Source organism: Methylobacter sp. (assembly GCF_004322395.1).
GTDB lineage: Bacteria > Pseudomonadota > Gammaproteobacteria > Methylococcales > Methylomonadaceae > Methylobacter_A.
Genome location: NZ_SCTW01000156.1, coordinates 1 through 41,239 on the forward strand (window position 1 = coordinate 1; position 41,239 = coordinate 41,239).

General features: G+C 60.4%; 96 protein-coding genes and 2 tRNA genes. 2 read left to right on the forward strand and 96 right to left on the reverse strand.

Annotation, left to right across the window (positions count from 1 at the left end; genetic code table 11):
* Window positions 1-252: 252 nt before the first annotated feature.
* The 92 genes from EPO18_RS20120 to EPO18_RS20575 form a co-directional block, all read right to left on the reverse strand.
* Window positions 253-495 carry a hypothetical protein gene (locus EPO18_RS20120; RefSeq protein WP_292436623.1) on the reverse strand — a complete coding sequence of 81 codons (243 nt, stop codon included), beginning with the start codon at window positions 493-495 and terminating at the stop codon, window positions 253-255.
* 147 nt (window positions 496-642) lie between these two features.
* Window positions 643-870: a hypothetical protein gene (locus EPO18_RS20125; protein ID WP_292436624.1), complete on the reverse strand. Its 228-nt coding sequence runs from the start codon at window positions 868-870 to the stop codon at window positions 643-645.
* A 151-nt stretch (window positions 871-1,021) separates the two neighbouring features.
* Entirely contained in the window at window positions 1,022-1,252 is a 231-nt protein-coding gene (locus EPO18_RS20130) for a hypothetical protein (RefSeq protein ID WP_292436626.1), read from the reverse strand.
* On the reverse strand, window positions 1,249-1,455 hold the full coding sequence (locus EPO18_RS20135) for a hypothetical protein (protein WP_292436628.1): 207 nt from the start codon (window positions 1,453-1,455) through the stop codon (window positions 1,249-1,251). The genes EPO18_RS20130 and EPO18_RS20135 overlap by 4 nt, the downstream gene beginning before the upstream one ends.
* Window positions 1,456-1,463: 8 nt before the next feature.
* On the reverse strand, window positions 1,464-1,679 hold the full coding sequence (locus EPO18_RS20140) for a hypothetical protein (protein ID WP_292436630.1): 216 nt from the start codon (window positions 1,677-1,679) through the stop codon (window positions 1,464-1,466).
* On the reverse strand, window positions 1,676-2,023 hold the full coding sequence (locus EPO18_RS20145) for a hypothetical protein (protein ID WP_292436632.1): 348 nt from the start codon (window positions 2,021-2,023) through the stop codon (window positions 1,676-1,678). The genes EPO18_RS20140 and EPO18_RS20145 overlap by 4 nt, the downstream gene beginning before the upstream one ends.
* A complete protein-coding gene (locus tag EPO18_RS20150; RefSeq protein WP_292436634.1) occupies window positions 2,020-2,235 on the reverse strand; it encodes a hypothetical protein in 216 nt (71 codons plus the stop codon). The genes EPO18_RS20145 and EPO18_RS20150 overlap by 4 nt, the downstream gene beginning before the upstream one ends.
* Window positions 2,232-2,522 (reverse strand): hypothetical protein, encoded by a 291-nt coding sequence (locus EPO18_RS20155; protein ID WP_292436635.1) that lies wholly within the window; start codon window positions 2,520-2,522, stop codon window positions 2,232-2,234. The genes EPO18_RS20150 and EPO18_RS20155 overlap by 4 nt, the downstream gene beginning before the upstream one ends.
* Window positions 2,519-2,788, reverse strand: a complete 270-nt coding sequence (locus tag EPO18_RS20160) for a hypothetical protein (protein WP_292436636.1) — start codon at window positions 2,786-2,788, stop codon at window positions 2,519-2,521. Before EPO18_RS20160 ends, EPO18_RS20155 begins: the two co-directional genes overlap by 4 nt.
* Window positions 2,785-2,958 carry a hypothetical protein gene (locus tag EPO18_RS20165; protein ID WP_292436637.1) on the reverse strand — a complete coding sequence of 58 codons (174 nt, stop codon included), beginning with the start codon at window positions 2,956-2,958 and terminating at the stop codon, window positions 2,785-2,787. Before EPO18_RS20165 ends, EPO18_RS20160 begins: the two co-directional genes overlap by 4 nt.
* Entirely contained in the window at window positions 2,955-3,176 is a 222-nt protein-coding gene (locus EPO18_RS20170) for a hypothetical protein (protein WP_292436638.1), read from the reverse strand. The genes EPO18_RS20165 and EPO18_RS20170 overlap by 4 nt, the downstream gene beginning before the upstream one ends.
* On the reverse strand, window positions 3,173-4,372 hold the full coding sequence (locus tag EPO18_RS20175; protein WP_292436639.1) for a hypothetical protein: 1,200 nt from the start codon (window positions 4,370-4,372) through the stop codon (window positions 3,173-3,175). Before EPO18_RS20175 ends, EPO18_RS20170 begins: the two co-directional genes overlap by 4 nt.
* 211 nt (window positions 4,373-4,583) lie before the next feature.
* Entirely contained in the window at window positions 4,584-4,814 is a 231-nt protein-coding gene (locus EPO18_RS20180; protein ID WP_292436641.1) for a hypothetical protein, read from the reverse strand.
* Complete coding sequence (locus tag EPO18_RS20185) at window positions 4,811-5,161, reverse strand: hypothetical protein (protein ID WP_292436643.1); 351 nt, start codon at window positions 5,159-5,161, stop codon at window positions 4,811-4,813. Before EPO18_RS20185 ends, EPO18_RS20180 begins: the two co-directional genes overlap by 4 nt.
* A complete protein-coding gene (locus tag EPO18_RS20190) occupies window positions 5,158-5,487 on the reverse strand; it encodes a hypothetical protein (protein ID WP_292436644.1) in 330 nt (109 codons plus the stop codon). Before EPO18_RS20190 ends, EPO18_RS20185 begins: the two co-directional genes overlap by 4 nt.
* A gap of 193 nt (window positions 5,488-5,680) precedes the next feature.
* Window positions 5,681-5,992 (reverse strand): hypothetical protein, encoded by a 312-nt coding sequence (locus EPO18_RS20195; protein WP_292436646.1) that lies wholly within the window; start codon window positions 5,990-5,992, stop codon window positions 5,681-5,683.
* A 30-nt stretch (window positions 5,993-6,022) separates the two neighbouring features.
* Window positions 6,023-6,094: transfer RNA gene (locus tag EPO18_RS20200), tRNA-Thr, on the reverse strand.
* Between the two features lies 1 nt (window position 6,095).
* Window positions 6,096-6,356 (reverse strand): hypothetical protein, encoded by a 261-nt coding sequence (locus EPO18_RS20205; protein ID WP_292436647.1) that lies wholly within the window; start codon window positions 6,354-6,356, stop codon window positions 6,096-6,098.
* Window positions 6,337-6,891, reverse strand: coding sequence for a hypothetical protein (locus EPO18_RS20210; protein ID WP_292436648.1), 555 nt, complete (start codon window positions 6,889-6,891; stop codon window positions 6,337-6,339). The genes EPO18_RS20205 and EPO18_RS20210 overlap by 20 nt, the downstream gene beginning before the upstream one ends.
* Window positions 6,888-7,040 (reverse strand): hypothetical protein, encoded by a 153-nt coding sequence (locus tag EPO18_RS20215; protein ID WP_292436649.1) that lies wholly within the window; start codon window positions 7,038-7,040, stop codon window positions 6,888-6,890. Before EPO18_RS20215 ends, EPO18_RS20210 begins: the two co-directional genes overlap by 4 nt.
* The gene (locus EPO18_RS20220; protein WP_292436650.1) at window positions 7,037-7,216 is read right to left on the reverse strand and encodes a hypothetical protein; all 180 of its coding nucleotides are present in this window, start codon (window positions 7,214-7,216) and stop codon (window positions 7,037-7,039) included. Before EPO18_RS20220 ends, EPO18_RS20215 begins: the two co-directional genes overlap by 4 nt.
* Window positions 7,216-7,425, reverse strand: coding sequence for a hypothetical protein (locus tag EPO18_RS20225; RefSeq protein WP_292436653.1), 210 nt, complete (start codon window positions 7,423-7,425; stop codon window positions 7,216-7,218). Before EPO18_RS20225 ends, EPO18_RS20220 begins: the two co-directional genes overlap by 1 nt.
* Window positions 7,422-7,640, reverse strand: coding sequence for a hypothetical protein (locus EPO18_RS20230; RefSeq protein ID WP_292436655.1), 219 nt, complete (start codon window positions 7,638-7,640; stop codon window positions 7,422-7,424). The genes EPO18_RS20225 and EPO18_RS20230 overlap by 4 nt, the downstream gene beginning before the upstream one ends.
* The gene (locus tag EPO18_RS20235; RefSeq protein ID WP_292436656.1) at window positions 7,637-7,915 is read right to left on the reverse strand and encodes a hypothetical protein; all 279 of its coding nucleotides are present in this window, start codon (window positions 7,913-7,915) and stop codon (window positions 7,637-7,639) included. The genes EPO18_RS20230 and EPO18_RS20235 overlap by 4 nt, the downstream gene beginning before the upstream one ends.
* Window positions 7,912-8,208, reverse strand: coding sequence for a hypothetical protein (locus EPO18_RS20240; protein WP_292436657.1), 297 nt, complete (start codon window positions 8,206-8,208; stop codon window positions 7,912-7,914). Before EPO18_RS20240 ends, EPO18_RS20235 begins: the two co-directional genes overlap by 4 nt.
* Complete coding sequence (locus tag EPO18_RS20245) at window positions 8,205-8,426, reverse strand: hypothetical protein (protein ID WP_292436659.1); 222 nt, start codon at window positions 8,424-8,426, stop codon at window positions 8,205-8,207. The genes EPO18_RS20240 and EPO18_RS20245 overlap by 4 nt, the downstream gene beginning before the upstream one ends.
* Before the next feature lie 115 nt (window positions 8,427-8,541).
* On the reverse strand, window positions 8,542-9,021 hold the full coding sequence (locus EPO18_RS20250; protein ID WP_292436661.1) for a hypothetical protein: 480 nt from the start codon (window positions 9,019-9,021) through the stop codon (window positions 8,542-8,544).
* Window positions 9,018-9,281: a Lar family restriction alleviation protein gene (locus tag EPO18_RS20255; protein WP_292436663.1), complete on the reverse strand. Its 264-nt coding sequence runs from the start codon at window positions 9,279-9,281 to the stop codon at window positions 9,018-9,020. The genes EPO18_RS20250 and EPO18_RS20255 overlap by 4 nt, the downstream gene beginning before the upstream one ends.
* 115 nt (window positions 9,282-9,396) lie before the next feature.
* A complete protein-coding gene (locus EPO18_RS20260; RefSeq protein WP_292436666.1) occupies window positions 9,397-9,591 on the reverse strand; it encodes a hypothetical protein in 195 nt (64 codons plus the stop codon).
* Window positions 9,588-9,998, reverse strand: coding sequence for a hypothetical protein (locus tag EPO18_RS20265; protein WP_292436667.1), 411 nt, complete (start codon window positions 9,996-9,998; stop codon window positions 9,588-9,590). The genes EPO18_RS20260 and EPO18_RS20265 overlap by 4 nt, the downstream gene beginning before the upstream one ends.
* Window positions 9,995-10,243: a hypothetical protein gene (locus EPO18_RS20270; RefSeq protein WP_292436669.1), complete on the reverse strand. Its 249-nt coding sequence runs from the start codon at window positions 10,241-10,243 to the stop codon at window positions 9,995-9,997. The genes EPO18_RS20265 and EPO18_RS20270 overlap by 4 nt, the downstream gene beginning before the upstream one ends.
* Before the next feature lie 16 nt (window positions 10,244-10,259).
* Window positions 10,260-10,472, reverse strand: coding sequence for a hypothetical protein (locus tag EPO18_RS20275; RefSeq protein ID WP_292436671.1), 213 nt, complete (start codon window positions 10,470-10,472; stop codon window positions 10,260-10,262).
* Entirely contained in the window at window positions 10,469-11,047 is a 579-nt protein-coding gene (locus EPO18_RS20280) for a hypothetical protein (RefSeq protein ID WP_292436672.1), read from the reverse strand. The genes EPO18_RS20275 and EPO18_RS20280 overlap by 4 nt, the downstream gene beginning before the upstream one ends.
* A complete protein-coding gene (locus tag EPO18_RS20285; protein ID WP_292436674.1) occupies window positions 11,044-11,211 on the reverse strand; it encodes a hypothetical protein in 168 nt (55 codons plus the stop codon). The genes EPO18_RS20280 and EPO18_RS20285 overlap by 4 nt, the downstream gene beginning before the upstream one ends.
* Window positions 11,208-11,387, reverse strand: coding sequence for a hypothetical protein (locus tag EPO18_RS20290; RefSeq protein WP_292436675.1), 180 nt, complete (start codon window positions 11,385-11,387; stop codon window positions 11,208-11,210). Before EPO18_RS20290 ends, EPO18_RS20285 begins: the two co-directional genes overlap by 4 nt.
* Window positions 11,388-11,615, reverse strand: a complete 228-nt coding sequence (locus EPO18_RS20295; protein ID WP_292436677.1) for a hypothetical protein — start codon at window positions 11,613-11,615, stop codon at window positions 11,388-11,390.
* Between the two features lie 221 nt (window positions 11,616-11,836).
* Window positions 11,837-12,049, reverse strand: a complete 213-nt coding sequence (locus tag EPO18_RS20300) for a hypothetical protein (RefSeq protein WP_292436681.1) — start codon at window positions 12,047-12,049, stop codon at window positions 11,837-11,839.
* A gap of 152 nt (window positions 12,050-12,201) precedes the next feature.
* Complete coding sequence (locus EPO18_RS20305; RefSeq protein WP_292436683.1) at window positions 12,202-12,402, reverse strand: hypothetical protein; 201 nt, start codon at window positions 12,400-12,402, stop codon at window positions 12,202-12,204.
* On the reverse strand, window positions 12,389-12,997 hold the full coding sequence (locus EPO18_RS20310; protein ID WP_292436685.1) for a phosphatase domain-containing protein: 609 nt from the start codon (window positions 12,995-12,997) through the stop codon (window positions 12,389-12,391). Before EPO18_RS20310 ends, EPO18_RS20305 begins: the two co-directional genes overlap by 14 nt.
* Window positions 12,994-13,176 carry a hypothetical protein gene (locus tag EPO18_RS20315; protein ID WP_292436688.1) on the reverse strand — a complete coding sequence of 61 codons (183 nt, stop codon included), beginning with the start codon at window positions 13,174-13,176 and terminating at the stop codon, window positions 12,994-12,996. The genes EPO18_RS20310 and EPO18_RS20315 overlap by 4 nt, the downstream gene beginning before the upstream one ends.
* Window positions 13,173-13,430, reverse strand: coding sequence for a hypothetical protein (locus tag EPO18_RS20320; protein ID WP_292436691.1), 258 nt, complete (start codon window positions 13,428-13,430; stop codon window positions 13,173-13,175). The genes EPO18_RS20315 and EPO18_RS20320 overlap by 4 nt, the downstream gene beginning before the upstream one ends.
* Window positions 13,431-13,458: 28 nt before the next feature.
* Window positions 13,459-13,632, reverse strand: a complete 174-nt coding sequence (locus EPO18_RS20325; protein ID WP_292436693.1) for a hypothetical protein — start codon at window positions 13,630-13,632, stop codon at window positions 13,459-13,461.
* On the reverse strand, window positions 13,629-14,045 hold the full coding sequence (locus EPO18_RS20330; RefSeq protein ID WP_292436696.1) for a hypothetical protein: 417 nt from the start codon (window positions 14,043-14,045) through the stop codon (window positions 13,629-13,631). Before EPO18_RS20330 ends, EPO18_RS20325 begins: the two co-directional genes overlap by 4 nt.
* Window positions 14,042-14,251, reverse strand: a complete 210-nt coding sequence (locus tag EPO18_RS20335; protein ID WP_292436699.1) for a hypothetical protein — start codon at window positions 14,249-14,251, stop codon at window positions 14,042-14,044. Before EPO18_RS20335 ends, EPO18_RS20330 begins: the two co-directional genes overlap by 4 nt.
* Window positions 14,248-14,643, reverse strand: coding sequence for a hypothetical protein (locus EPO18_RS20340; RefSeq protein ID WP_292436701.1), 396 nt, complete (start codon window positions 14,641-14,643; stop codon window positions 14,248-14,250). Before EPO18_RS20340 ends, EPO18_RS20335 begins: the two co-directional genes overlap by 4 nt.
* Window positions 14,640-14,858 carry a hypothetical protein gene (locus tag EPO18_RS20345; protein ID WP_292436702.1) on the reverse strand — a complete coding sequence of 73 codons (219 nt, stop codon included), beginning with the start codon at window positions 14,856-14,858 and terminating at the stop codon, window positions 14,640-14,642. The genes EPO18_RS20340 and EPO18_RS20345 overlap by 4 nt, the downstream gene beginning before the upstream one ends.
* Window positions 14,855-15,043: a hypothetical protein gene (locus tag EPO18_RS20350; protein WP_292436704.1), complete on the reverse strand. Its 189-nt coding sequence runs from the start codon at window positions 15,041-15,043 to the stop codon at window positions 14,855-14,857. Before EPO18_RS20350 ends, EPO18_RS20345 begins: the two co-directional genes overlap by 4 nt.
* On the reverse strand, window positions 15,036-15,305 hold the full coding sequence (locus tag EPO18_RS20355) for a hypothetical protein (RefSeq protein WP_292436706.1): 270 nt from the start codon (window positions 15,303-15,305) through the stop codon (window positions 15,036-15,038). The genes EPO18_RS20350 and EPO18_RS20355 overlap by 8 nt, the downstream gene beginning before the upstream one ends.
* A complete protein-coding gene (locus EPO18_RS20360; RefSeq protein WP_292436708.1) occupies window positions 15,283-15,687 on the reverse strand; it encodes a hypothetical protein in 405 nt (134 codons plus the stop codon). Before EPO18_RS20360 ends, EPO18_RS20355 begins: the two co-directional genes overlap by 23 nt.
* Entirely contained in the window at window positions 15,687-16,079 is a 393-nt protein-coding gene (locus tag EPO18_RS20365) for a hypothetical protein (protein WP_292436709.1), read from the reverse strand. The genes EPO18_RS20360 and EPO18_RS20365 overlap by 1 nt, the downstream gene beginning before the upstream one ends.
* A 169-nt stretch (window positions 16,080-16,248) precedes the next feature.
* Window positions 16,249-16,827, reverse strand: coding sequence for a hypothetical protein (locus EPO18_RS20370; RefSeq protein WP_292436711.1), 579 nt, complete (start codon window positions 16,825-16,827; stop codon window positions 16,249-16,251).
* Window positions 16,824-17,249 (reverse strand): hypothetical protein, encoded by a 426-nt coding sequence (locus tag EPO18_RS20375; RefSeq protein ID WP_292436714.1) that lies wholly within the window; start codon window positions 17,247-17,249, stop codon window positions 16,824-16,826. Before EPO18_RS20375 ends, EPO18_RS20370 begins: the two co-directional genes overlap by 4 nt.
* A 318-nt stretch (window positions 17,250-17,567) precedes the next feature.
* Window positions 17,568-17,807 (reverse strand): hypothetical protein, encoded by a 240-nt coding sequence (locus EPO18_RS20380; RefSeq protein WP_292436715.1) that lies wholly within the window; start codon window positions 17,805-17,807, stop codon window positions 17,568-17,570.
* Window positions 17,808-18,451: 644 nt separating this feature from the next.
* Window positions 18,452-18,607, reverse strand: coding sequence for a hypothetical protein (locus EPO18_RS20385; protein WP_292436717.1), 156 nt, complete (start codon window positions 18,605-18,607; stop codon window positions 18,452-18,454).
* Window positions 18,607-18,876, reverse strand: coding sequence for a hypothetical protein (locus EPO18_RS20390; RefSeq protein WP_292436720.1), 270 nt, complete (start codon window positions 18,874-18,876; stop codon window positions 18,607-18,609). The genes EPO18_RS20385 and EPO18_RS20390 overlap by 1 nt, the downstream gene beginning before the upstream one ends.
* Window positions 18,873-19,088: a hypothetical protein gene (locus EPO18_RS20395; protein ID WP_292436722.1), complete on the reverse strand. Its 216-nt coding sequence runs from the start codon at window positions 19,086-19,088 to the stop codon at window positions 18,873-18,875. Before EPO18_RS20395 ends, EPO18_RS20390 begins: the two co-directional genes overlap by 4 nt.
* Window positions 19,089-19,264: 176 nt before the next feature.
* Window positions 19,265-19,612, reverse strand: coding sequence for a hypothetical protein (locus tag EPO18_RS20400; protein ID WP_292436724.1), 348 nt, complete (start codon window positions 19,610-19,612; stop codon window positions 19,265-19,267).
* The gene (locus tag EPO18_RS20405; protein ID WP_292436726.1) at window positions 19,603-20,016 is read right to left on the reverse strand and encodes a hypothetical protein; all 414 of its coding nucleotides are present in this window, start codon (window positions 20,014-20,016) and stop codon (window positions 19,603-19,605) included. The genes EPO18_RS20400 and EPO18_RS20405 overlap by 10 nt, the downstream gene beginning before the upstream one ends.
* On the reverse strand, window positions 20,007-20,213 hold the full coding sequence (locus EPO18_RS20410) for a hypothetical protein (protein ID WP_292436728.1): 207 nt from the start codon (window positions 20,211-20,213) through the stop codon (window positions 20,007-20,009). Before EPO18_RS20410 ends, EPO18_RS20405 begins: the two co-directional genes overlap by 10 nt.
* Window positions 20,210-20,449, reverse strand: a complete 240-nt coding sequence (locus EPO18_RS20415) for a hypothetical protein (RefSeq protein ID WP_292436730.1) — start codon at window positions 20,447-20,449, stop codon at window positions 20,210-20,212. The genes EPO18_RS20410 and EPO18_RS20415 overlap by 4 nt, the downstream gene beginning before the upstream one ends.
* Complete coding sequence (locus EPO18_RS20420; protein WP_292436732.1) at window positions 20,446-20,658, reverse strand: hypothetical protein; 213 nt, start codon at window positions 20,656-20,658, stop codon at window positions 20,446-20,448. The genes EPO18_RS20415 and EPO18_RS20420 overlap by 4 nt, the downstream gene beginning before the upstream one ends.
* On the reverse strand, window positions 20,655-21,449 hold the full coding sequence (locus tag EPO18_RS20425; protein ID WP_292436734.1) for a hypothetical protein: 795 nt from the start codon (window positions 21,447-21,449) through the stop codon (window positions 20,655-20,657). The genes EPO18_RS20420 and EPO18_RS20425 overlap by 4 nt, the downstream gene beginning before the upstream one ends.
* Entirely contained in the window at window positions 21,428-21,688 is a 261-nt protein-coding gene (locus EPO18_RS20430; RefSeq protein WP_292436736.1) for a hypothetical protein, read from the reverse strand. Before EPO18_RS20430 ends, EPO18_RS20425 begins: the two co-directional genes overlap by 22 nt.
* Window positions 21,685-21,864 (reverse strand): hypothetical protein, encoded by a 180-nt coding sequence (locus EPO18_RS20435; RefSeq protein ID WP_292436738.1) that lies wholly within the window; start codon window positions 21,862-21,864, stop codon window positions 21,685-21,687. Before EPO18_RS20435 ends, EPO18_RS20430 begins: the two co-directional genes overlap by 4 nt.
* Window positions 21,857-22,165 carry a hypothetical protein gene (locus tag EPO18_RS20440; protein ID WP_292436740.1) on the reverse strand — a complete coding sequence of 103 codons (309 nt, stop codon included), beginning with the start codon at window positions 22,163-22,165 and terminating at the stop codon, window positions 21,857-21,859. The genes EPO18_RS20435 and EPO18_RS20440 overlap by 8 nt, the downstream gene beginning before the upstream one ends.
* A gap of 148 nt (window positions 22,166-22,313) precedes the next feature.
* Complete coding sequence (locus tag EPO18_RS20445; RefSeq protein ID WP_292436741.1) at window positions 22,314-22,562, reverse strand: hypothetical protein; 249 nt, start codon at window positions 22,560-22,562, stop codon at window positions 22,314-22,316.
* Window positions 22,559-22,828: a hypothetical protein gene (locus EPO18_RS20450; protein WP_292436743.1), complete on the reverse strand. Its 270-nt coding sequence runs from the start codon at window positions 22,826-22,828 to the stop codon at window positions 22,559-22,561. The genes EPO18_RS20445 and EPO18_RS20450 overlap by 4 nt, the downstream gene beginning before the upstream one ends.
* A 146-nt stretch (window positions 22,829-22,974) precedes the next feature.
* Window positions 22,975-24,189, reverse strand: coding sequence for a hypothetical protein (locus tag EPO18_RS20455; protein WP_292436745.1), 1,215 nt, complete (start codon window positions 24,187-24,189; stop codon window positions 22,975-22,977).
* Window positions 24,186-24,671, reverse strand: coding sequence for a hypothetical protein (locus tag EPO18_RS20460; protein WP_292436746.1), 486 nt, complete (start codon window positions 24,669-24,671; stop codon window positions 24,186-24,188). Before EPO18_RS20460 ends, EPO18_RS20455 begins: the two co-directional genes overlap by 4 nt.
* Window positions 24,672-24,867: 196 nt before the next feature.
* Window positions 24,868-25,143: a hypothetical protein gene (locus EPO18_RS20465; RefSeq protein WP_292436748.1), complete on the reverse strand. Its 276-nt coding sequence runs from the start codon at window positions 25,141-25,143 to the stop codon at window positions 24,868-24,870.
* The gene (locus EPO18_RS20470; protein ID WP_292436749.1) at window positions 25,140-25,352 is read right to left on the reverse strand and encodes a hypothetical protein; all 213 of its coding nucleotides are present in this window, start codon (window positions 25,350-25,352) and stop codon (window positions 25,140-25,142) included. Before EPO18_RS20470 ends, EPO18_RS20465 begins: the two co-directional genes overlap by 4 nt.
* Window positions 25,337-25,696 carry a hypothetical protein gene (locus EPO18_RS20475; protein WP_292436751.1) on the reverse strand — a complete coding sequence of 120 codons (360 nt, stop codon included), beginning with the start codon at window positions 25,694-25,696 and terminating at the stop codon, window positions 25,337-25,339. The genes EPO18_RS20470 and EPO18_RS20475 overlap by 16 nt, the downstream gene beginning before the upstream one ends.
* A 4-nt stretch (window positions 25,697-25,700) precedes the next feature.
* Complete coding sequence (locus tag EPO18_RS20480; RefSeq protein WP_292436753.1) at window positions 25,701-26,021, reverse strand: hypothetical protein; 321 nt, start codon at window positions 26,019-26,021, stop codon at window positions 25,701-25,703.
* Entirely contained in the window at window positions 26,018-26,203 is a 186-nt protein-coding gene (locus tag EPO18_RS20485) for a hypothetical protein (protein ID WP_292436756.1), read from the reverse strand. The genes EPO18_RS20480 and EPO18_RS20485 overlap by 4 nt, the downstream gene beginning before the upstream one ends.
* Window positions 26,200-26,397 (reverse strand): hypothetical protein, encoded by a 198-nt coding sequence (locus EPO18_RS20490; protein WP_292436758.1) that lies wholly within the window; start codon window positions 26,395-26,397, stop codon window positions 26,200-26,202. The genes EPO18_RS20485 and EPO18_RS20490 overlap by 4 nt, the downstream gene beginning before the upstream one ends.
* A complete protein-coding gene (locus EPO18_RS20495; RefSeq protein ID WP_292436760.1) occupies window positions 26,394-26,573 on the reverse strand; it encodes a hypothetical protein in 180 nt (59 codons plus the stop codon). Before EPO18_RS20495 ends, EPO18_RS20490 begins: the two co-directional genes overlap by 4 nt.
* A 10-nt stretch (window positions 26,574-26,583) precedes the next feature.
* Entirely contained in the window at window positions 26,584-26,952 is a 369-nt protein-coding gene (locus EPO18_RS20500; RefSeq protein WP_292436762.1) for a hypothetical protein, read from the reverse strand.
* On the reverse strand, window positions 26,945-28,684 hold the full coding sequence (locus EPO18_RS20505; RefSeq protein ID WP_292436764.1) for an AAA family ATPase: 1,740 nt from the start codon (window positions 28,682-28,684) through the stop codon (window positions 26,945-26,947). The genes EPO18_RS20500 and EPO18_RS20505 overlap by 8 nt, the downstream gene beginning before the upstream one ends.
* A gap of 326 nt (window positions 28,685-29,010) precedes the next feature.
* Window positions 29,011-29,271: a hypothetical protein gene (locus tag EPO18_RS20510; RefSeq protein WP_292436766.1), complete on the reverse strand. Its 261-nt coding sequence runs from the start codon at window positions 29,269-29,271 to the stop codon at window positions 29,011-29,013.
* A gap of 69 nt (window positions 29,272-29,340) precedes the next feature.
* Window positions 29,341-29,529 carry a hypothetical protein gene (locus tag EPO18_RS20515; protein WP_292436768.1) on the reverse strand — a complete coding sequence of 63 codons (189 nt, stop codon included), beginning with the start codon at window positions 29,527-29,529 and terminating at the stop codon, window positions 29,341-29,343.
* Entirely contained in the window at window positions 29,526-29,795 is a 270-nt protein-coding gene (locus tag EPO18_RS20520; RefSeq protein ID WP_292436771.1) for a hypothetical protein, read from the reverse strand. The genes EPO18_RS20515 and EPO18_RS20520 overlap by 4 nt, the downstream gene beginning before the upstream one ends.
* Complete coding sequence (locus EPO18_RS20525) at window positions 29,792-30,061, reverse strand: hypothetical protein (RefSeq protein WP_292436772.1); 270 nt, start codon at window positions 30,059-30,061, stop codon at window positions 29,792-29,794. Before EPO18_RS20525 ends, EPO18_RS20520 begins: the two co-directional genes overlap by 4 nt.
* A 5-nt stretch (window positions 30,062-30,066) precedes the next feature.
* Window positions 30,067-30,276, reverse strand: a complete 210-nt coding sequence (locus EPO18_RS20530) for a hypothetical protein (protein ID WP_292436774.1) — start codon at window positions 30,274-30,276, stop codon at window positions 30,067-30,069.
* A 72-nt stretch (window positions 30,277-30,348) separates the two neighbouring features.
* Entirely contained in the window at window positions 30,349-30,558 is a 210-nt protein-coding gene (locus EPO18_RS20535) for a hypothetical protein (protein ID WP_292436776.1), read from the reverse strand.
* Window positions 30,559-30,588: 30 nt separating this feature from the next.
* Window positions 30,589-31,839, reverse strand: a complete 1,251-nt coding sequence (locus EPO18_RS20540; protein ID WP_292436778.1) for a hypothetical protein — start codon at window positions 31,837-31,839, stop codon at window positions 30,589-30,591.
* A 201-nt stretch (window positions 31,840-32,040) separates the two neighbouring features.
* Window positions 32,041-32,205, reverse strand: a complete 165-nt coding sequence (locus EPO18_RS20545) for a hypothetical protein (protein WP_292436780.1) — start codon at window positions 32,203-32,205, stop codon at window positions 32,041-32,043.
* Window positions 32,205-32,660: a hypothetical protein gene (locus EPO18_RS20550; RefSeq protein ID WP_292436782.1), complete on the reverse strand. Its 456-nt coding sequence runs from the start codon at window positions 32,658-32,660 to the stop codon at window positions 32,205-32,207. Before EPO18_RS20550 ends, EPO18_RS20545 begins: the two co-directional genes overlap by 1 nt.
* Entirely contained in the window at window positions 32,660-33,247 is a 588-nt protein-coding gene (locus EPO18_RS20555) for a hypothetical protein (protein ID WP_292436784.1), read from the reverse strand. Before EPO18_RS20555 ends, EPO18_RS20550 begins: the two co-directional genes overlap by 1 nt.
* Complete coding sequence (locus tag EPO18_RS20560; RefSeq protein ID WP_292436786.1) at window positions 33,248-34,882, reverse strand: hypothetical protein; 1,635 nt, start codon at window positions 34,880-34,882, stop codon at window positions 33,248-33,250.
* 1 nt (window position 34,883) lies between these two features.
* On the reverse strand, window positions 34,884-35,096 hold the full coding sequence (locus tag EPO18_RS20565; RefSeq protein ID WP_292436788.1) for a hypothetical protein: 213 nt from the start codon (window positions 35,094-35,096) through the stop codon (window positions 34,884-34,886).
* Between the two features lie 2 nt (window positions 35,097-35,098).
* Window positions 35,099-35,290, reverse strand: a complete 192-nt coding sequence (locus EPO18_RS20570; RefSeq protein WP_292436789.1) for a hypothetical protein — start codon at window positions 35,288-35,290, stop codon at window positions 35,099-35,101.
* Window positions 35,287-37,449: a hypothetical protein gene (locus tag EPO18_RS20575; protein ID WP_292436791.1), complete on the reverse strand. Its 2,163-nt coding sequence runs from the start codon at window positions 37,447-37,449 to the stop codon at window positions 35,287-35,289. Before EPO18_RS20575 ends, EPO18_RS20570 begins: the two co-directional genes overlap by 4 nt.
* A gap of 112 nt (window positions 37,450-37,561) precedes the next feature.
* Here EPO18_RS20575 and EPO18_RS20580 point away from each other — a divergent pair.
* Together EPO18_RS20580 and EPO18_RS20765 are read left to right on the forward strand one after the other, a co-directional pair.
* Window positions 37,562-37,636 (forward strand) — tRNA-Arg (locus EPO18_RS20580).
* A 5-nt stretch (window positions 37,637-37,641) separates the two neighbouring features.
* Window positions 37,642-37,920, forward strand: a complete 279-nt coding sequence (locus EPO18_RS20765) for a DUF4326 domain-containing protein (protein WP_363331535.1) — start codon at window positions 37,642-37,644, stop codon at window positions 37,918-37,920.
* On the opposite strand, the gene EPO18_RS20585 is transcribed toward EPO18_RS20765, so the two are convergent.
* From EPO18_RS20585 to EPO18_RS20600, 4 genes are all read right to left on the reverse strand, one after another.
* Complete coding sequence (locus EPO18_RS20585; RefSeq protein WP_292436793.1) at window positions 37,917-38,144, reverse strand: hypothetical protein; 228 nt, start codon at window positions 38,142-38,144, stop codon at window positions 37,917-37,919. The genes EPO18_RS20765 and EPO18_RS20585 overlap by 4 nt on opposite strands.
* 2 nt (window positions 38,145-38,146) lie before the next feature.
* The gene (locus tag EPO18_RS20590) at window positions 38,147-39,916 is read right to left on the reverse strand and encodes a hypothetical protein (RefSeq protein ID WP_292436795.1); all 1,770 of its coding nucleotides are present in this window, start codon (window positions 39,914-39,916) and stop codon (window positions 38,147-38,149) included.
* Window positions 39,917-40,115: 199 nt separating this feature from the next.
* A complete protein-coding gene (locus EPO18_RS20595; RefSeq protein WP_292436797.1) occupies window positions 40,116-40,904 on the reverse strand; it encodes a hypothetical protein in 789 nt (262 codons plus the stop codon).
* 1 nt (window position 40,905) lies between these two features.
* A complete protein-coding gene (locus EPO18_RS20600; protein WP_292436799.1) occupies window positions 40,906-41,109 on the reverse strand; it encodes a hypothetical protein in 204 nt (67 codons plus the stop codon).
* Window positions 41,110-41,239 lie beyond the last annotated feature (130 nt).

Here is a 41,239-nt window from a genome sequence, read left to right on the forward strand (position 1 = left end):
GGGTTTGGTGGAGGTGATCATGATTATGAATATGCCCAGACACCGGAAAACCGGCGGTCCTTCAGCCCTTGAGAGACATGATGAAAGAAGCGTAGCAGAACATAGCGAAAGCTAGGACGACCAGACCGACGATCCTGAAGAACAGCCTCAGGTAGCCGTGTCTGCAGTTGACGAGCCTGTACTCAGAGTCGTCAGAGAAGTGGTTCGGGGCGAAGAACCAGACGAGACCGCTGCCGTCACAGCACTTAGGCATCAGCAGCTCAGGAGCCAGTGCCTTCTGGTTCTGTCTTGCTCGCACGTGTGAGGGTTGGCCTCACCGGTCTTGAAAGCCTCGTCGTGCACCTTCCAGCGGTGCTGGATGCCTGTCGGGTTCTTCATGTTGGCCAGAGACTCCACGTCCTCTTGCAGCTTGATGTCGGTGCAGACGGACATGAAGCAGAGGCCCTTCGCGTAGACTACGAAACGCTCGTCACTGATTCTGCTCAGGTTCAGCATCTTCCTTTCCTCCTCGACTTGTGCTTGTCGGATCTGGGCTGCTTGGTCGCGTTCTCCTTGGCGTGCGGAGGGCAGATGTCGCACCTGAGCACGCGCTTGAGGTGCTTCCTCTTGATCGTCTTCGGGTCCGTCTCGAACTTGTTCTGCCTAGGCACCTTCCCTCCAGACGCGGTCGATCTCGCTGGCGATCTTCTTGTTGCAGTTGAAGAGCAGCTTCTCGAAGATGTTCTTGTCGTCACCGGTGCAGACCGGAGTGAGCTTCGAGACTGGCAGGCCGAAAGCTCCAGTACCTGTGACGACGAGCTTCTGCTTGATCGTGCTGCCGCAGGCCGGGCATCTCCTGACCTTCGACTGCGCTTCTTCTCTCGTGCTCATCTGCGTCGAGCCTCCCTGGCTTCCTTCTGGTTGATGCCACCGTAGTGCCTGTCAGCGTAGCCCTGTTCACAGATCTCTTCGATCAACGAGTCGCGCGGCCTGAGGTAAGGCCCGTACCAGACGAGGTAGCAGTCGTCAAGCTTGTGGCGTTTCACTTGATCTCAAGCAGGTCCTTGATCGACCTGCGCAGTCTGCCCTCTGCGATGCTAGTCACCTCTGAGACCAGCCTCATGAGCAGCTGCTTCTGCTTCTTCGGGATCTCGCGGTAGCGACGGGCAGGGACCTTGACGCTCCTGCTGAGAGACTTGAAGTACCTGTCTTCGTACTTCAGGTCGACGACTTTGCCGTCTTCGATGAACGGAGTGATGCGATCGATCTTCATTCGTCGTCTCCCTGCTTCGCCTTGATGTCCTGCTCGAGGCAGTGCATCTTCATCTCGATGTCGCTGCGGAGCTCCTTGAGCCTCTCCAGGGTCTCATCAGGAGAGACAGACGTGTCCGAGAACACGGCGTCGATCGCGTCTGTGGCTGCTTGCTCGACGTCTGAGACTTCGATCCCTTTCGACTTCGGTTTCTTCTTCGCCATGCTACCTCCTACTCGTTGATCCTGATGAAGTCGACTCCGACGATCTCGACGGCCGGCAGACCGAACTGCTTGCACAGCGCCTTACCGACCTTGACGAAGGCGGCCTTGACCTTGAGGCCGTCGAGAGTCTCCTCCGGCAGGTAGGCGACCGACGTGCCGATCTGCCGGCTGAAGCACTTGTCTGACGGCTTGGGCTTGACTCTGACTTCGAGGTTCTTGCTCATTTGAGCAGCTCCTTCGCCTCTCGGTAGAGGTCGTTGGCCCAGGCGACTTCCTTGGGCGTCTTGGCCTTGTTGACGTGGGCCTCAGCAGCGAGCATGTCGACCGTCTCCTCCAGCTTGGTCTTGTTGAAGATCAAGTGGTTCTCCTGGTACAGCCGAGTCAGGAACTGGATCTTCGTGGTCAGCCCGGCACACATCATCGCCCTCGGCGCGTTGACGACTACGTTGCAGTTGAGGCCGTCGCAGTTCATGACCTCTTCGCAAGTGTAGCCCCCGGACTGCTCGAGGAAGGTTCGGTACTTCTCCATCCAGCTCGGCATCGTCCACTTCTTCGTCGCGGTCTTCACAGTGACCTCCTGGCCTTCACCTTGACCTCGCCGTAGCGGGCCTTAAAGGCCTTCTTGTTTTCGTCCAAGAACTTCTGCGCCTTCTCTTTCGAGTCCCACGGCGTCTCAGAGCCGAACAGGTGGCTGCCGTGGAAGTTCGGGTCGGTCGCGCTGCAAGAGATCGAGATGAAGCACTTGCTCCTCACAGACCAGATTCCCCAGATCGGTATCATGGCTCCTCCACTCCCATTGCCTGCCCCATCGTGAAAGCGCCCTTACCCCAACCCTTAGGGTAGAGGGTCTTGAGCGTATAGATCCCCTTGGCGTCTCTCTCGGTCACTGCCACGATCTTCTTGCCCTTGAACTCGAGCTCCCAGTGCTGGCCGTTGATGTATGACTGCTCCTTGATCAGCTCTGCACCACCTCGGCCGATCTTGGCCAGGATCCAGCCTATCTCTGGCGTCGTGATGACGAGGTTGTACCGCTCTTTCGCGACCCTCTTGATGTGCTCAGCGCTCACAGGATGATCCTCGAGATGGCCTGTGCGAGCCCTGCCGGTGTGGTGGCCTGCAGCTCCTTGAGCGCCTTCTCAGTGACCTCGTCGGCGTCGACGAACCTGAGGCTCTTGACCGCGGCGTCCAGAGTGGTCTCGTCGTCGAGCAGCGAGTACATGGCTGGAGAGACGACGAGCGTGTAGCTCTTCTTGGACAGGATCGCTCTCTTGGCGTCGGTCATGCCGACGTCGACTATCACGTCGAGCTGGCCGTAGTCGGTCTCGATCTTCATTTGAGCCCCTCGAGCAGCACGATCCTCTTACCGCCTTCCACGTCGAGCGCAATGGTGGTCAAGGGCGAGGTCAGCGGGTAGGGCTGCCTGGCGTCGACCCAGACTTGCACGTGGAGCTCGTCATCGTCGTTCGCGAGCTCGATCCACTTCTTGAGGTCCTTGACCTTCATGCTAGCCTCCTGAGCTGAGCCTCGATCTGCTCTCCCATGCACTCCCAGTGCTGGGAGTCCTTCCAATTATGATCTGTGGCGACGCGTCCCAGGTAGCGGTTCTTGGCGAAATCGAAGAGGTCACTCCAGCCGCCTTTGCACAACCTGCCGCCGCGAGGGCCAGAGTGGTCGAGGATGTGGTAACGCTGAGCTCTCCTGAGGATCGCCTTGACGTTCATGCTGCGACCTCCTTAGGCTTCTTGATCCTCTTCTGCTTGGGCTGTCGGCAGCGAGCGAGGACAGTGCTCTTCTTGCCCTCCTTGTCCCTGTGGTCCTTGATCGTGGCGGCGACCAGGTGGGTGGAGCCGGGCTCGGGGTTCCAGGCAGCGGTGAATGTGACGAACTCCCTGCCGTCCTTGTCCCTCATGGAGATGACGGTCTTGGGGCCGTAGAGCTCGGAGACGTATGGCCGAGCGGTCTTGACAGTGAGCTCCAGGACGACCTTGTCGCCGGGCTTGCCGTAGTGCTCTTCGAGGCGAGGCTCGGTCTCCTTGGGCTTGAGCATGTCCATGTGCCTCATGTAGGCCTGGACTGTGCTGGCGAGGATGCCGAGCTGGCGGAAGGTGACGTAGGGGCTGCGGTTGGCGACGCCCAGATTCATCAGGTACTCGCTGCCGGTCGTGGGCAGCTCCTTGGCCCAGGCTGAAGCGGCTGCCGCCATCTCGAGAGCAGCTGGCGTGATCTCGACGAGCTGGACCATGCTGCGACCGCTGCGTAGCTCGACGGGCATCCTCATCGGGAACATGGACCAGTACGCGATGGTCTTGGTCGGTGTCCGGAAGGCTTTGGTGGAGATGAAGCCGTACTGGATGGTGTGGCTAGCAGCGTAGGTCAGGTACTCAGCGGTGCTGAAGTGCTCGAGCTGGCCTGCTCCTCCGTTGTACTGGCCGACCTTCTTCTCTAGGGCGAAGAGGCTCTGCATGTAGGAAGCGATGGCTCTAGGGTCGGCGTGCCCCAGGAAGTCCTTGATGCAGCCGGAGCCGACCATCTTGTACTCGCCAGAGTCGTGCCTGACGAGGTAGTGCTCGGTGCGATCCCTCTTGACCCTGCAGTGGTCGCAGCGCTGGGTCTGGGTGCGCTGCTCTACTGGGAGCGTGGTGCCGGGGACGAGAGCGAACGTGCACTCCTTGTCGAGGAAGTCGACTCTGGCAGCGAAGGTCCAGCCAGAGAACTTGGGAGCTTCGCCCTCGAGCATGACCAGAGCGTACTCGACGAGCCCGGCTCCGAGGTTCATGACGTGCTCAGAGTGGAGCTCGAAGCGAGGCAGCGGAGCTCCCACCTTGGTGGCCTTCTTGGAGAGCTGCTCGAGCTTGCTCTTGAGCTTCTCGAGGTTCTCTGAGGGGAGGAGGTAGGTGTTGCTGGGTGTGGCTTCCATGCTAATGATTAGCCGGAAGACCGGTAAACCGGCGGCCCCAAGAGAGCTCCCAGGTCTCAAGGCCAGAGAGGAGGACCCTCACTAGGTCTCCGTCGTCCTCCTTGATGACGTCCTCGTAGCACTCGTGGGCCTCGACGATCGTCTCGAAGTCCTTGTGGAAGATGCCCTTGAGGTGGAACAGAGTGACTCTGTACACCCTGATATTAGGAGATCAGGAGCAGAACAGCAGGGTGCAGCTGCAGATGCCGGTCTTCTCGTTGATGGCCTTGCACTTGCAGGTGTTGCAGCCGTCCTTCAGCTCGTAGAGCTCTCCTGGCTTCCTCTTCGGCGGTATGTGCTCGTAGACGCCCTCGGGCCAGTCGAAGTTGGGGTCTCCCGGTTGCGGGATGAACGACTTGTTGGCGCAGCCGGTGAGGAAGGCGACGAGGAGCAGGAACCTCACTTCTTCTTGTACTCGGCCATGATCTTCTCGAGCTCTTTCGGGTCGATGAAGACCGTCCAGGTCATCTCGCCGCAGGCGAAGACGTTGGGAGCGATCTTCTCGACGAGCTCGACCTCCCTCTCCCAGTCGAATGTGCTGACGATGATCTTCTGGCCGAACTTCTCATGGAGTGCGTCCCAGGCCAAGTCCTCCTCAGGGCTGTCGCTCTCGGAGTTGACGGCGATGTGGCTCTGCGGGACCTTCATGAAGTTGGCCTTATCAGGGCCGGGGCTGACCTCGCCTTGGACATCGAGCCACTCGTCCCTGGTCTGGAAGGTCCCTTTCTTCGCCGACTTGGTCCAGGTCATTTCTTCTTCCCCTTGCTCTTCGCCTCGCTGATCCTCTCGACGGTCTTCCAGGCGTTCTTCAAGTAGTCGTAGATCTCATCCACGTCGGCGTGGAGGTCTTCGATGCCCTCAGCTTCGCCGTTGCGGATCTGATCGAACAGGGTGGCCGCCGTGTCGTGCGCCTCGAGGACCTGATCCTTGAGCTTCTGGAGCTCAGCGGGCGCGTCGTACTTCATGTCAGCGGTCTTCTGGGGAGGGCACTTGCAGTTCGCCTTGGTGTTGTCGCAGCCGTCGCAGTAGGGCTCTCCGGGGACGCTCGGGCCGTTGGCTTTCTTTGTCCAGCTCATGGTGTCTCCGTTCCGGCTGTCTTGGTCCAGGACGACTTCTTGTGCTGCTTCAAGAGGCTGAGGCCGTTGCAGATGTCGCACTTCGGGTGAGGGCCGCTGAGCTTGCCGTCGTGAGAGTCGCACTTGCCGTTCGGAGCGTACTTCCTGGCCATCTCCATGAGCTCCTTCTCACGGCCTTCTGTCCACTTGCTCATCAGAAGGTCTTCCCGGACTTGGCGTCGGCGAGCTGCTGCTCCCAGTCCCAGGTGAGCTCCTCGAGCTCGCCCTTCGAGATCGCCTCTCTGATCTCATCGGCGGGAGCGCTGTCCATCTTCTGGAGGCGCTTCTCGATCTCCTTGTCCATGATCTTCAGGATCTCCTTGGCGACGGCGAGATCCTTCTTGATCATCGCGGCCTGCTCCTTGGCCTCGGCCTTCTCTTCCTTGGTCATCTGGCGCTTGATGTTCTGATCCTCGCGCTGAGCGAGAGGTCCGGGAGCGTCGTCGGCTTTCTTGGTCCAGGGCATTTGATCTCCTCCGATCGACAAAGTAAATCTAGCCCACGCGGAGAATCGAACTCCGGACACGCAGTTTACAAAACTGCTGTTCTACCACTGAACTACGCGGGCGTCAGTCTAAGAGAATCCGCTTCTCTGGAGGCAGAGAGCAGATGGCGATGTCGATCCTCTTCCGGTAGAGAGGGATCGGGCCTGAGAGCCACCGAGTCCAGCGGAGCACCTCGATGGGCAGAACCACCGCGCCGACCTTGAGCAGACCCTTGATGAGGATGAGCCGGGTCCAGATCTCGACGCTGATCATCCAGTGGACGACAGGCAGCATGATCCTGCTGACGATCACGAGCTCTTCAGGTTCAGCCGAGCTCGTCGACATCGACCCTCCTGACGTCGCCGATGTGGAAGAGCCACCTGTTGTTCTTGTGATCCCAAGGCAGGCCGCAGCCGAAGCACTGAGGGTGACTGTCATGGTCAGCGTAGACTTGGTTGCCTGCCAGATCTCTCATCTCGCCCCAGCCCATGATCATGCCTCGGTCGTGCTTGCACTCCTTGAGGACAGGCGTCTTCCAGTCCTCCTTCTTGACTCCGACGATCCTGGCGTAGTGGAATGCGGCCGCAGCGCTGATCGGCCCAGGCAGGTTCCAGGCGATCTTGAGCCTCTGGTAGACGAACTCGATCTGGAGAGTCGCGTAGCGGTGCTCCCAGTAGGTGTCGTGGCAGGCGCTGCCGATCATCTTGGACTCAGCCGCGAAGCGGGTGTGGAGCTGCCTGTCGAAGTCCTCAGGCGTCGCGCAGGCCCGAGAGATCTCGAAGCCCTTGAGTGCTCCCTTCAGCTTGGGCCCGGTCTCGAGGCGCTCGGCAGAGGCGATGCCTTCCTCGATCAGCTTGTCGCGCAGCTCGATGACGGTCATGAGATCCCAAGGCGCTTCTTCGCGACGTAGATCACGTCGTGCGCTCTCAGCAGGAGCTTCTGATCCTTCTCGGTCAGATCGCTCCACTGGTAACCGCCGAGCTGCTTGTCGATGAGCATGGCCTCAGCAAGAGTGAGACTCTTCTTCATCTGAACCTCTTGATCAAGTTCCTGTCCTGGTCGAGGACCTCGGTGATCAGGCAGTCCTCGTCCATCTTGATTATGGACCCGCCGTAGAGAGCCTCGGTCGTCAGGACGTAGCGCCATGCGGCGTCGTTGCGAGGGTCCCTGAGGGCCTTCGTCAGCTTCGGCCCGAGGACCTCCATCAGCGGCAGCTCCAGGCCACGATCGGCTCGATGAGAGGCTTGACGAGCATGACGTTGCCGACGCTGAGAGGGAAGATCAGCAGGAAGCGGACCTCCTCGCTGATCATGCCCCGCTTGAGCATCTCACCGAGGCACAGGCTGCCGATCAGGGGTATGGCTCCGACCATGCAGATGATGAGCACGACTGCGAACGCCTGCTTGACGCTCACAGCACCCCCAAGAGGTCTTCGAGCACGAAGTACCACAGGCTGCGGTCGCGCCTGACTCGGTGGTAGCGGATCTCGGGGTTCTTCGAGAGAGCTGACGGGTCCTTGGCGCTGAACGTGTCGTGCGCCTGCTTGGCGAAGATCCTGATCTGCTCTCCCTCAGGCACCATCATCCTCAGGCCGTCGTGAGGGCCGCCGACCATCTCGGCCGAGATCACGGGTTCCTCTTCATCGCAGCTCTCAGGGCGGCTCGACCCCTGTACCTGCGAGCGCCGAAGGAGTCGCCGTGGCCGGTCCTCAGCTTGGGCACGAAGACCGACTGGAAGCTGGCTGCGTGGCCCTCTGACCAGTCGTGGTCGTCGTACTGGAGCTTGGAGACGATCCAGTCGACGATCTCCTTGTCAGTGGGCAGGCCCTTGAGGCGAGCGACGGCGTGAGAGGCTGCGTGGGCCAGAGCGTCCTCTTGGATCTCGGCTGCGCTCCTCTTCTTCACGGGTCCACCACCAGGAGAGCTCTGACCTTGCCGCTCTGCAGGACGCGACGCCAGCTCTCCTTGAGCGTGTGCCTCTGAGTGCCCGGCTCGTAAGCCTCCTCAGGCAGCGTGATCCCTGCGCCCTCGGCCATCTCTCCGTGCCCGACGAGCCAGGTGGCGAATGAGACCTTGGCCTCCCCCACAGCGCCCTTCTCGACGACGGCCATCTGGTCAGGGAAGATGTGGATCTCTGCCTTGCCCATGATCGGCTCGCAGGCTGTGTGGTCGGGGCAGGGCTTCCTGCAGTCGCTCAATGGATCCTCACCTCGGCGCCGTCGCCGAACCTGTAGAGACCGACAGGCCAGCCCCTCTTGATCTTCATGATCGCTCTTCGGACTGTACCTCTCTTGTACCCTCTGACGACGTACGTCGGGTCCAGGACTAGCTCGATCTTGTTGGGCAAGTGCTCGGGCCCGAGATCTCTGATGTCGGCGTTAGCCCAGCAGACCTTGAGAGCTACGCGGCGCTTCACAGCCGCCTCCAGTCGAAGACTCGCTGCCTGAGCAGGTCCAGCACGACCCCTGCAGCGACGTCCTCGTGCAGCCCGTACTCAGCGACCAGGAAGCTGACGACCTTCCTGAATCGGCTCACCACTGGAAGGTCTCCGCGTCCAGGTAGACCTGGCAGTGCCGTCTGAGGTGCCCTTCGGGCTTCGGCGCCTGGATGTCGACGTGGGTAGCCCTGATGAATCCTCTCCAACCGAAGTCGCCGCTGGCTGTGCCCCTGTGCTCATCCAACTGAGTGAACCTATGCCACCTCTTAGGTGTCAGGAAGCCGTGCTTGAACTGCGTCAGGGGTGGTCCGCTGATCCAGCAGTACATCGGCAGCTCCGGCTTGACGAGCTCGAAGCGCTGGACGCCGTCCACGCGAGGGACGTTGTCGACGTGCCAGTTGGGGACGCATGGGAACTGACGGGGCATGAGCATGTGGACCTTGACGTCCCACGTGAAGCGGCTCGGGTCGTCAGGGAAGGTCTTCAGGACGTCGACCAGATCTGGCATCAGCTCCAGGACCTTGTCAAAGGGAGCCTGGTGGACGCCGCAGTGCTGCTTGCTCCAGTCGATCATCGCTTGACGAGCTCCTTCTTGCCCATGAACTTGTGGCGCTCGTTCCAGTCGGCGTCGTCATCGTCCACGACAGTGGCGATGCGGCAGACGGTTCGGGTGTTCCAGTTCTTCAGAGCGCCCTTGCGAGTCGGGTGGCTGGGAGCGTCAGCCCCGCAGCCGGCGCAGCGGACCCAGCAGGCGCGCTTGTTCGTCCTGCAGATCTCCACCTCGAGAGAAGGGCAGAACGGACACGACAGAATCTCTTCGAGCGCCTTAGCCATCACTTCTTCTCCTGGGGAGCGAAGCCTCTCACCACCGTGGCGAACACAGCTTTGACTATGTCGGGCTTCTTCTCTTCCTCCGGCTTCGGAGGCAGCTCGATCTTCGGTTGCTCTGTCACTTCTTGACCCTCCTGGCCGCGTCCGTCTCGGTTACGATCGAGAAGAGCATCTCGGCCGTCAGGATGAACTTGCACGTCCCGTCGCCGGAGATGCGGTACTCGCTGGCCTTCTCGTAGTTCTTGCAGACCACCTCATCGCCAGAGACTCTGTGGGCGATCCTGAGTTCAGCTCCGTCGATCGGACAGTTCATCCTCTGCTCCTGACCGCCTCGTCGTGGGCGATGCACTCGGCGCAGCCGACGCGGCTGGCCTTGTCGTCGATGTACACGTTCGCGTAGGGCTTGCCGGTGCCGAGCCAGATCTCGTCGTACGGGATGCCCCAGTCCTCGAGGTACTGCTCGAGAGCCTTAACCACGGCGGGGATGACCTTGTTCGTGGGGCTCGTGACGCGGCAGGTGAAGATCATGATGTAGGAGCCGGCCTTGTGCTCCTGGTTGAGGCGGGTCATCATCTCCATGCGAGGCTCGCCGATGTTCGTGAAGCCCTTCCAGCCGTCGTACTTCGCCAGCGTCCCGTCTAGGTCGACGGCCACGACTCTCCTGTGACGGTTCTTCGACATGATCTCTGTGATCTCAGCTTCAGCAGCTTCCAGCTTCATTGGTGCAGCCTCCCCAGCATGAGCTTCGCCCAACGCGTGCTGGGCTCAGCGGCGACGTGGATCGCCTTCCCTCTCCTCACGTGCTCGACGTGGAAGTGCTTGTCGGCGCTGAACGGCACGCCCTCCTTCTTGAACAGGTCGTTCATCGGCTTGAGAGCAGTGGTCACGGTCCTGTCGGTGTAGATCCTCGAGCGGATCTCGCCGAGGGCCCTCTCCATCTTGTCCGAGAGCGTCAGGGTAGGCATGCTCTTAGTAGGCCTCTCACAGAGCCTTCACGAGGTCGATCAGGCTCTTGGTCTGCCGGGTCAGCTCGTAGCCGAACCAGTAGAAGAAAGCGAACGGGAGAGCGATGGGCCAGAAGATCACCACGACCATCGCGTCTCCTGGCTCATCCGGCCACTCGAGAGCGTCGATGCCTCCCATGACCATGCAGCAGCCGATCAGCCAGACGGCGATGAGCTTGATGAGGATCACATCGGCCTCCACTCGGGCGGCGCGTCGCTGCCGATCGCCTGGTCCTTGCTGTACTGCGTCTCCTTGCAGACGGCGCAGTCCCTCATGTGGAACTGGTGCGGGACGTCGCCGGGCCGGCCGTAGCGCTTGACGTGGTCAGCGTCGAGGTGGAGGATCCTGGGCTCTTCGAACTGATGCTCGAGGCCTTGCTTGGTGCAGCTGACCTTGTTGGTCGTGTAGGTCACCGTGACGGAGCGGGACCACTCGAAGTCCTTACCGCAGTCCTGGCACTTCTCGGTGCCGCACTCTTGCTGAGGGCTGAACTCCCAGGAGTCGCCGTACTCCAGCCCGCAGTGAGGGCACGTGATCTCGTCCGTCCCTTCGTGATCGATCTCCTTCTCCAAGGGTCTCCTCCAGTTGCACATCCCGACCATCTGCCGGGTGGTCACGTCAGCCTTGTCCAGAGCCTCCTGGATCTCCTTGCCGAAGACCTTGAACTTGTGGCCGACTCCGTACTGCTCCATCAGCGTCTTGATCTCGTCCTTCGTCCGCAGGCCCTTGACGATCAGCACGTTGTGAGGGCTGTTGACTCTCACGGCCGCCTCACGTCGACGTCCTTGAAGAGCAGCTTGATGCTCTCCACCTCGCCGAGCTGGTACTTCCTGTTCTGGCGCCAGACCCACTCAGCGCAGGACGTGTCCTCTGCGATCACCACGTGCGGCTCGGTGTACTCGACACCCTTCACTTCGTAGACGTTCATGAGCCCACCTTCGACGCCAGCAGCTGAGGCATGTTGTCCTGCAGGATCTCGATCGCCTTCACGACGCAGACCTTGTCGAAGGACGTGCTGATCCCGTTGTTGAACGTGACGCTGACCTTCACCGACGCAGGTCTGGGGCAGCCGTAGCTGCACGTGCACCGTCTGAGCTTAGCCATTCACTCGCTCCTCACGATCTCGACCGGCCAGCGACCGCCGCAGTCAGGGCACTGGTACTCGACGCAGCGGTCGAGGTCTCTGTCCTCGATCCCGATCTCCCTGCGGTAGTGCGTGACTCCCTCTCCGTAGTAGCCCTTGTCGATGTACTCCTGCGGTATGGGGTCGCCGATCAGGCTGGCCTTGCAGTACGGGCAGTGGTCCTTGTCGATCTCCCGGAACTGGCTCACCACGTCTCCTTGAGGACTTCTGATATCTGGACGTGCCACGGCAGAGGCGGATCGGGAGTACCGAGGTGAGTCTCAAGGATCTGGCTCATCTTGTGCCAGTGGCAGTAGGCATTGTCGGAGCACTCAGCGCGGAGAGCGACCAGGTCAGCGACGAGGGCGTCGTTGCCTGGAGCGACCATGGGCGTGATCTTGTCCAGGACCTCCGTCAGCTGAGCTCTCACCTACGGCTGCCTCCAGCGACCGTCCTTCAGAGTGGGAGGTCCGGCGACGTCGATCCACCGGCCCTTGACCTTCTTGGCGTAGCCGCCTGTGAAGTAGCCGCTGCCTGTCACGAAGCTGTACCTGACGTTGACCTCGCCGAAGCGCTCTTGGACGACGCAGCCCTTGCGGACGTTGCCGTCTGTGCACAGCATCACGACGTTGATCCTCTCCAACGGGGTCTGCCTCCTCGGGTCCTCTGCTCCGCACGTCGGGCAGCGCATGACGAGAGCTCCGACCGGTCTCTCGCAGACGCGGCACTGCGGTATCGACATCACGACGCAGGTGATGCGCTTACCAGGTCGTGTCGATCTACTAGGCATCTGCTTCATCGCTTGGCGGCCTCCAGGCCTCTGACGTACTTCTCGGCCCAGCGTCGAGCCTGCTTGTACGTCTTGAAGCCGTCCTCTGCGAACTGGCTATCGTTCACCTTGACGAAGTTGTGGTAGACCTGGTAGCTGTCGTCGCACGACGTGTACTCGAAGCCGTTCATGTTCTTGATCTTGATGCCGTGCTCACTGAGGCGCACGCTTGACCTCGAGGCCGAGAGCCCTGCTGCAGACCTTGCGGACCCTCTCGTGCAGCTCCCTGTAGGCTCCGGACCAGGTCGGGCCGCAGCGGTCTCTCTCCTCGACGAGGTCCAGAACGAGCCTGGCCAGAGTGACCATGCTCTTCGGCTGCTCGTTGTAGCTGGCGACTTGGAAGCAGGTCAGGCCCAGCGCTCGCCAGGTGTCGACGACCTTCTGTCGATCGTCGAGGACGAACAGGATGCGGCCCTTGCCGTTGGCCTCCTCCCAGTCCTCGAGCCACTGCTTCTTGAGGTCCTGGTCGGGCTCGCTCCCGTCGCCTCTGAGCAGGAAGAGCTCGTGGAAGGCGATCTCGTTCTTCTGGAGCCAGGCCAGAGTCTTCTCGTTCGTGCTGCTGGGCCGGGCGCTGACGAGCACGATGCGGAAGCGAGCCATGATCATCGCAGCGATCGTGGTGGCCACGGGCTCGTTCACAGGGTCCTGGTCGCAGCGCTCGTGGAACGCTTCGTAGTCGCGGTGCTGGCCCTCGACCAGGTAGCGGCGAGCGCTGCAGTCGCTGAGCGTACCGTCAAGGTCTACGACGATCGTGTCCTTCATTGGATCTGCTCCCAGAGCTTGTCCGTAGCCTCTTCGTTCGTGCCTGAGACCTTGACGGTGTGGGCCGGATCGCCTGACTCGTCGCACTGGACGATGTACCACTGACCGATCAGGAACTTGTACGGCTGCTTGCGGCAGATCGGGCACGGCTTGTGCTTGGACGTGTCGAAGGTCTTCATGAGCCCCTCCTGGCGATCAGGCCTTCGCTGTCCCAGAAGCCGTAGCGAGCTCTGGCCTCGTCCCGGCTGATGAACACGCCCTCGTCGAGGAAGCCAGTGTTCTCGTCCTGAGCAGTGATGCTGTTCAGCGAGCGGCGCTTGAGAGCTCCGTCGTCGAAGCCGATCACGTCGTTGATCTTGGCGTGGGTCTCACCTGTGAAGACCTGGCCTGTGACCGGGTCCTTGTACGCTGGGCTGATCTTGCTGAGGTCCATGAAAGAGAATAGCCGGTCTACGGCTGCTTCAGCGGATCTCTTCAGCGATCAGGCGGTAGCGCTTGTGGTCGACCAGGACTCCCTCGTCTGGCCGAGCGATCTTCAGCTGCGGTCCGTCTGCAGTCTCCCAAAGCGTGAGCTCGCTGCCTCCGGCGCCGTCGAGGACCTGGATGACGCCTTCACCGAGCACGAGGCGGTTCATTCTGGCCAGGTTGTCTGAGAGACCGCGAACATCTCACCAGCCAGCTTCTTGTCGGCCTTGACCGCCTTCTTGTCCTTGGAGCGCGCCCTGTAGGCGAGCCTGAGAGCCTTCGAAGACGGGGACTCGCAGGCGCGGATCTGCTTCAGATCGAACTGCTCGAGGCCGATGCCAGAGAAGTCCTCCACCCTGAAGCCGGCGCCCTCGATCGCGTTCCAGGCGTACCCTGGCTGCCCGTCCCTGGCGATCGCTGCGACAGCGATGCCGAAGCCCTGCATGAAGGCTCTCTTGTCGTCGCTGGCCTTGATGAAGAGCTCTGCCGCCCTGAGGCCCTTAGCGTCGTAGTACCTCTGCTCCGCCATCAGGAGCTTCTTAGCTTTGCCGATAGACTGCAGCATCCATTTCTTGTCGTTCATCCGCTGATGTACCTCTCCACGACGTTCTCGAAGAAGACGTACTCCTTGATCTTGGCGCCGGTCTGCATGCCGAGCCTGACCTTCTTGCCGGTGTGCTCGACGACGTCGAGGTCCCAGCAGCCGTCGGTCGACTCCTTCAGCAGCAGCTCGAACTTGCCACCGTCGACGAGGATCCTGGTCTCTTCCAGCACTCTGACCTTGCTCAATGTGTCGCCCTCCGCTTCATCCACTCGTTCACACCGTAGAAGACCCCTTCGAAGTGCAGCGCCTCGTCTGGGTGCTGGGCGAGGCCTTCGAACGTATCCTGCTTGCGTGGGGCGACGAATGTGCCCTCGTACCTCTGCACGAACCAGCTCGTGGCCATGACCATCTTCTTACCGAAGCTGCGGTACGCCGTCGTGCCTTTGGTGAGCGAGCAGCCTGGCCCGAGGCCGATCTCCTTGAGGATCTGCTTGGCTGTCCGTCTGCACGTGTGCTTGATCACGACCTCGATTGGATCGTCATCGTCGAAGCAGACGAACCAGCCTTCGCCTCTGTAGACGAGGTTGTCGTAGGCCTGGTTGTCGGCGCAGATGACGTAGGTCCTGACGAGGCTCACAGCGAAGCCACCTTGTTGCGAAAATCGATCATGCAGCTGCTCTCGACGAAGGCCTGGATGACCTTCACGTCGAACCAGTTCGTCTTCGGACTCATGAGGCCGCAGGAGACCATCTGCTCTTTGACCGCCTTCCCGCTGGAGCCGATCAGGTCTGGGCGTCCCTTCAGGTAGGAGACCTTCTCTCTGGCAGACGATAAAGCTCTCGTGTTGCTCACTTGACCCCCAGCATCTCAGACGCCTTGGCCAGAGCCTCTGTGCGGCCGGCCGCGGCGAACGGCCCCACCACGCCGCGGCAGAAGGGGCTCTCGTACGCTTCCTCGCAGTCCTGCTCTGAGAAGTAGCGCTTGACCTGCACAGTGCCCGAGGTGTGCAGGTAGGCCCACCAGAGGATCTCAGTCACGAGAGTCGTCCTTGATCCAGAGCGCGTTCGGCTGCTGTGGTTGACCGCAGGGCAGGTAGACCTTCTCACCGCTGTCGAGCACGAGTGCGCTCAGGCCGTGGTCGTTGAACTCGAGCTTGACGATCTTGCGGTCCTTGAGGACCTCGTTCCAGTACGGCTTGTTGAGCGAGTACGGCTTCCACTTGCTCTTGTACTGCGGCTTCCCGAACACGGACTTGCTTCTGAGGAGCTTCCTGAGGTTAGTCCTCTTGCTTCTCTTCATGTGTGATATCCTCTAACGGCACGGTGAAGTTGACTGTGACGAACTCGACAGGGTAGATCGGCTTGATGAGCACGCTGCCAGGCTCACCGCCGTAGCGGATGGTGCCGTACTTCTCGTCGAACCACTCTTGACGATCACCGAGCACCTTAGGGTCGACGAAGATGCCGAGCTGCAAGAGGCACGTGTACAGGTTAGCCGGCTTGATGTACTGCCCGTCCTGCACCAGGGCGACTGGGAAGTCCTTGACCTGGAACTTAGCGGCCAGGACTCTGAGCAGATCCCTCTTCAGAGTATCGGCTGTCTGGCCGACGTAGCCGGACTCCACAAGCCTTCTGGCTTCGTACCTGACCTCTCTGGCTATCTTGTCGACCTCCTCGCTCATCATCTCCTCTTGTAAGTCGCCCTCATCAGCAGAGCCTTGACCTGCGGATCCATCATCAACCCTTCGTTGCGGACAGTGTACTCGTTCGAAGGCTGCGGTGCTGGCATGTGGACTATGAGCTTGTGAGAGCCGTTCCACGGATCCGACTCGATCGTGACTCCGACGCAGACCTCGATGTCCTGAGAGCACTTGTGGAAGTTGAACGTGTTGCTGATGTCGCCGACCCAGACGACCTCGTCGCTCTCCTTCGGAGACTCGGGTTCCTTTTGATCTGGCCCGAGCAGCTCAGTCGCCGTGTGCCTGATCATGGGCAGCTCGAGTGTCTTACCGCACTTGTGGCAGTACTCAGTCTCATTCTGGACCTGGCAGGTGTCGCAGTAGAGGCCGCTCACAGGTTCATCGCCATCAGACCCTTGGCAGTCCACGTGTGTAGGGCGTTGTCCCAGAGCCCCTCATCGACCATCCGAGCCCAGTACGAGACGCAGCAGGCCGTGTTCTCCTCTGGCGGGCAAGGACGACCGCAATCCTCAGCGCCGACATCTTCTTGATCTTCTGGTCCACTCATGATCGCAGCTTGGCTCTGGCATCAGCCCTCCGCTTGTCCTGTCCCCACTTGAGGAACCTGCCGAGGCGCTTGACGAACTCCTCTGCCGTCACCGGAGCTGGCGTCAGGCCCTGCTCGACCGCCCAGGCCTGCTCGTATGCGCCGCTGTCGAACGCGACTTGGAAGTTGACCTTGAGCTCCTGGCTGAGCTTGACGAAGGCCGTGATCGGCTTGAGGCCGTCCTTCGACATCGCCCACCAGTTGTAGCCGGGTTTGGCCTTCCTCGGGTCCTGAGTGCCGTAGGGCTTGTTGTCGTCGTCGAACCAGCACCACGCACCGTCACCGTCGTTGGCGCAGGGCACCCACTCCTTGCGGTAGACCTTGCCGTCGTCACCTCGGCCGATCGAGGACTGGACGACAGCTGCCGAGACCCAACGGCCCTTCTCCTTCACAGCCATGCCGCCGCTGTAGTGGCCGTTGCCTGACTGGCTTGTGTAGGATACAGCCGTCTTGCTGATGACCCTGTCGACGCGTCCAGGGATGACGTGGCGCACAGGCCACGTCTCGTGCACGTTGATCTTCTGTCCCAGCTTCATGTGAACCTCATTGGGCACGCTGCTCTACCATGAATGACTAGGCAAGGGATGCACAGAGCTCGCGGTGCGTACTTCTCCAAGAGCCCTTCGAGGGCGTCGATCCTCTTGAGCCAGCTCCAGACCTCGAGAGCTCTGCCCGTGACCCTCTTGCCGTGAGCCTTGTCGTACTTGCCTGTGATGATCGCTTCGTCGCTAGCCTCGAGGCACATCTCGAGCTTCCTGATCCTCTCGTTCGCTTTGGCGAGATCTCCGGCCCTGCCCCTGTGTTGGTCGAGAGCAAGCATGATGATCTTGGCTGAACGGCGCCAACCCTCCTTCGTCTCTTCGCTCGACCGTTTCCATGCGAGCGGCCAAGAACCTGGGCAGTAGGCCTTGCACATCGCCTTGGCGACGACCTCGACTTCGCCTTTCTTCAAGAGCATCTCTTCTCCTTGTCGAAGCAGGACTGGCAGAGCCAGCTGCGCTTACCTCGCCTGGTCGCCTTCTTGCGGGGCGAGCACATGGCGCCGCAGCCGGGGCGCGTCCACTTGCGCTTCACCGCGTCCTCCACGTCTTCCAGCGGCCCTTGGCGCAGGCGTGAGAGCCGTCCTTGAGCTTGATGTGCTTCTTGGGACCTCTCACGGTCTGCTCAGTGTGCCACATGCCGCGCTGGTCGACGGCCCTCTCGCAGTGCCCGCAGAACCAGGGCAGCTTGTGCTTGAGGCCGCTGCGGGGCCTCGGTCTGATGTCCTCTGTGTCCTTCATCTCGCGTCCTCGATCGCGTACCTGAACATGTCGCGGCACTCCTTCTTCGTGAGAGCGTCTGGGTGGCCCTTGAACTTCTCCCTGAACCACGAGTAGAGCTGGTCGCCGTGGCGTTCGATCGACAGCTTCTCCTGGCTCGTGAGCTTCTTCTTGATCATGGCATCGTCTCCGGTTGAGGCGGCATCGGCCTCCAGTGCGTGAGCCAGTTCTCCTTGTGGCCTGAGCTGTTCCTCCACGCGCCCTTACCTGGAGCATTAGGATGGAACACCCTGAAAGACACGGTCCGAGGGTGGCTGCCCAGGTCGGTCCTGCTGCCGTAGCCGAGGGTGCAGGCGAGGATCGGCGTGCCGTCCAGAGGAGCCGAGTCCATGGACCGCCAGCAGTGGTCGCAGAACGGGCCGCCGCACGTGTGCTGAGTCAGCTTGCAGGTCACAGCGTCGTACCTGCGCCACAAGCGCACTTGCATCGGCCCTTGTGGTTGTACCGCTTGACGCAGCGGTGCATCTCGGAGTGGCCATCAGCAGGCCACTGGACGCCGCACTCGTAGGGCAGCTCTGACGTGTCGTCCCTCTTCTTCACTCTGGCCTCTTCGGCTTGGGCTCTTGTCGGCTCTTCCAGTTCGGACCTGTCGAGACGTAGGAGCGGAAGCCGGAGTACATTGCCTCACCGCCTTCGAGGCTGGCTGCTGCTGTCCTGAGAGCTGCGGACACTCGCTGGCCTCGCCGGTAGACGTCGCCGTCGTCGCTGAAGTCGTAGTGCCAGTCGTGCTTGTCCAGCGCGTCCCAGAGAGCTTGGAGCGTCAGAGGTGCCTGCTTGGGGAGGCGGCAGTCTGGGCAGAGACCGCCGTGGCACTCGCAGGTGCTGCCGCAGTAGGTGCACTTCACTTGTCGAGGATCCCCAACTTCTTCTTCGAAGCGTCGATCACGGCGTGAGCCTTCAGCTGGAGCTTCTGCTCCTTCTCCGTCAGGTCGCTCCAGACGTAACCGTCCAGCGTCTTCGATGCGAGCATCGCTTCTGCGAGCGTGAGCTTCTTCATCACTTCCTCCCTGCCACGATGTCGTCGACCAGGCACTCCCACGCCAGCTTGGGCGGCCATGAGAGCTTGTCGTTGAGGACAGCGCTGAGTTGGAGCCAGCGGTCTCTCATGGCCTCAGGGGCTGTGTACATCGCGCTCTCCTTGAGGTCTTCTAGGCCTTCTCTCGCTTCGTGGTTCTTGGGCAGGGCCTTCAAGATCTTGTCGATCACGTCTGGCAGGTGCCTCGGCTTCACGACGCTCTCATCTCCTTCTCCGCTCTTAGTCTTCAAGGTTCGCTCCTGTCGCCCTGCTTTTCGGCCAGCATGGCTCGCCTGATCGCTGCTCTGCCTCTCAGCCTGCGGACGCCGAAGTCGTCACCAGCTGAGGTCCGGATGGGCAGAATGGCGATCGTCTGGTAGCTGGCTGCGTGGCCCTCAGACCAGTCGTAGTCGTTGTACTGGAACCGCTTGATCAGCCAGTCCAGCATCTGCTTGTCAGTCACAGTCAAAACGACCTGAGCAGGTCTCTTGCGAGGCGCGCTCCTACTCAGGCGGGCTCCCTTCCGAGTCACGGGTTTGGCCAGCGGCTTTACGGAGACCCTAGTCGAGGGAGGTGAGGTACGCCCCACACAAGCCTGACTTAGTCTCGTCCTCTCGGGCAGCACGTGTGCCATGCGCGTCATGGCGTGATCTTGTCCTTCAGAGCCGTGGCTGCGATCTCCCTCATCTGCCACTCGGTCTTCTTGCCATCCTCGATTTCGATGAGCGCCTTCTTGTACTTGTCAGCAGGGCTCGTCAGGTCGATCGGTCCGATGAGGTCGTCGTTGGGCGCGTAGAGCTTCGTGCACCAGGCGTAGCTGCAGCGACGGCAGCTGTTCATCAGGTGTTCTGTGTGCTCGCCCTTCGCCGGGCACTTGTAGTAGTACGCGTACAGGTGCTTGCTCTTGGCGTCCATGTAGGAGACTGCCACGTCCTCGCTGCCGCACTTGACGCAGAGAGGCTTCTTCTCGAAAGGCGCTAACCGCATACCATGCACTCCAGTCCGTCTGAAGTATATGCGGTCGGACCTCCGCAGCCACGGCAAGGTGGGCCGGACATGCTCAGCTTCTTGTCGCACGAAGTGCACAGCTCAGCCTCGGTCGGCGTGATCGCCATACGGCCAGTGCCCTCGCAGTAGTGCTCCTTCCAGCGCACCTCATAAGCGCCGTGAGAGTAGGCTGGTGGAGAGATGACGAAGACCTCTTTGCTGACGTGTGCGACCTCGTCGTGGATCTGCTCGACGTTCCACGGGCAGGCGCCGCACTCGAGGAGCAGAGGCTTCTTGGTCTCCTCTTCAGAGATGTTCCAGCGCACGATCTTACCTGTGGCCGTGTCGACGAGGCAGTACTTCGACGACTGCATGCCAGGCTCTCTCTTCAGCTCTAGGGCCACTCGGTCAGCCTCCTCAGGCGCTCCAGCGTCTCTTCCCTCTGCCGCTTGATCAGCGACTGCAGCGTCGGCTTCTCGATCATGATGCTCACCATGTGGCTCTTGTCCTTGCTCGGTCCCACTGCCTGGAAGTGGCGACCGTGGTCAGCGACGATCCAGCCCTCAGGCACGTACTTCGACGTCAGGATCTTGAAGGTCACTTGTCCTTGTCCAGCACCGCGAACTTGACCCGCATCGACCTGTGGCCGTTCATGGTGCCTGCGCCGATGACTTCCTCGACCTCTCTGAAGTGGAACTCGCTCTCGGCCAGCTTCCTCTTGATGAGCGCCGTCAGGTCAGCGGCGTACCCCTTGGTCTCGAACCTGCCTTCCATGCTCGGCAGCTCAGCCTCGTCGACCGTGAGAGTGATCTCGTCGATCACGATGGGGACCTTCACTTGGAACCCCTTAGCATGTCCACGAGAGTGTCGACCTGCAGGTGCAGCCTGTTCCTGACGACTTCGATGTCCGTGTCGACGAACATGTTCGGCTTGATCTCGATCTCGAGGCCCATGTCGTTTAGGTACTTGGTGCCGTTGAGCACGCGCTTGACGGGTCTGGTCAGGATCGCCAGGTGGCAGATGCCAGTGTAGGTCTTCTTACTCATGCAGTAGGTTTAGCCTGCTGTGGAGCCGGTCCCACGGCCTGAGCGACGCAGTCGGCCTCAGGGTTCCGGCAGTCGTTGTGGTAGACGCCTTCCTCTCCGGTCCAGCTCGGTCCCTTGCCGTTCCAGCTGTTGGAGGTCGGGCAGTAGCCCCAGCTGAAGCCTTTCTGGCAGCGGCAGCACTTGCTGAACGCCCAGCGCTTGAAGGACTGGAGCGGATGGACCTGGATCCTCCAGTGCCAAACGTGCCAGCGAGGGTGCTTGTACCAAGGCCTCAGAGCTCTGAGGATCCAGGTGTAGACCATGCCGGCATGCTGAGCGACACGCTCTTCCCTGCTCCTCGACCTGCCGTACTTCTGGACCAGACCCTCGTACATGCTGTCCGTGTTGTTCTCGGCGAAGTAGAGGATCTGGTACAGGTGAGCGTTCATGAACGCGTTGCGCTTGTCCCAGTCGTAGTCGAACATTCGGTGCACGGCCGTGGCGAACATGTTGAGGGCGATGGCGTGCAGGCTGAGCCTCGGGTCGCCGCTGACCGGGTGGAACCAACCGCCGGTCTCCCTGTCCCACTCGAAGTCGAAGTCCTTGACGATGGCTTCCAGGACCTTCTGGTCGGCGTGGCGGCTCCTGATGAACCAGCCGCAGCTGTCATCGCTGCCGTCGGTCTCAGGGTCCTCGTGCCAGATCGTGATGAAGCTGTCGTGGTAGTAGCTCCACTTGCCGTACACGTCCTGGTGCTTGGACCTCCACCAAGGGTACTTGATCTCGTGCGCTACTGTGGAAGGGTCGTGCATGTCGCTTCTCCTCTGTGGGTGAACCTGGTGGCGAGGCTTCCGACGGTGACGCCGAGCAGGAAGACGAGGACCCAGCTGATCACCATGCGCCTCACGAGGAGAGGCTGCCAGACGTGCGCGATCCTCTCCTTGACGTACGTCTGCATCGCGCTCGCCACTCGCTCGTCGCTGACGAAGATGTCGCCTGAGTGGCCGCACTTGGTGCACTCGGCTTTGATCGGGAAGATCTTGGTTGTCATGTTCCACCTATGTGCTTGTACTCGACGACCTCGCTCTTGACGCCTTCGAGGCTGTCGCTGATCTTCGTCACCTGCGCGTTCTTGTATATCTTCTCGCTGCCGTCGTCGGCGAAGACGACGTGCAGGTCGTCTCCCTCCCACCAGATGTCGCTGACCTTCCGCTCAGACTCAATCATGGCCTGCGTACTCGATCCACGCCAGGTCCTTCCTCTCGATGTCGCGGACGATGGTCATCTCACGGCAGCTGAAGCCCCTGATGTGCTTCTCAGGGCAGAGCTCTTCCTCGAGGTAGTCGTTGTCCTTCATCGTCCTGTGGATCGCGTCGTCGCACTCCTCGTGCGCTCGCCAGTCGCTCCAGAGACCTTCCCACTTGCCAGAGACCTTCACGTGCTTGGTGCCGGGCGCGATCCGCTCGACGCAGTGCACGCACCTGTAGGACTTGGTCGCTACTGGCGTCGTCACGGTCATCGGGTTCATTCGCTTCGGTGGTCCTGGCAGAGGTGATCTCGATCGAGCTCCTCTCCTTTAGTAGACACGTACACCCAGACTTCTACGGCCGCCCGGAGCAGCTTGTTCTGGAAGCACACAGAGCACCACGGAGGTTCAGGGATGCCTGTGTCAAACGTCAGAATGGGACTTCCTCGACGTGGTCCTCAGTGATGACCTGCCTGATCAGCTTCGCAGCGATCCTGACGCAGCAGCGGTCCTTGGTGTAGTGCTGGCCGTCGTTGTCGGCAATCACGGCAGCCTCCTCGAGCACCGCAAGCCTGACGTGGCCGAGCCAGCTGTCGATGATGTCGACCCTGTCCTTGTCGTAGCCTGCTGCCTTGATCTGGTCGTATAGCGACTGGGCTGACTCACGTCTCGTGCTCATGAGGTCTTCTCTCCTTCCATGGGTGTCCAGATGGTCTTGTTAGCCCCACCCATGAGCTTGACCATCGGACGCCCCTTCTTGTCGACAGGGCACCCGCATCCAGCGCAGGTCCAGAAGCGGTCGCTGTTCCTGTAGACGACCTCGCCCGTCATGATGTTCCTGGCGTCACCGAACGAAATGATCAGGCCGTGCTTGGTGTGGTCGCACTCTACTATGACGGGCGCTTCCCAGAGGCGCTTGAAGCCCTTCTCTAGGCACTGGGCCATGTACCTTTCGTGGAGGCCGCACCAACAAGGATTGGGCTTGCAGGACGGGTGGAGCTTACCAGGATAGCACAAACGTGGCAGGCAGTCGGGACAGGGACACGCGCAGCCAGCTTCTCCTTCGCAGTCGTAGCTGGAGCAGTGGTCCATCAGCAGGGACCGTTCGTACGCTTCGGGTGCTGATCGCAGTTGCCATCACCGTCGTGGTCACGGGTGCAGCAGTGATCGTGAGGACGTGGGATCCTGCAGTCCTTGCGCCCAGGGCAATGGATGTGGACGGTCTGATCGAAGCACCCAGGCCAGTAGCACCCGCCTGCCAGCTGTGGTGCTGGAGCCTTCTTGATGTAGCCCCCGAAGCCGTGGCAGATGCTGCAAGAGAAGCTCGTGCCGTCCTTCATCTTGTGAGTGTCGAGGTACTCCCAGCCGTGCTGCTCAGGATGCTTGCCACACTGGATCTTCTCCATGCAGCGCCCGTCGTGGTTGGGCAGCCTGTCGCAGTCCCAGTAGTGAGCGCAGGTCTCACCTCTGCTCTCGCCCATCTCAGGACCTGTGTGGCAGTCAGGGCGAGGGCAGTCGTCTGCTCTCTTGACGTGGAGGTGCGGACCGGAGTGGCCGAGCGGTGCGTCGCAGGTGACCGTGTCGAGGTTCAGGTCCTCGCTCGGCGTCTCGAAGCTGGCTCCGCAGACCTTGGACCTGCACTCGCCGGTGTGGTAAGCTTGGAGACCGCACGTGTCAGGGCTGACGTCGCAGGGCCTCAGCGGCGCTTCACGGCCTCCATCAGGGCAGACGCTGCGGAAGCACTTGGCGTGCTCGATCGATGACACAGGGGGAGAAGCCGGCGGCCTCATCGCGCCTGGCCTGATCTGTTCGCGGGGCTGCTCAGCGCGCGCCTTGACGAGGTCCAAGAGGTGTTTGTCCTCGAGCAGCAGACCAGCGTGGGCCCAGATCTCTCGAGCGTTCTCGCGGCCCTGGACAGTGATGGTCTTGATCCAGAGGCAGCTGGCCTCGTGGAGCGAGATGGTAGCGAAGGCTGCGCCAGCTGGGAAGTCAGCTGCTGAAGAGCTGCGAGGCTCAGGCTGCCGAGTTTCTGCAGGCCTGCCAGCTGGGCTCTCAGCAGAGGTCTGCTGGCTGCTGAGATCTGCTGATCGGCGCTCAGCAGCGCTGCGCTGGAGCTTCAGCAGCTGCCTCCTGGAGAAGCCGACAGCTGCTGAGGCGATGAACAGCGGCGAGACCAGCAGGAACAGCAGCGTGCCGGAGAAACCTGCCAGGATCTTCAGGCCTGAATCGGCGTCGTCCCAGAAGGATTCGGGGAGGAAGTCGTGGATCCAGCTGAACGCCGCGTCCAGCAGCTCTCGCTTGGTCACTTGGCCAGCTCCTTGGCGATGAACCTGCCGGCCCTGGCGTAGGGGTATTTAGGCAGCGGTGCTCTCTTCGGCAGCTTGACCAGGACCTTGGCCAACTTCAGGTCGAACTGCTGGAGGGCTGCGGTGATCCTGTGGTGTGGCTCTTTCTTGATGAGAACGGATGCAGGTTGTGCCGCCTTGCTCCGCTTCAGAGCGTACCTGCTGATTCCCTTGAGAGCGCTCGTGGGCCACAGCTTCTCAGGCAGCCTCAGGTAGCAGTCGTACCCAGGCATGATCGGAGAGGCCGTCTCCAGCAGGATCTTCTTGGTCGTGGTGACGTAGAGGCCGTCGTCGTGGACGTACTCGATGTCCTCGCCGAGAGCGTTGAAGACGATCGTGATGCGGCCGTTGGCTGTGCCCCAGACGGCGCCCGGCCAGTAGTACGTGCGGTCTGGTTCTGGTGGCTGGTGCTTGTGCCTCCTGAGCCCGGATATCCTTCTCACTGGAGCCTCCTGAACATGTGCGGGTACGTCTCAGAGCGGTGGAGCTTGCGCTGCTTGACGAGCAGGTTCAGCTTGGGGTAGATCCAGTCGGGCTTGCGCTCCGTGCCGACCAGGATGATGGAGGCTTCCTTCGCAGTGAACCAGCCCCTGCGGGCTCTGCAGAAGCGGGCGACGCGGACTGAGGGTGAGAGGTCGTTCACTGGTAGTCCATGATGGCTTGGAGCTCTTCGCACCGGTTGTCCAGGCACCCGGTGTTGGGCGGTGGTAGAGGCCCTTTGCAGTAGATGATGTGGCCGTCAGGGCCTCGGAGCGCGAACAGGAGCGCCCAGATCTCTGTCCACTTGAAGCGCTTGAGGAGCCAGCTGTCGTAAGCGCAGGCTGCTGTGAAGCCGGAGAGGAAGAGCCAGCCCGGGTGCCCACAGCGGTGGTAGGCGTAGAAGCAGGAGAGAGATGCGAGGATCCAGGTGATCACAGTGTCCTCCAGAGCCGCTTGATCGCGGCCTGGACCTGCTCTTGAGCCAGCGTCTTACCACAGTCGCAGGACTGGCGGTCGGCGAAGGCTGGGCAGTCGGTCTCGTGAGGTTCGCTCCTGATCCAGCGGTAGGCGTGCTGGAGGCCCTGGATGATCTCGTCGGTGGAGCGGCCTTCTTCCTTGAAGCGCGGCATCAGTCCTTTAGGCATGAGAGCGCCTCCCCGGCGTGCTCGCCGGTGCGGGTGAGTATGGCGACGTCCGAGAGCTCCTTGAGCGATCTTGGTGAGCTGATGAGCGCCAGAGCGAAGGCCTCGTACTGCCAGCGGTGCTCGGGCGAGATGCGCCTCTCGTAGCCCCAGTAGTTCACCTCGACGATGACCCCTGGTAGGCGCCTGGCCTGGTACTGGGCGATGCAGTGAGCGCCCAAGTCCTTGTCCAGAGGAGTCGACAGCCGGATGCCCAGCAGCACCCAGTCGTACTTCTTGTCGACGATCTTGAACGTCGGTACGGGTGCCTTGAGGCACGTCATCGTCGGCTGACCTCTCTTCTTCATGACCTCACCTCTTAACAGCTGAGAGTATGTACTTGACTCCCATGACCTGCGGTGCGACGGCCGTCTCCAGGAGCTGGGAGAGGGCGATGAAGCCGAACAGCATGGCGACCACGATCATCACCCAGCCTCCGACGGACCTCATCATCCTGGCCTCTTCGGCGTCCGAGCCGCCGTAGCGGTTCTTGACGAGGCCCCAGCCGAGCCCGCCGAGCGTGAGCCCGAACAGGATGCCTACGACGTCCGAGACGATCTCGGCCCGGACGGCCTGGGCGATGATGCCGGGTGTGGCCTTGATGACTGCGTCTGCGATCTGTTCTGGATTCACTTCGGTACCTCCTTGCAGATGGCCCAGATCCCGAAGCCGCCGTTCGGGTGCACGAAGCAGAGCCCCTGCTTGCCCATCTGCAGGTGGAAGTCGTTGTCCCTCTGCTGGTAGCCCACGATGGTGGCGCAGATGATGAGGAGGCTCAGGATGACCGTGCCCCCGACGATGTGCTCAGTCTTCACTTGACGTCCTCCTTCGTGCAGGGCCTGAGCACCATGTCGGACGTCCAGCTGTTGCCGATGGGCGTGACTACTCGGGTGGTGCACATCCCTGCCTTGGCGACTCCGACCTCACGTAGGTCGCTACTGATGGTGCAGAGCGCGATGGTGGTGCAGATGGCGACGGTCAGGCAGACCAGCATCTTCTCGAAGCTCATTTCGCGACCTCCTTGCACTTCTTCCACAGCAGCTCGCTGGTCTGGGACATGCCGGAGCCGGTGATGACCCGCTCCTGGCAGAGTCCCATCTTCGCCATCTGCACCCGCTCCCTGGACTCGAAGCAGTTGTAGATGGTCGCCCCGGCGATGCCGAGGACTGCGATGATCGTGAGCATGAGCTCCATGTCAGTACCAGTCCCTTCCGTCGTATGACTCCAGGCGCTTGAGCGTCGGGAGGTAGAACGTAGTGCGCTCCAGCTGGACCTCATCGTCCTCCATGCTGGCGAAGCTCTTGTGGATGATCTCGATCCAGATCGTGTGCTCGTCCGTGTTGCAGGCAGAGCCAGCGACCGTGTTGTTCTCTTTTGTCTTCACCTTGTAGACGCAGCCGGCCTTGAGGTACGCCCAAGCCTGGCCGACGTCGCGCTGAGAGTGCGGCGTGTCTCTGTTGGACCACCGCCCGTGAGGGACGATGGCTCTCTCGCAGATGTCGATCAGCTGCTCCCGAGAGTAGTCGATCTTGACCTTCGGTGTCTTCTCCTTCATCTTAGGCATCGGCGTTGGTCCCCTCAGTGGACTTGAACTTCAGGACGTACTCCAGGACGTCGAAGGTGATCGGGGCCTTGCGGGCCTTGCTGATCAGGTTGCTGAGCTTGACGAGGTTCTTGATGTCCCGGCCGGTGGTGTTCGGGTGAGCCTTGGCGAACTTGGTGATCTCCTTCATGTCCACCTTCATGTTGGAGTTCTTGATCATGATGCCCCAGATCTGCAGCTGCTGCTCGAGCGTGGGGACTTTGTACTCGATGCGGGCGGTGCAGCGAGAGGCGATGGCGTCGTCGATGAGGACGGACCGGTTGGTGGTCAGGAAGAGGACGCCTCTGTAGTACTCGAGGGTTCGGAGGAAGACTCCGACGATGGCGTTCTGCTTCAGGTCAGAGCCTCTGGCGTGGATGAAGACGTCCGCCTCGTCGATGAGCAGGATAGCTCCCCAGCGAGTAGATCTCTGCAGGACCTGCTTGAGGTGCTTCTCGAGCTGGACAGCCTCGGTGCCGAGCTGGCTGGACTGGACGTTGTAGAGCGGCCTCTTCATGACCTCAGCGTAGACCTCTGCGGTGAGGGTCTTGCCGGTGCCGGGGACTCCGGCGCAGAGGACGATGGAGCCTCCAGACTTGCCGGTGATGATGTCCTTGAAGTTGCTGTTGGCGTGCTCGATGAGGATCTCGACGAGCTCCTTGTTCTCCTCGGGCAGGACGAGCTGGCTGTGCTTAGTCTCGTCGTACTGGTACTCCTGGACGTTGGCGACGTGGACGAGGCAGTGGTCGTGGGTGCTCATGTTGAACACCAGCAGGTAGGGGTGGACCGGAGTGGGGATCGTGCCCTCGTCGATCTCCTCGTCGTCGATCTCCTCGTTGTCCTTGTTCCAGACCTCGTCGTCGGCCAGGATCTGCTTCTTGGTCATCTTCCAGAACGTGATGTCGGTGGTCGTCTCGTCCGGGTCGACGGACTGCTTCTTCGAGCGGCGCTGGTTCTCGTCGGCGTCCTGGGTGTCGACCCTGTCGTCGATCACGAGGCGGGTCTTGATGCCGTCGGTGATGAGGCTGTCGAGGCGACGGCGGTGGGAGAAGGAAGCGGCGATCGAGTAGTCAGTGTTGTGGAGAGGGCGGGCGAAGCCGTCGCCGACGAGCTGCGTGCCGGTCTTGTCGATCAGCTCGTTGTACTTGGCGAGCTGAGCAGCGTACTTCTTGTTCAGCTCCTTCGTGGCCACCGTGAGGTCGAACTGCTCGAGGATCTCCTTAGCGTTCTTCCCTCCCTTGATGTTCTTGCGGTAGACCTGGATGCTCTCGTTGACCTTCTCACCGTCGAGGAAGGACTGGACGTCGAGCCTGACATGGGCGGGTTCTCTGTTCTGGCCTCGGCCCTGCTTCTTGTAGTACATCACCTTGGTGACGATGTACGGGAGGGAGATGTCGGAACCCTCGTCGACCTTCTTGTACAGCATCAGGCCGGGAGCTCTCTTGATGTACTCCTTGAGGATTCCCTCAGCTTGCTCGACGTTCTGGGGGATGGCCTTGAGCGGATCCTTGCGAGCTTCGTCCCAGGTCTTGATAGCGGACAGAGCTCTCTTCGAGACGCCCGGAGTCTTTGAGATGCGGACGATGTCCTTCTCCTCGAGCATCTCGAGGTCGACCCTGATCTTGTCGGCCTTGTAGATGTTGCGCTTGGCCTCGGCGATGGCCTTGATGTCGGAGAGCTTGTCGTAGACTTCGGGTTCGAGTGTGATGTTCACCTGGTGCTACCTCCTTGTTTGAGAGCTACCTGATGAATATGACCGGCGCAGCGGAAACCGGCGGTCACTGAGCCGGAGCAGCGACGCTGTTGTGGTAGGTCCGCTGAGGAGGGACGATGAACTGGACTCCTACGAAGTGGCACTCAGAGCACTCGCCCCAGGTCGACTCGAGTGGCATGCTCCTGAGCTTCCTCTTGCAGCACTTCTCGCACATGTACACAGGCTTGTTCCTGACTCTCACATCCATGTCTCGTCCTCCCTTGCCTGTTGATTATGCCCTCACGCTAAGAAGCCTCGGCTGTGAGAGCCCGAGGCTTCTGGGTTGATCAGGAGAATTTCTCGGCGAGAGCTACCTGGTTCCATTGAGCCTTCTTCCGGAGGAGGTCGTTGGCCTTGGTCATCCGGGTGATGAGGCCTTCGGAGGAGTCGTCGATGATGTTGACCAGGGCGTCGATGTCCTTGGTGTTGAGGAAGAAGCGGTAGTTGTCTTTGCGGAGGAAGACGTAGTTGGTCTTGTCCTGGATCCTCTTCTTGCCTTCGAGTCTGATGGTGAGAGCCTGGAGGAGCTTCTGGATCTTCTGGTTCATCGGTATCTCCTTGAGGTAGTGAAGTGTGCTACCTTAAGAATAGCCGGTTCTGCCGGAAAACCGGCGGTCCTATTTTGGTATGAGAACCTTCTTGATCATGGCTTCATGCCCGACGGTGATCGTAGCATGCCCTCCGAGACCGGTGGGGACGCTTCCCTCGACCAGCTTGCCTTCCTTTATAGTGGCCAGCTCGATGTCCGTGAGGGCGATCTGTAGCTCGATCTTCTGCTGCCCGACGACGTTGTATGTGGCTCTCACCTTTGGATCTCCAGTAAGTACCGGCTGTTCTGAGTGCCGATCTCGTACGTCTTGTCCAGCTCCTTGTTGACCACGAACTTGACCGGGCTGGTCTCGACGAGGCGGATGGCTCCAGCTTTCTTCGCCTCAGGATCGAGAGCTTCGCCGGTCATGACAAGCGGCTTCTCCAGCTCGATCGGGAGCTGGACGTCACCAACGAAGAAGCCCTCGCGGATTCGACACGGATTCTTGCTGTCGAGGAACGTCAGCTTGGCCTTGACGATCACGGCAGCAGTTTGGGCAGAGGGAGCTGGTCGGCGGCAGGGGCGTACTTGTTCGGCTCGGGGTCGAGCACGTCCTTGGCGATCTCCTGGAGCTTGGCCTTGTCTGTCCTCTTCGCTTCCATCGAGGCGATGTGTCCTCTGACCGTTTTGTCGCTCATCGGCTTGTGCAGCCTGACGAGCGAGAGCTTACCGGTCTTGGGGTTCTTGACGGGGACGATCTTCCTCGGGTTGTGGCCGAACGTCGCCAGGTCCGAGAACATCTCGGTCATGCTTCTCACGCTTCCTCCTCACCTTCGCCTTCAGCACTCGGGCCCTCCTGCGGTGGAGGGCCTTCTACGATGATGTTTATGACTACTGCCTTGATCCTCGACGGATGCACGCCGACGTGTTCCATCAGCGTCTCACCGAGACCCATCTCCACGTTCGGGAACAAGACTTCTGCGCCTTCGTACGTGATGTAGAGGTTCGCCTTGGCTCGGTCCATCAGAAGATCCTCACGAGCAAGCGCACGAGCAGCTTCACGAGAGCGGCCACCAGACCTGTCCTGCCGTGCAGGTCACCTCTTGGTACCACCTGTCAGCGGCAGGTCGTCCTGCCTCTCCAGCGAGACTCTGCCGAGCGCGACCAGAGAGTCCTCTTGAGCTGGTGTGAGACCGAACTGGAAAGTCACCTGAGCGAGCGTGAGCCCCTGTTCGATGAAGCGCCCGCCGGATGCCACGAGGTAAGAGCCGTCTCTTTCCCTGATGACGTCGATCTTAGCGCTCATCTCTGCTCTCTCCTAGCAGATGCATGAATCCTACCGGCCGAGAGACCTGAGCAGGTAGTAGCCCAGGAGGAAGTCCATCCTGTTGATCTTGACGTCTTCTGCTCCCTTGACGTCGTACGGGCAGCGCTGCCAGATCACGTCCTGTGGTGGCCGAGTCCAGACTGGCACTGGCTGCTTGGCCTGGATCTTGCCCTGCCAAGAGACCTTAGGTACGTCTGCGTCTGCTGACATCGGCTTGGCGCCGACAGGGAACTCTGCGAGAACCTGGATCGCCTTCTCGATCCTGCCCTGCGAGACGTCGATGCCGAGAGATAGCGTGGAGAGGAGCAGGAAGGAGTTGCCCTTGTCCGCGTGCTTCTCGACCAGCACCTGCAGGCCCTTGATCGCGCTGCTGCGCCCGAAGTCGCCGTCCTTAGTGCCGATGACGAAGGCCAGGTTGGACAGCATGGCGAGGTGGTCGTTGAACCATGCCTGCATCCAGAGGAAGTGCGTCTCCGTCCTCTCGAACTCGAAGCCGTAGTCCTTAGCGATCTTCTTCCACTGCTCGCAGCCGCAGAGCAGGCTCGGCAGCGTAGCCGCCAGGATCCTGACTGGGGCCTGGATGAGCTTCGGCTCGCAGTCGCCGTACTTGGTCATGCTGCCGTCCCTGTTGGTGAGCTTGCAGCCGGCGTCCCTGAACTCTGCGCAGAAGTTCGAGAGGTTCTCGAAGCAGTCGATGCTCTCCTTGTCCTTACTCAGTCGGAGGACGACTGCGATCCCGTACATGAGACCGACGAAGCTGTCGAGCGAGGCGTCCTCTCTGTAGACCATCTCGCCGAAGTACGGGTGCATGTTGCGGAAGTACTTGTCGGCCTTAGTCGCATCAATGTGGAAGAGGTCGCCTTCCAGAGAGGCGGGCATAGCCCCCCTGCAGACGATGTTGTAGTCCCTGTTGATGTACATGCTCAGGGCCTTCGCAGCCGCTCTCATCGTGGCCAGTGAGGAATCTGTCTGCAAGACCTTGTGGCGGTAGACCGTCATCGCCGTGTAGATGCCCTGCCAGATGCACGCGTCTCCCATGTCGGTCTGCTTGAGCTGGACGTAGAAGCCGTCCCTGACGAAGCCCTCGAGCTCCTGCTCAGCTGACATGGCGATGGTGTCGAGGCGCTCCCTGACGTTGGTGAACAAGACAGACGGGTCAGGTGAGATCGGGCGCGTGAACTTCTCCCATGGAGAACCGTTCTCGTTCACCTTGTCGATAGCTGAGAGCAGCAGCGCCTTGAGAGCTGAGAGTCCTTTCATCTGTTCACCTCGATTGGTAGGTCTTTCATGTCACGTGGCCCGAGCACTACCTTGCCGATCCTCTTGTAGACCGGCTCGTGCCAGATGCAGATGGGTATCCCGTCGACGATCTTAACCATCGCTGGGCCGCTCTTCGTACACGGGTGCGTCCGTGTGTAGCAGCCCTCCTTAGCCCAAGCACGACACTTCTTCATGTAAAGACTATGAGGGCTGGACGTCTTTCTCGAAGCGCTTTTTGGTCACCGGTTGCTCGCCTTTACGCTTCGCGTCCATCGCCGCTACAGCATCTTCCTTACGTAAGGCGTCAGGAACCTTGGCGGGCTCGAGGTTGAACACGTGCAGCTGCTTCCCTTTCGGCCTGGGCATCATCTCCTCCTGAGGTAGTAGCGACCTTTGAGGACTGGGCTCTGCTGGCCGAACGAGACGTACCTGATGCGCAGGTAGAGACCGATCATGATGTAGGCCCCGTCCTCCATCCTCATGTCGAAGCGGTATCCGTCGACAACTGGTTCACTCTCGACGTACCTGTCGAGCACGACTCCAACGCCGAAACCGAGGACGTTGTCGATGTCGACGACTTCGAACTCGATGTAGTCGTCTACGTGGCTCCCGCTCACGTGGTATGAGCCGCCCCAGATCCAGACGTCCTTGTCGAACTTCTGGTTGAACTCGCTCGTGGCCCCAGCGACAGGAGAGTGCTTCCATCCCTTCAGCCAAGCGTTCTTGTCGTACTTCCTGAAGTCTGTCGTCTGGACAGGCTCACCTGACTGAGTGATGACCTGCTGTGTCGCGATGTCGTAGACCTTCAGCTTAGCTCCCATCAGCCCCCCAGCGCGTACCCTCTAGTCTTGATCGTCGTCTGGAGACCGTTGATCGCCGCTCTAGCTAAGACTCTGATCTTCTCGAAAGGCCTGTCTTCTGTCAGGTCGACTCCCTGGCCAGCGCCGACGCCCTGGTTGGAGACGATGGTGATCACGTTCTGATTCGAGTCCGGATCGGCGAAGATCCCGACGACAGTGATCTGAGCAGCGTTCGAGCCGACGTTCTCGAGGTAGAACTGCTTGGTCTTGAACCTCGAGCAGGGGAAGTCGCCCTTGATAGGTCTCGCGTTGCCGTACGCGTTCACAGTCGTGTACGTGTCGAGCTCGTAGATGACGTCAGCCGAAGCTGTGAGGATCTTCCCGGGCTTGTTCGCCTTAGGTTTGTAGTTGTTCTCGAAGTCAGAGAGCCCTTCGTCGCCCGGGTCCTGACCAGCAGCTTTCCTGAGATTGATCGCCCTGATGATCCCACTCGAATCAGACCAGACGTCGTACGTCCTCCCGTCCTCAGTGTACTGGACACCGAGGCCTGTAGCGTCGATGTAAGCTTTGAACTCTGCCCAGGTCTTCAGATTGATGAAGCTCTCCACTTAGACCTCCGCCCAGTCAGCCATGACTCCGATGACCGTGTTGTTGGCGTCCATCTGTGCTGTGATGAGGATGTCGTTGCCGGGTTCCAGGATCGGTGCCAAGTCGAAGTCGATGTGGTCGATGAAAGCGTTCGTACCCCTGCCGACGAAGATGTGGCCGAACTTCGTGCCGTTCACTGAGATAGTCGGTAACGTGAAGGACTGCATGATTGAGACAGGCGGCGAAGCAGTGATCCTGTAAGATGTGATCGGAGAAGCCGTACCAACTGCTGTGACAGTCGGTCTCGCGTAGATCCTGATGACTCCGCTAACCGTACCAGTGTTCGCGACGATTGGTCTGAGGTCGTTGAGCCTGATGTTCTTGCCAGACCCAGCTGGGTTCCGGATGAGCATGTAAGGAGTTTCTACGTTGGCTGTCGGGATGTTGACTTCACCGTTCGTGAAGAACATCTGATTGGCCTCAGCGAGCCTAGCCTCGACGTTAGTGGCCGCGACCAAAATCTGGTCGTGCCCAAGTATCGACTCAGCGTGCATCTGGACGTACGTCCCATCAGACTTATGTCCGAGGATCGTCGCTTGGACGAGCTGAGCAAAGTTTTCCTGCGTGACTGTCTGCTTGATCGGCTTCGTGATGAGCCCGTTCCCACTCAGGTGGTAGACGACACCGAGCCTGAAAGAGACTTGTGGGGCCGCTCCGTTTGTGTAGACGACTCTGAAGAACCTCGCCCTCGGTGTGATCGCGAAGGCCCTGCCAACGCCAGCAAGCACGCTGGTCATCTCGGTCCTGTCGACATCGACACCGTTGTGAGACCACTGAAATGAAAGACCGTCGGTCGCAGAAGCGACGTCGGAGATGACAGAGAGCGTCAAGAATGCGTAGTCCTTGACCTCCTCGAAGGCGCCTGTGAAAACAGCCGCGGCAGCGAGTAGTGCTGTAGAAGAATTGCCGGTAGAGACGACACCAGGCTTCGTTATCGGGATTGCGCTCTGATCGCTGGGCAAGACAACAGGCGTCGAGGCCACCATCGCCTTCTGACCAAGCGTGTTGATCCTGCCTGTGAAGGTCGAGTCTGCCAGCAGCAGGTCAGCTCTCGTCTTCAGAGCGGCGAGAGTCGACTCAGTCGCGAGCAGATCAGCTCTGGCTTTGAGAGCAGCCAGAGTCACCTCTGACGCTCTCGTGTTGAGCGACACGTCCAGGTTGTCCGTCTTGATCTGGATCAGAAGTAGAGTCGCCTCTGTCGCCAAGAGGTCAGCTCTAGCCTTGAGCGCGGCCAGTGTCGACTCAGTGGCCAGGAGGTCTGCCCTAGCCTTCAGAGCTGCGAGCGTTGCCTCCGTCGCTGCACCCGCTGGCAGCGGTAGCTCGTTCGCAGTGATGAGGACAGCGTACTCTCCGCCTGACTGCTTGACCTTGGTACGGACGTTCGTGTCGCCGTCCTTGATCTCGACGGCACCGATCTGGATGTCTGAGACTGTCAGGTCAGCTGCGATGTAGAGCGTGTAGGTGCCGTCGCCGTTGTCGATGACCCTGAGGGGCTTCATGTTGCCCAGCAGGTCTGTGCCGATCAGCGGCGGCGCTGGGACGAGGTTAGCGTCCTGCGGGCAGTGCTGCTTCTTGAATTCGTCTTCGAAGCTCAAGTCAGCGCCTCACTCTCGTCCACTTGCTGTTGACAGCGATCGACGTCGCCACGTCGTCCTGCTTGGGGAAGACCTCGTGGCTGCCGGTCTCCACAGCGTCCTCCTTCACGTCGCGGTGCCTCACAGAAGGAGACTGCGTGCGGCGTGGCTTGCTGCGGACCTCTTCCTGAGAGCTGGCAGGAGAGTCACCACCGAGCGTGCTGTCTGTGTCCACTGTCAGGCCTCCAGCTCAGCGAGCGCCTTCTGGACAGCTTGCCTGACCCTCCTGGCCCTCTCCTTCTCAGCCTCGCTCTTGGACTTCATGAGCGTCTGAGTGAGGATGCGGTCAGCACCAGCGAGCCTGGCCTTGACGACTTTGAGGCCGAAGCCTGACGCTGCTGCGAAGGCGACGTTGTCCTTGTAGCTCACTCTGCCTCGCCGCCGGCTGCGAGAGCGTCGTCGAGCTCAGCGTCCACATCCTTGAGCTCGGACAAATAGACCTCCATCCAGGACAGAGCGGGTTTGGCGACAGACATGGCGAAGTCTTTGATCTTGGCCCAGAACTTCTTGACCTCTCCAGCGAACTTCTTCGCCGTGCTCTCGTCGGACGCGTAGCGGTAGGAGCCCTTCCTGTCTCCAGCGAGCTCCTCAGTCTTCTCTTCGATCTCCTCTCTGACCTCAGGGACGCCGGGGCCCTCTTTGGGGATGCTGGCGCTGAAGGACTCTGCGACTTCGGAGATCACGTAGAGCTGCTTGTGGAGCTTGTCGAACTGCTTCTCGCTGCCCTTCTTGATGATCTTCTGGATGTCCTTCATGACGGTCTCGAGCTGCTCTGCGTTCGCAGCCGTGACTCTCTCGTGCGCGTTGCGCAGCTTGAACTCGATGCCGCCGACGATCTTCTCCTGCTCGTCCAGAGTGTTGAGCAGGGCCTTGACCTTGTCCTCGACGAGAGCGGCCTTGTCCTGCAGGCCTGCGAGGCCGAGAGCTTCCTTGAGCTCAGCCTCGTAGTTGCGGAGCTCTCTCCTGATCGCCTCCTTGGCGATGAGGGACTGGCTGACGATGGCTGCTGCTGTCCTGAGCTCGCCTTCGATCTTGGCCTTCTTCTCGGGGGAGAGAGACTTGGCAGCCTTCTCCCTCTTCTTGCCAGCCTCGTCCTTGGCCTCGACCCTGTGGGAGTAGACTGACTCGTGAGGACCTGCGCTCGGCATCTGGTTCGTGTCGATCATCGGCTGTGCCCCGAGGGGGTCCATGATGGCCGAGGTGCCCTGCTCAGACGGTTCTGCCTTCCAGCCGCAGCCGGGGCAGCCAGTGTCGGACTCGTCTGTCGTGAAGTCGTACGGTGCTGCGACGTCGATCGACTTGTGGAAGCCGCAGCTCGGGCAGGTCTCCGAGTCGTCGTGCGGCTGGATGTCGCCGACGCCCATCTCCCAGGTCATGTCGGCGAGCACTGCGAAGCTGCCGGCGGCGTTGGCGTGCTCCATCATGCAGGCTGCGGCTTCGTAATCCAGCCTCTTGCTCAGCCTGACGAGGTACTCAGCGGCCTCGACGACCGTGGCTGCGTAGATGGGGCAGCGGAGCTTGGCGGACTCGATCTTCCACTCGTGCTCTTTGTCCTTTGAGACCCTGAGCCAGGACTTGACGATCTTGGCCTTAGGTGCTTCGTCGTCGGCCTTCTCGAGCTCCTTGCCGTCGGTCGTCTTGTAGTCCGGCTTCTCAGTGTTGTCGGCGCCGGCCTCGAGGTCTGTGATCTGGTACTCGAAGGTGAGTGGAGCTTCGGACCTGAGCTTCTCTGCCTCAGCTTCTGCGTCCTCCTTCGTTGCGAACTCCTTCTTGTCGACGTAGGACTTGGTCTCTGGATCGAGGACGTCGAGCCTCCAACGCTTGTTGGCTGAGGCTCTCTTCTGTTCGGAGAAGTCGAAGTCCCACTCGTTCATGCCCGAGTCCCAGCGGACCTTGTGCTGGCGGCCGCAGCCGGGGCAGGTCAGCATCGTCGGCTCGCCGGTCTTTGCTTCTTCTGTGAGGCCGAACTCCTTCTCCTGGGCCGAGAGGTCGCATCCGGGGCAGATGAGCTCTGTGTCGAACCAGCGCTGGTTACCGCCCTCCTGGCAGGCCTCGCACAGCTTGGGAGTCTTGCCGGCGACCATGTCCGGGGTCATGAGGCCGACCCTCTCTCTGTCGTGGCACTTGGAGCACTCGAAGGACTCGATCTCTTCGTCGTCGCCCTGATCAGATGCTTCTGCGTAGATCTTCTTGACCTCGGCCATGCCGAGCTCAGCCGGAGCTTTCCAGGCCTTCTTGACGAACTTGGCCTGCTCTTCCAGGTCAGCTGCGAGGGATCTGACGCCCTCCAGCTCAGTGCTGACCTCTTCCCTCTCGATCGAGTCCTCTGGATGTGACTCGAGCTCGGCCTCGAGCGCTGCGATGCGCTCTGTGTAGACGCCCTCGAGCTTCGCGTACGTGCTGCAGAAGCGGCTGAGAGCCTTGACCTGGCCTGAGACGTCGACGCCGCGTTCAGTCAGCGACGAGACCACCGTGAAAGCGTTCTCGAGCGCTGCCCTCGCTTCGATCGACTTGGAGAAGTAAGTCATCCCTGTGTCCCCCTTGAGACGCGTGTGAGCAGAGCTCTCGGCCCTGTCTCAGAACGATTAATCCTGACGACCGGCCGACAGGAACCCAGATTTGGACGCTATTAATGAAGACGCCCTCGTCGTCTAACGGATAAGGCTCCGGTTTCCTAAACCGAAAATAGAGGTTCGATTCCTCTCGAGGGCACCACTTTCATGACACAGGTCGTCAACATCAAGTTCGGCAAGGACTACGACGTGCTCATCACACGTCCAGGGCCGTGGGGCAATCCTTGGAGCCACCTGCCATGGTGGCCACCACACATGCGAACGAAGACACGGCGTGATAGTATCGAGAAATTTAGAAGATACTTGCTCTCCAATCCAGACCTGATCGAGAAAGGTAGAAGATATTTGAAGGGCAAGGTGCTTGGTTGTGTCTGCCGACCAGAGGAATGCCACGGAGACGTCTGGGCCGAAGTGCTTGACGCCTAACGTTTCCGCTTCTGCAGCTCCGTGTTCAGGTCGTTGCAGAGATCGATCTGGACGTGCATGAGGTTGTTCTGCATCCTGAGCCGCATGAGCTCTCCGTAGGCGAACTCGCACTTCGGTACCATGTCCATGCACATCGGCACGATCGTCCTGCATTCCCTGATCTCAGCTGTGCTCGCACACGCGAACATCCTCGTGCAGAGCAGGAGCGGCAGTAGCCTCTTCATGTTCACCTCCGGAAGCTGAAACCGTCTGCATTGTCGGCAGAGAAGCCGGCTCCGCCCTCGATCACTTCGCCGTCGCCACCCATGTCGATGTTGGACTCAACCATCTCACCTTCGTCAGGGCTCGAGACCTTCTTCTTGTCGCCATCAGACAGAATCTTGATGGCTGCGAACGTAGTCACAGAGTAGTCGTTGTGCTCACCTGGTGGGTGATCAGAGCCGTCCTCCTTCGTGCGCCTGAGCCTCTTGAGCTCTAGGATCTGAGCCGGATCGTCGATGAGGTGTACGTTGCCAGAGTAGAGCCTGACCCTCGCGTCGCGGTGGTCCTGAGGAGTGAGCCTGTGCGTGAGCGTCTTGAAGCCCTTCTTCTCTAGGCTCTGCAGCATCTGAGGGCTGTTCCACTGGTCTGCCGTGACGATGTCGATCGGCAGCTTGTAGTGGACGCTCAGTGCTGTGATGAAGGCCTCGATGTCGTTGATGTCGACGATGAGGTTCTTGTCTTTGCTGGGGATCCACCTCGTGACGAAGTCCTGGTACAAGTGGTCCTGGAATCCACCGTCCGGCAAGTACAACCTCTCCTTGTGCCAGATCGCCAGAGCGGCTGGGTCACCGCTCAAGCCGAGGTCTGCGATGACTGCGTACCTGTTCTGTGTCACACCGAAGTTGGCGGACATGATCCTCTTGCAGACGTACTTGCCATCCCTGACCCAGTCGTCGCTCTTGATGATCGGCGTCACACCACCGACGCACGAGTCGAGCCGCTCCGGCTCTGTGAAGAACGGGTCGTCGGACTCACCCGGCACGCAGCAGTACATACGCAGCATCGTCTCCGGATCCTTCTCGAAAGACTTGAGGTACTCGAGCGGGATGCGGATGTTGCGGTACTCTGCCCACTTGCCTGAGAAGCAGCGCTCAGGCTTGACCTCCCAGGTCATCGCGATGTCGGTGTACACGTCGAGGTCAGCCTCGTACTGCTCCCTGTACCTCTCGATCGCGTCACCCTTGTAACGAGGGAAGCTGATCAGGAAGCCCTTGAACTTGCTGCCGAAGCGTGACTCAGAAGAGGTCTTGAGCGTCTCGAAGATCTTGTCAGCGTTGTGCGTCTTGTTCTTGTCCTGGAAGGCTGCGAACTCGTCGCAGACCCACAGGAGTGGGTTCAGACCTTCGAAGCTCTCCTGCTGGCTGTGCATCGAGAAGGCTCTGATGCCCTTCGGGAAGAAGACGCTGTTCTGGTTGATCGTGACCCAGTCGCCCCAGATGTAGTCGTCGGAAGGGCCTGAGTACTTGCCGCTGACCTTGAACTTGTAAGTCTTCTTCAGCCAGCGCCAGTTCAGGACTGCCGTCTTGAGCTTGTCGAAGAAGACCCTGTTCGCCTGCCCTGCGGACCAGGCGATGTTGACGCAGTCGATCTTGTCGGTCGCGCTGATGCCAGGGAAGAGCGACTGTGGGTTCTTGAGGCACATGAGGACGTACTCGACGTAGAGCACCATGTGCACGCTGACCGTGTCCTTGCCAGAGCCCTTGCCCCACTCGAGGACTGCGAGCCAGTGGTCGCTGTCGAAGATCTTCTTGGGGTCCTCGCCGAGCATGAAGTCAGGCACAGCGTACTGGCGAGCGCTGTACTCAGGGAAAGCCATGTGGTCTGACGACGTGAGGAACTCTCTGAACGTTACCGGCTCGTGCTCCCAGACCTCGACTGGCGCTCCGCTCGACTCCTTGGTTGCCTGCACCGCTTCCGAGTCCAGCATCCTCTCGAGGTCTTGGAAGTCGCTCACTTGATCTTCCTGAACTTCACCTTCACGCTCGAGCTCCTGTGCAGCGGTATCTCGAGGTCCTGCCCCTCCTCGATCCTGCAGCACTCGAGGAAGTACTCAGCGCCCCTCTTGACGACCTTGCCGCGCTTCTGGTACTTGGTGCCCGTCTCGACGTCAGTGAAGACGGCGATGACCTTCTTGCCGAGCAGCGCAGCTGTCTTCAGATCGCGTCCTCCTCACCGACGCTGATCTCAGAGTCAGACATCTCAGTGAGCGCCTTGATCATCTCTGTCTTGAACTCTTTGATCGCCAGCTCCTTCTTCTCTGTCGGGATGTGCACGACGAGCTTCTCCATGGCCGACTTGGAGACGGTGATCGCTGTGCGCTCGATCAGCTTCTTGATCTCGTACTTCGTGATCCAGCCCTCGACGTACTTGTAGTTCTCGTGCACGGACTGGTAGTACCTCTGCAGCACTCCTTCGAGGTCAGCTCTGATGCCGAACTTAGAGATGTTCTCGCGGAGCAGGGCGTCGAGGTACTTGAGAGAGCCTTGGACTCTCTTGCCAGACTCCTTCAGGATCTTGATGTCGTCCTGGCTCATGATCTGCTCGACCTCAGCAGACAGCTTCTGGATCTCGAGCACGATCACCTTCGCCAGGCTCTCCCTCTCCTGGGCAGCCTTGACGATCTTGATGCGTGACGAGATCTCCTTCAACAGCTTACCGCGGCGAGTGATGACTGAGAGGACCTTGCCGAGCTGGCGGTCCTTGGTCTCCTTCTCCAGCTCGTCGATGATCTCCATCGCCTTCGCTTGCACGAGGTGGCTCTCGTTAGGGTTGCCACGGACCTCCTGCAGGAAGAGCGTGACGACCTTCTTGGACACGGTCCACTTCTTGTCGTCGCGGAACCACTTGTAGAGCATGTCGCGCGAGCAGCCGTCCTGCACCTTCTTGACGGCCTCGGCGTAGTACGGTGAAGAGGTGACCCTCTTCGTCGTGGTCATCGACATGTCAGCGCACCAGCCACTTGAGCCAACCGGGCGCGGTCTCCCACTTCGTGAGAGCCTGCTGGTAACCGTAGTAGAACGCCAGTACGACTGTCACCAGCAGACCTGCTGCCAGGAACAGCTTGGCGAACGAGAAGAGCCACATGCTGAACACGTCGACTACGGCGTCGAAGTCCTCAGCTGCCTTTTTGAACTTCACCTTGTCCATCTTTCTTCACCTCCTTCGGCTCCAGCGATGCGAGCTGAGCCGAGAAGATGTGGTCGATGGAGGGCTCTTCGACCTTCTTGACCTCCGCCTTCTTCTTCATTTGGTTCTCCCCTTCTTGTCGAGAGTATTG

Coding starts and splice junctions, on each gene's coding strand:
- EPO18_RS20370 (WP_292436711.1), bottom strand. CDS start 16,827: ATGAAGCTGGGACAGAAGATCAACGTGCACGAGACGTGGCCTGTGCGC.
- EPO18_RS20265 (WP_292436667.1), bottom strand. CDS start 9,998: ATGAAGCTGGAAGCTGCTGAAGCTGAGATCACAGAGATCATGTCGAAG.
- EPO18_RS20420 (WP_292436732.1), bottom strand. CDS start 20,658: ATGAGTAAGAAGACCTACACTGGCATCTGCCACCTGGCGATCCTGACC.
- EPO18_RS20440 (WP_292436740.1), bottom strand. CDS start 22,165: ATGAACCCGATGACCGTGACGACGCCAGTAGCGACCAAGTCCTACAGG.
- EPO18_RS20170 (WP_292436638.1), bottom strand. CDS start 3,176: ATGAACGTCAAGGCGATCCTCAGGAGAGCTCAGCGTTACCACATCCTC.
- EPO18_RS20270 (WP_292436669.1), bottom strand. CDS start 10,243: ATGCCTACCCTGACGCTCTCGGACAAGATGGAGAGGGCCCTCGGCGAG.
- EPO18_RS20355 (WP_292436706.1), bottom strand. CDS start 15,305: ATGAAGAGAAGCAAGAGGACTAACCTCAGGAAGCTCCTCAGAAGCAAG.
- EPO18_RS20310 (WP_292436685.1), bottom strand. CDS start 12,997: ATGAAGGACACGATCGTCGTAGACCTTGACGGTACGCTCAGCGACTGC.
- EPO18_RS20435 (WP_292436738.1), bottom strand. CDS start 21,864: ATGATTGAGTCTGAGCGGAAGGTCAGCGACATCTGGTGGGAGGGAGAC.
- EPO18_RS20400 (WP_292436724.1), bottom strand. CDS start 19,612: ATGCGGTTAGCGCCTTTCGAGAAGAAGCCTCTCTGCGTCAAGTGCGGC.
- EPO18_RS20445 (WP_292436741.1), bottom strand. CDS start 22,562: ATGAGCACGAGACGTGAGTCAGCCCAGTCGCTATACGACCAGATCAAG.
- EPO18_RS20165 (WP_292436637.1), bottom strand. CDS start 2,958: ATGAAGGTCAAGGACCTCAAGAAGTGGATCGAGCTCGCGAACGACGAT.
- EPO18_RS20125 (WP_292436624.1), bottom strand. CDS start 870: ATGAGCACGAGAGAAGAAGCGCAGTCGAAGGTCAGGAGATGCCCGGCC.
- EPO18_RS20525 (WP_292436772.1), bottom strand. CDS start 30,061: ATGACCGAGATGTTCTCGGACCTGGCGACGTTCGGCCACAACCCGAGG.
- EPO18_RS20135 (WP_292436628.1), bottom strand. CDS start 1,455: ATGGCGAAGAAGAAACCGAAGTCGAAAGGGATCGAAGTCTCAGACGTC.
- EPO18_RS20595 (WP_292436797.1), bottom strand. CDS start 40,904: ATGTCGATGACCACGACGAAGAGGGTCACCTCTTCACCGTACTACGCC.
- EPO18_RS20585 (WP_292436793.1), bottom strand. CDS start 38,144: ATGAAGAGGCTACTGCCGCTCCTGCTCTGCACGAGGATGTTCGCGTGT.
- EPO18_RS20205 (WP_292436647.1), bottom strand. CDS start 6,356: ATGTCGACGAGCTCGGCTGAACCTGAAGAGCTCGTGATCGTCAGCAGG.
- EPO18_RS20250 (WP_292436661.1), bottom strand. CDS start 9,021: ATGATCGACTGGAGCAAGCAGCACTGCGGCGTCCACCAGGCTCCCTTT.
- EPO18_RS20220 (WP_292436650.1), bottom strand. CDS start 7,216: ATGGAGGTCCTCGGGCCGAAGCTGACGAAGGCCCTCAGGGACCCTCGC.
- EPO18_RS20470 (WP_292436749.1), bottom strand. CDS start 25,352: ATGCCTAAAGGACTGATGCCGCGCTTCAAGGAAGAAGGCCGCTCCACC.
- EPO18_RS20600 (WP_292436799.1), bottom strand. CDS start 41,109: ATGGACAAGGTGAAGTTCAAAAAGGCAGCTGAGGACTTCGACGCCGTA.
- EPO18_RS20535 (WP_292436776.1), bottom strand. CDS start 30,558: ATGAGCGCTAAGATCGACGTCATCAGGGAAAGAGACGGCTCTTACCTC.
- EPO18_RS20315 (WP_292436688.1), bottom strand. CDS start 13,176: ATGAAGACCTTCGACACGTCCAAGCACAAGCCGTGCCCGATCTGCCGC.
- EPO18_RS20530 (WP_292436774.1), bottom strand. CDS start 30,276: ATGGACCGAGCCAAGGCGAACCTCTACATCACGTACGAAGGCGCAGAA.
- EPO18_RS20150 (WP_292436634.1), bottom strand. CDS start 2,235: ATGATACCGATCTGGGGAATCTGGTCTGTGAGGAGCAAGTGCTTCATC.
- EPO18_RS20260 (WP_292436666.1), bottom strand. CDS start 9,591: ATGAACTGTCCGATCGACGGAGCTGAACTCAGGATCGCCCACAGAGTC.
- EPO18_RS20545 (WP_292436780.1), bottom strand. CDS start 32,205: ATGCCCAGGCCGAAAGGGAAGCAGCTGCACGTGTTCAACCTCGAGCCC.
- EPO18_RS20495 (WP_292436760.1), bottom strand. CDS start 26,573: ATGCTCACGATCATCGCAGTCCTCGGCATCGCCGGGGCGACCATCTAC.
- EPO18_RS20425 (WP_292436734.1), bottom strand. CDS start 21,449: ATGCACGACCCTTCCACAGTAGCGCACGAGATCAAGTACCCTTGGTGG.
- EPO18_RS20190 (WP_292436644.1), bottom strand. CDS start 5,487: ATGAGCTGGACAAAGAAAGCCAACGGCCCGAGCGTCCCCGGAGAGCCC.
- EPO18_RS20360 (WP_292436708.1), bottom strand. CDS start 15,687: ATGAGCGAGGAGGTCGACAAGATAGCCAGAGAGGTCAGGTACGAAGCC.
- EPO18_RS20195 (WP_292436646.1), bottom strand. CDS start 5,992: ATGCCCTGGACCAAGAAAGCCGACGACGCTCCCGGACCTCTCGCTCAG.
- EPO18_RS20550 (WP_292436782.1), bottom strand. CDS start 32,660: ATGGGAGCTAAGCTGAAGGTCTACGACATCGCGACACAGCAGGTCATC.
- EPO18_RS20120 (WP_292436623.1), bottom strand. CDS start 495: ATGCTGAACCTGAGCAGAATCAGTGACGAGCGTTTCGTAGTCTACGCG.
- EPO18_RS20500 (WP_292436762.1), bottom strand. CDS start 26,952: ATGCCTAAGATGAAGGAGAAGACACCGAAGGTCAAGATCGACTACTCT.
- EPO18_RS20325 (WP_292436693.1), bottom strand. CDS start 13,632: ATGAACCGCCTCGTGCTCGGTGAAGGCGTCATCCAGGTCCTCGACGGC.
- EPO18_RS20175 (WP_292436639.1), bottom strand. CDS start 4,372: ATGGAAGCCACACCCAGCAACACCTACCTCCTCCCCTCAGAGAACCTC.
- EPO18_RS20575 (WP_292436791.1), bottom strand. CDS start 37,449: ATGACTTACTTCTCCAAGTCGATCGAAGCGAGGGCAGCGCTCGAGAAC.
- EPO18_RS20320 (WP_292436691.1), bottom strand. CDS start 13,430: ATGGACCTCAGCAAGATCAGCCCAGCGTACAAGGACCCGGTCACAGGC.
- EPO18_RS20255 (WP_292436663.1), bottom strand. CDS start 9,281: ATGGCTAAGGCGCTCGAAGAGATTCTGTCGTGTCCGTTCTGCCCTTCT.
- EPO18_RS20290 (WP_292436675.1), bottom strand. CDS start 11,387: ATGGCTAAGCTCAGACGGTGCACGTGCAGCTACGGCTGCCCCAGACCT.
- EPO18_RS20185 (WP_292436643.1), bottom strand. CDS start 5,161: ATGACCTGGACCAAGTCGGCGAAGAAAGGGACCTTCCAGACCAGGGAC.
- EPO18_RS20510 (WP_292436766.1), bottom strand. CDS start 29,271: ATGAACCAGAAGATCCAGAAGCTCCTCCAGGCTCTCACCATCAGACTC.
- EPO18_RS20210 (WP_292436648.1), bottom strand. CDS start 6,891: ATGACCGTCATCGAGCTGCGCGACAAGCTGATCGAGGAAGGCATCGCC.
- EPO18_RS20285 (WP_292436674.1), bottom strand. CDS start 11,211: ATGAACGTCTACGAAGTGAAGGGTGTCGAGTACACCGAGCCGCACGTG.
- EPO18_RS20450 (WP_292436743.1), bottom strand. CDS start 22,828: ATGGCCCAGTGCCTAGAGAAGGGCTTCAAGCGCCTCTGGGAAGCGCCC.
- EPO18_RS20130 (WP_292436626.1), bottom strand. CDS start 1,252: ATGAAGATCGATCGCATCACTCCGTTCATCGAAGACGGCAAAGTCGTC.
- EPO18_RS20375 (WP_292436714.1), bottom strand. CDS start 17,249: ATGCTCTTGAAGAAAGGCGAAGTCGAGGTCGTCGCCAAGGCGATGTGC.
- EPO18_RS20160 (WP_292436636.1), bottom strand. CDS start 2,788: ATGAAGATCGAGACCGACTACGGCCAGCTCGACGTGATAGTCGACGTC.
- EPO18_RS20330 (WP_292436696.1), bottom strand. CDS start 14,045: ATGAACGACAAGAAATGGATGCTGCAGTCTATCGGCAAAGCTAAGAAG.
- EPO18_RS20385 (WP_292436717.1), bottom strand. CDS start 18,607: ATGAAGAAGCTCACGCTCGCAGAAGCGATGCTCGCATCGAAGACGCTG.
- EPO18_RS20490 (WP_292436758.1), bottom strand. CDS start 26,397: ATGAGCTTCGAGAAGATGCTGGTCTGCCTGACCGTCGCCATCTGCACC.
- EPO18_RS20215 (WP_292436649.1), bottom strand. CDS start 7,040: ATGAAGAAGAGTCTCACTCTTGCTGAGGCCATGCTCATCGACAAGCAG.
- EPO18_RS20475 (WP_292436751.1), bottom strand. CDS start 25,696: ATGAAGAAGAGAGGTCAGCCGACGATGACGTGCCTCAAGGCACCCGTA.
- EPO18_RS20430 (WP_292436736.1), bottom strand. CDS start 21,688: ATGACAACCAAGATCTTCCCGATCAAAGCCGAGTGCACCAAGTGCGGC.
- EPO18_RS20765 (WP_363331535.1), top strand. CDS start 37,642: ATGACACAGGTCGTCAACATCAAGTTCGGCAAGGACTACGACGTGCTC.
- EPO18_RS20540 (WP_292436778.1), bottom strand. CDS start 31,839: ATGAAAGGACTCTCAGCTCTCAAGGCGCTGCTGCTCTCAGCTATCGAC.
- EPO18_RS20140 (WP_292436630.1), bottom strand. CDS start 1,679: ATGAGCAAGAACCTCGAAGTCAGAGTCAAGCCCAAGCCGTCAGACAAG.